General features: G+C 64.6%; 52 protein-coding genes and 1 tRNA gene (2 of these 53 running past the window's edge). 29 read left to right on the top strand and 24 right to left on the bottom strand.

Going from position 1 to position 56482, the window contains the following annotated elements; genetic code table 11:
• Positions 1-477 carry the 3' portion of a PfkB family carbohydrate kinase gene (locus tag E3T50_RS08195; protein ID WP_134551372.1) on the top strand. 420 nt of this gene lie to the left of the window's left edge, so only the last 477 of its 897 coding nucleotides appear in the window; the start codon falls outside the window, past its left edge; it ends in the stop codon at positions 475-477.
• 32 nt (positions 478-509) lie between these two features.
• On the opposite strand, the gene E3T50_RS08190 is transcribed toward E3T50_RS08195, so the two are convergent.
• A complete protein-coding gene (locus E3T50_RS08190; protein WP_134551371.1) occupies positions 510-1091 on the bottom strand; it encodes a HEAT repeat domain-containing protein in 582 nt (193 codons plus the stop codon).
• A 127-nt stretch (positions 1092-1218) separates the two neighbouring features.
• Positions 1219-1665, bottom strand: a complete 447-nt coding sequence (locus E3T50_RS08185; protein WP_134551370.1) for a GNAT family N-acetyltransferase — start codon at positions 1663-1665, stop codon at positions 1219-1221.
• Between the two features lie 72 nt (positions 1666-1737).
• Here E3T50_RS08185 and E3T50_RS08180 point away from each other — a divergent pair, with 72 nt between their 5' ends.
• The 3 genes from E3T50_RS08180 to E3T50_RS08170 are packed head-to-tail and all read left to right on the top strand — an operon-like array spanning position 1738 to position 3796.
• Entirely contained in the window at positions 1738-2184 is a 447-nt protein-coding gene (locus tag E3T50_RS08180) for an FAS1-like dehydratase domain-containing protein (protein ID WP_134551369.1), read from the top strand.
• Entirely contained in the window at positions 2181-2603 is a 423-nt protein-coding gene (locus tag E3T50_RS08175) for a MaoC family dehydratase (RefSeq protein WP_134551368.1), read from the top strand. Before E3T50_RS08180 ends, E3T50_RS08175 begins: the two co-directional genes overlap by 4 nt.
• Before the next feature lie 5 nt (positions 2604-2608).
• On the top strand, positions 2609-3796 hold the full coding sequence (locus E3T50_RS08170) for a UDP-N-acetylmuramate dehydrogenase (protein WP_134551367.1): 1188 nt from the start codon (positions 2609-2611) through the stop codon (positions 3794-3796).
• Positions 3797-3854: 58 nt separating this feature from the next.
• Here E3T50_RS08170 and E3T50_RS08165 read toward each other — a convergent pair whose 3' ends face one another.
• Both E3T50_RS08165 and E3T50_RS08160 read right to left on the bottom strand, forming a co-directional pair.
• Complete coding sequence (locus tag E3T50_RS08165) at positions 3855-4274, bottom strand: hypothetical protein (RefSeq protein WP_134551366.1); 420 nt, start codon at positions 4272-4274, stop codon at positions 3855-3857.
• A 7-nt stretch (positions 4275-4281) separates the two neighbouring features.
• The gene (locus tag E3T50_RS08160) at positions 4282-5853 is read right to left on the bottom strand and encodes a PspC domain-containing protein (protein ID WP_166784237.1); all 1572 of its coding nucleotides are present in this window, start codon (positions 5851-5853) and stop codon (positions 4282-4284) included.
• A gap of 128 nt (positions 5854-5981) precedes the next feature.
• On the opposite strand from E3T50_RS08160, the gene E3T50_RS08155 reads away from it, so the two are divergent.
• Both E3T50_RS08155 and E3T50_RS08150 read left to right on the top strand, forming a co-directional pair.
• On the top strand, positions 5982-7394 hold the full coding sequence (locus E3T50_RS08155) for an ATP-binding protein (protein WP_134551364.1): 1413 nt from the start codon (positions 5982-5984) through the stop codon (positions 7392-7394).
• On the top strand, positions 7391-8122 hold the full coding sequence (locus tag E3T50_RS08150) for a LuxR C-terminal-related transcriptional regulator (RefSeq protein WP_134551363.1): 732 nt from the start codon (positions 7391-7393) through the stop codon (positions 8120-8122). Before E3T50_RS08155 ends, E3T50_RS08150 begins: the two co-directional genes overlap by 4 nt.
• A gap of 21 nt (positions 8123-8143) precedes the next feature.
• On the opposite strand, the gene E3T50_RS08145 is transcribed toward E3T50_RS08150, so the two are convergent.
• The 3 genes from E3T50_RS08145 to E3T50_RS08135 form a co-directional block, all read right to left on the bottom strand.
• A complete protein-coding gene (locus E3T50_RS08145) occupies positions 8144-8998 on the bottom strand; it encodes an ABC transporter permease (protein WP_134551362.1) in 855 nt (284 codons plus the stop codon).
• Positions 8995-9939, bottom strand: coding sequence for an ABC transporter ATP-binding protein (locus tag E3T50_RS08140; protein WP_134551361.1), 945 nt, complete (start codon positions 9937-9939; stop codon positions 8995-8997). The genes E3T50_RS08145 and E3T50_RS08140 overlap by 4 nt, the downstream gene beginning before the upstream one ends.
• A gap of 81 nt (positions 9940-10020) precedes the next feature.
• Positions 10021-11223 carry a pyridoxal phosphate-dependent aminotransferase gene (locus E3T50_RS08135; protein ID WP_134461955.1) on the bottom strand — a complete coding sequence of 401 codons (1203 nt, stop codon included), beginning with the start codon at positions 11221-11223 and terminating at the stop codon, positions 10021-10023.
• Positions 11224-11378: 155 nt separating this feature from the next.
• Here E3T50_RS08135 and E3T50_RS08130 point away from each other — a divergent pair, with 155 nt between their 5' ends.
• The 7 genes from E3T50_RS08130 (at position 11379) to rplA (ending at position 16898) form a co-directional block, all read left to right on the top strand.
• A complete protein-coding gene (locus E3T50_RS08130) occupies positions 11379-12221 on the top strand; it encodes a UbiA family prenyltransferase (protein WP_134551360.1) in 843 nt (280 codons plus the stop codon).
• Positions 12218-13672 carry a phytoene desaturase family protein gene (locus tag E3T50_RS08125; protein ID WP_134551359.1) on the top strand — a complete coding sequence of 485 codons (1455 nt, stop codon included), beginning with the start codon at positions 12218-12220 and terminating at the stop codon, positions 13670-13672. Before E3T50_RS08130 ends, E3T50_RS08125 begins: the two co-directional genes overlap by 4 nt.
• 351 nt (positions 13673-14023) lie before the next feature.
• A tRNA-Trp gene (locus E3T50_RS08120) sits at positions 14024-14096 on the top strand.
• Positions 14097-14136: 40 nt separating this feature from the next.
• Positions 14137-14409, top strand: coding sequence for a preprotein translocase subunit SecE (gene secE, locus E3T50_RS08115; protein WP_134461947.1), 273 nt, complete (start codon positions 14137-14139; stop codon positions 14407-14409).
• 103 nt (positions 14410-14512) lie between these two features.
• Positions 14513-15487: a transcription termination/antitermination protein NusG gene (gene nusG, locus E3T50_RS08110; RefSeq protein WP_134551358.1), complete on the top strand. Its 975-nt coding sequence runs from the start codon at positions 14513-14515 to the stop codon at positions 15485-15487.
• 183 nt (positions 15488-15670) lie between these two features.
• Complete coding sequence (gene rplK, locus E3T50_RS08105; RefSeq protein ID WP_092106326.1) at positions 15671-16102, top strand: 50S ribosomal protein L11; 432 nt, start codon at positions 15671-15673, stop codon at positions 16100-16102.
• Positions 16103-16208: 106 nt separating this feature from the next.
• Entirely contained in the window at positions 16209-16898 is a 690-nt protein-coding gene (rplA, locus tag E3T50_RS08100; RefSeq protein ID WP_134461941.1) for a 50S ribosomal protein L1, read from the top strand.
• Positions 16899-16979: 81 nt separating this feature from the next.
• Here rplA and E3T50_RS08095 read toward each other — a convergent pair whose 3' ends face one another.
• The 4 genes from E3T50_RS08095 to E3T50_RS08080 all read right to left on the bottom strand — a co-directional run bounded on the left by E3T50_RS08095 (position 16980) and on the right by E3T50_RS08080 (position 22153).
• Positions 16980-18413, bottom strand: a complete 1434-nt coding sequence (locus E3T50_RS08095) for an aminobutyraldehyde dehydrogenase (protein WP_134551357.1) — start codon at positions 18411-18413, stop codon at positions 16980-16982.
• A gap of 249 nt (positions 18414-18662) precedes the next feature.
• On the bottom strand, positions 18663-19622 hold the full coding sequence (locus E3T50_RS08090; RefSeq protein ID WP_134551356.1) for an ATP-binding cassette domain-containing protein: 960 nt from the start codon (positions 19620-19622) through the stop codon (positions 18663-18665).
• A 202-nt stretch (positions 19623-19824) separates the two neighbouring features.
• Complete coding sequence (locus E3T50_RS08085) at positions 19825-20538, bottom strand: GAF and ANTAR domain-containing protein (protein ID WP_134461933.1); 714 nt, start codon at positions 20536-20538, stop codon at positions 19825-19827.
• Positions 20539-20671: 133 nt separating this feature from the next.
• A complete protein-coding gene (locus tag E3T50_RS08080) occupies positions 20672-22153 on the bottom strand; it encodes a helix-turn-helix transcriptional regulator (protein ID WP_134551355.1) in 1482 nt (493 codons plus the stop codon).
• Positions 22154-22418: 265 nt separating this feature from the next.
• On the opposite strand from E3T50_RS08080, the gene aceB reads away from it, so the two are divergent.
• The gene (gene aceB, locus E3T50_RS08075; RefSeq protein WP_134551354.1) at positions 22419-24092 is read left to right on the top strand and encodes a malate synthase A; all 1674 of its coding nucleotides are present in this window, start codon (positions 22419-22421) and stop codon (positions 24090-24092) included.
• A gap of 91 nt (positions 24093-24183) precedes the next feature.
• On the opposite strand, the gene E3T50_RS08070 is transcribed toward aceB, so the two are convergent.
• The 3 genes from E3T50_RS08070 to E3T50_RS08055 form a co-directional block, all read right to left on the bottom strand.
• A complete protein-coding gene (locus tag E3T50_RS08070) occupies positions 24184-25611 on the bottom strand; it encodes a cryptochrome/photolyase family protein (RefSeq protein WP_134551353.1) in 1428 nt (475 codons plus the stop codon).
• Positions 25612-26084: 473 nt separating this feature from the next.
• Positions 26085-27062, bottom strand: coding sequence for an NADP-dependent oxidoreductase (locus E3T50_RS08060; protein WP_241990819.1), 978 nt, complete (start codon positions 27060-27062; stop codon positions 26085-26087).
• Positions 27063-27115: 53 nt separating this feature from the next.
• Positions 27116-27739: a YqaJ viral recombinase family protein gene (locus E3T50_RS08055; protein WP_134462245.1), complete on the bottom strand. Its 624-nt coding sequence runs from the start codon at positions 27737-27739 to the stop codon at positions 27116-27118.
• Between the two features lie 201 nt (positions 27740-27940).
• Between E3T50_RS08055 and E3T50_RS08050 the strand changes: the two genes are divergently transcribed.
• Both E3T50_RS08050 and E3T50_RS08045 read left to right on the top strand, forming a co-directional pair.
• Complete coding sequence (locus E3T50_RS08050; protein ID WP_134551352.1) at positions 27941-28690, top strand: response regulator transcription factor; 750 nt, start codon at positions 27941-27943, stop codon at positions 28688-28690.
• Entirely contained in the window at positions 28687-30237 is a 1551-nt protein-coding gene (locus E3T50_RS08045) for a sensor histidine kinase (protein ID WP_134551351.1), read from the top strand. The genes E3T50_RS08050 and E3T50_RS08045 overlap by 4 nt, the downstream gene beginning before the upstream one ends.
• On the opposite strand, the gene E3T50_RS08040 is transcribed toward E3T50_RS08045, so the two are convergent.
• Together E3T50_RS08040 and E3T50_RS08035 are read right to left on the bottom strand one after the other, a co-directional pair.
• Positions 30221-30691 carry a MarR family winged helix-turn-helix transcriptional regulator gene (locus tag E3T50_RS08040; RefSeq protein ID WP_134551350.1) on the bottom strand — a complete coding sequence of 157 codons (471 nt, stop codon included), beginning with the start codon at positions 30689-30691 and terminating at the stop codon, positions 30221-30223. The genes E3T50_RS08045 and E3T50_RS08040 overlap by 17 nt on opposite strands.
• Positions 30692-30700: 9 nt before the next feature.
• Positions 30701-32314: an MFS transporter gene (locus E3T50_RS08035; protein WP_134551423.1), complete on the bottom strand. Its 1614-nt coding sequence runs from the start codon at positions 32312-32314 to the stop codon at positions 30701-30703.
• Between the two features lie 435 nt (positions 32315-32749).
• Here E3T50_RS08035 and rplJ point away from each other — a divergent pair, with 435 nt between their 5' ends.
• Positions 32750-33265 carry a 50S ribosomal protein L10 gene (gene rplJ, locus E3T50_RS08030; protein WP_092340410.1) on the top strand — a complete coding sequence of 172 codons (516 nt, stop codon included), beginning with the start codon at positions 32750-32752 and terminating at the stop codon, positions 33263-33265.
• 54 nt (positions 33266-33319) lie between these two features.
• On the top strand, positions 33320-33703 hold the full coding sequence (rplL, locus tag E3T50_RS08025; protein WP_104083139.1) for a 50S ribosomal protein L7/L12: 384 nt from the start codon (positions 33320-33322) through the stop codon (positions 33701-33703).
• A 169-nt stretch (positions 33704-33872) separates the two neighbouring features.
• Here the strand turns inward: rplL and E3T50_RS08020 are convergent, their stop codons facing one another.
• Positions 33873-34901 (bottom strand): LacI family DNA-binding transcriptional regulator, encoded by a 1029-nt coding sequence (locus tag E3T50_RS08020; RefSeq protein ID WP_134551349.1) that lies wholly within the window; start codon positions 34899-34901, stop codon positions 33873-33875.
• 316 nt (positions 34902-35217) lie between these two features.
• Here E3T50_RS08020 and E3T50_RS08015 point away from each other — a divergent pair, with 316 nt between their 5' ends.
• The 3 genes from E3T50_RS08015 to E3T50_RS08005 all read left to right on the top strand — a co-directional run bounded on the left by E3T50_RS08015 (position 35218) and on the right by E3T50_RS08005 (position 38794).
• Positions 35218-36537 carry an ABC transporter substrate-binding protein gene (locus E3T50_RS08015; protein ID WP_134461911.1) on the top strand — a complete coding sequence of 440 codons (1320 nt, stop codon included), beginning with the start codon at positions 35218-35220 and terminating at the stop codon, positions 36535-36537.
• A gap of 152 nt (positions 36538-36689) precedes the next feature.
• Positions 36690-37823, top strand: coding sequence for a carbohydrate ABC transporter permease (locus tag E3T50_RS08010; RefSeq protein ID WP_134551348.1), 1134 nt, complete (start codon positions 36690-36692; stop codon positions 37821-37823).
• On the top strand, positions 37820-38794 hold the full coding sequence (locus E3T50_RS08005) for a carbohydrate ABC transporter permease (RefSeq protein ID WP_134551347.1): 975 nt from the start codon (positions 37820-37822) through the stop codon (positions 38792-38794). Before E3T50_RS08010 ends, E3T50_RS08005 begins: the two co-directional genes overlap by 4 nt.
• Before the next feature lie 63 nt (positions 38795-38857).
• Here the strand turns inward: E3T50_RS08005 and E3T50_RS08000 are convergent, their stop codons facing one another.
• On the bottom strand, positions 38858-39589 hold the full coding sequence (locus E3T50_RS08000) for a GntR family transcriptional regulator (protein WP_166784236.1): 732 nt from the start codon (positions 39587-39589) through the stop codon (positions 38858-38860).
• Positions 39590-39881: 292 nt separating this feature from the next.
• Between E3T50_RS08000 and E3T50_RS07995 the strand changes: the two genes are divergently transcribed.
• The 6 genes from E3T50_RS07995 (at position 39882) to E3T50_RS07970 (ending at position 47869) form a co-directional block, all read left to right on the top strand.
• Positions 39882-41021: an extracellular solute-binding protein gene (locus E3T50_RS07995; protein WP_134551345.1), complete on the top strand. Its 1140-nt coding sequence runs from the start codon at positions 39882-39884 to the stop codon at positions 41019-41021.
• Positions 41022-41134: 113 nt separating this feature from the next.
• Complete coding sequence (locus E3T50_RS07990; protein ID WP_134551344.1) at positions 41135-41962, top strand: ABC transporter permease; 828 nt, start codon at positions 41135-41137, stop codon at positions 41960-41962.
• Positions 41950-42825 (top strand): ABC transporter permease, encoded by an 876-nt coding sequence (locus tag E3T50_RS07985; protein WP_134551343.1) that lies wholly within the window; start codon positions 41950-41952, stop codon positions 42823-42825. Before E3T50_RS07990 ends, E3T50_RS07985 begins: the two co-directional genes overlap by 13 nt.
• Entirely contained in the window at positions 42822-43889 is a 1068-nt protein-coding gene (locus E3T50_RS07980; RefSeq protein WP_166784235.1) for an ABC transporter ATP-binding protein, read from the top strand. Before E3T50_RS07985 ends, E3T50_RS07980 begins: the two co-directional genes overlap by 4 nt.
• On the top strand, positions 43889-45868 hold the full coding sequence (locus E3T50_RS07975) for an HAD family hydrolase (protein ID WP_134551341.1): 1980 nt from the start codon (positions 43889-43891) through the stop codon (positions 45866-45868). Before E3T50_RS07980 ends, E3T50_RS07975 begins: the two co-directional genes overlap by 1 nt.
• A gap of 72 nt (positions 45869-45940) precedes the next feature.
• Positions 45941-47869, top strand: a complete 1929-nt coding sequence (locus tag E3T50_RS07970; RefSeq protein WP_134551340.1) for an ABC transporter ATP-binding protein — start codon at positions 45941-45943, stop codon at positions 47867-47869.
• 32 nt (positions 47870-47901) lie between these two features.
• Here the strand turns inward: E3T50_RS07970 and E3T50_RS07965 are convergent, their stop codons facing one another.
• Together E3T50_RS07965 and E3T50_RS07960 are read right to left on the bottom strand one after the other, a co-directional pair.
• The gene (locus tag E3T50_RS07965; protein ID WP_134551339.1) at positions 47902-48606 is read right to left on the bottom strand and encodes a DUF305 domain-containing protein; all 705 of its coding nucleotides are present in this window, start codon (positions 48604-48606) and stop codon (positions 47902-47904) included.
• Between the two features lie 14 nt (positions 48607-48620).
• Entirely contained in the window at positions 48621-49301 is a 681-nt protein-coding gene (locus tag E3T50_RS07960; protein WP_134551338.1) for a DUF3105 domain-containing protein, read from the bottom strand.
• 258 nt (positions 49302-49559) lie between these two features.
• Here E3T50_RS07960 and E3T50_RS07955 point away from each other — a divergent pair, with 258 nt between their 5' ends.
• Complete coding sequence (locus E3T50_RS07955; protein WP_134551337.1) at positions 49560-50924, top strand: cystathionine beta-synthase; 1365 nt, start codon at positions 49560-49562, stop codon at positions 50922-50924.
• 43 nt (positions 50925-50967) lie between these two features.
• Positions 50968-52119: a cystathionine gamma-synthase gene (locus tag E3T50_RS07950; RefSeq protein WP_134551336.1), complete on the top strand. Its 1152-nt coding sequence runs from the start codon at positions 50968-50970 to the stop codon at positions 52117-52119.
• 64 nt (positions 52120-52183) lie between these two features.
• Here E3T50_RS07950 and arfA read toward each other — a convergent pair whose 3' ends face one another.
• The 4 genes from arfA to E3T50_RS07930 all read right to left on the bottom strand — a co-directional run.
• Positions 52184-53719: an arabinosylfuranosidase ArfA gene (arfA, locus tag E3T50_RS07945; RefSeq protein WP_134551335.1), complete on the bottom strand. Its 1536-nt coding sequence runs from the start codon at positions 53717-53719 to the stop codon at positions 52184-52186.
• A gap of 48 nt (positions 53720-53767) precedes the next feature.
• Entirely contained in the window at positions 53768-54667 is a 900-nt protein-coding gene (locus E3T50_RS07940; protein WP_134551334.1) for a carbohydrate ABC transporter permease, read from the bottom strand.
• A complete protein-coding gene (locus E3T50_RS07935) occupies positions 54664-55608 on the bottom strand; it encodes a carbohydrate ABC transporter permease (protein ID WP_134551333.1) in 945 nt (314 codons plus the stop codon). The genes E3T50_RS07940 and E3T50_RS07935 overlap by 4 nt, the downstream gene beginning before the upstream one ends.
• A gap of 76 nt (positions 55609-55684) precedes the next feature.
• On the bottom strand, positions 55685-56482 hold the 3' portion of the coding sequence (locus E3T50_RS07930; protein ID WP_134551332.1) for an extracellular solute-binding protein. The gene runs 549 nt beyond the window's last position; the window shows 798 of its 1347 coding nt (coding positions 550-1347); its start codon lies beyond the right edge, outside the window; it ends in the stop codon at positions 55685-55687.

The following is a 56482-nucleotide window of genomic DNA, read 5'->3' as shown; positions in this document are numbered from 1 at the left end:
CTCGCAGCCTGCGTCACCGACCCCGAGCGCCGGCTCGTGATCGATCCCAACCCCCGGGCCGGCATGCTGCATGATGGGCCGCGGTTCGTGCGCAACTTTGAAGCGCTCGCCGCGCGCAGTCTGCTCGTGAAGGTCGGCGACGACGACGCCGACCTTCTGTATGACAGTACGCTCGATGAGCTGAGGGAACGCCTCGTCGACGCGGGCGCACACACGGTGTTGGCGACAGCCGGGAGCCTCGGAGCCTCGGTCTCATTCGCGAACAATGAGCTGGTCAGCGCGGCGATCGCTGAGCTCGACGGCGCTGTCATCGACACGATGGGTGCCGGGGACGCGACGCTCGCGGCATCCGTTTTCACGATCGTGACCGATGGGGTGCCACCGGATTCCGCCGCCTGGCAGGTCCTGCTGAGCGACGCCATGCTGACCGCCGCAGCCACCTGCCGACACGAGGGAGCGCTGCTCCGGCAGCCGTAGCGAGTTCCCAGCGGATGTCAGGGCCGCGTCTGCTACTCCTCGGGCTCGGTCGTCGACTCGGTGGCTTCCGTCAGCTTGAGACGCGAACGGATCGCGTCGCGGGCCTGCTGGGCGGCGCGGCGCACCTCCTTGTCGGAGTCGCGCAGGCGCACCTCGATCGTGGCGATGTTGTCGGCGGTGCCCTGGTCGGCAAGGGCGTGCAGCGCGGCGGAACGCACGCGCGGGTGCTCGTCGGTGGTGAGGCGCACGAGCTTGGGAACCACCTGCAGGCCGCGCAGCAGTACGACCTTGGCGCACATCTCCCGTACGCGCCACGATTGGTTGTTCAGCCCGACGACGATGTACGGCGCGGCTGATTCGCCCCAGACGTGCAGCAGCGCACGGGCGCCCCACAGCTCGGGCCAGTACAGCGCCGGGGCACCCTCGAGAATGCCGAGCGCGTGGCGGCCGCCGGCGTAGAGCAGAAAGTCCTTGCCGGCGTTCTTGGCACGAAGCAGGGCCACGGAATTGTCGATGACGACGTTCTCGCCGTAGTGCGCGACAGCGGCGCGAATGCGCTCGTCCGTCGGCAGGTCGATCGGAAGGTCGGGGTGCGGAATCAATTTGTTTTGCATAGCCCTCTAACGCTACCTCCCCGCCGCTCCCTGAGCTATCGAAACCGCTCCCTGACAGCGATCTCGTTCAATTAGACCAGCGACGCCGTCAAACCCTGTTCTGCCGCGACTGTGCCAGGTGGTGGTGTCAGGTGAGGGCGATCTCGAAACCGGAGGCGTGCTCGTAGATGCCGTAGTTGCCGATGTCGGTGAAGCCGAGACTGCGGTACAGGGCCAGGGCCTCGGGCTGGGCGTAGCCGGTTTCGAGGCGCATCCGCTCGTAGCCCAGGTTGCGGGCGAGGGCCTCCAGCTCGCGCAGAATCGTGCGAGCGTGGCCCTGGCGGCGGTAGTCGGGGTTGGTCCACATGCGCTTGACCTCGGCGGTGGTGGCGTCGAACTGGCGGAGGCCGCCGCCGGCGACCGTCGTCGAGCCGTCGACGAGCACGAGAAAGCCGCCGCCGGGTGGGTCGAACTCGGCCCCGTCGACGTCGTGTACGGAATCGCCGTCGCCGTATCGGGTTTCGTATTCACGGTGCAGGTCCAGCAGAAGGGGGGCTACTTCGGGGTCACCGAGGCGCACGGATACACATTTCACGCTTTACAGTGTGCGCCTTGTCGTGGCGTGCTCCCGACCGATGAGCGGGAGGTCACTGGGTAGACTCGACGAGTGTCAGTGAACCCAGAGTTGCAGGGGCGGGTCTTTCCGCCGGTCGCACCGTATCTTGTCGGACGTGAAAAGGTGCGCGAATTCTCCCGCGCCGTGTTCGCGGCGAACCCGATCAACCTCGATCCCGAAGCGGCCCGTGCGGCCGGTCACGCGGACGTCGTCGCCCCGCCCACCTTCGCCGTCGTCGTGCAGGAGGCCACCCTGGCCCAGCTCTTGAGCGAACCGGATGGTGGCATCGACTTCACCCGCGTCGTGCATGGCGACCAGCGCTTCAGCTATTCTCGCCCGATCGTTGCCGGCGACGAACTCACGGCCACCCTCGCGGTGACGAGCATCAAGACCCTTGGTGGCCACTCGATGGTCACCGCTGAGTCCACCATCGTCGACGCGGCGGGCGCCCACGTCGTGACCGCCATCTCCACCCTCGTCGTCAGGGGAGACGAATGACCCCCATTCTGGCAGACCTCACGGTCGGCAGCGTCGTCGCCGAGGCGACTTTCTCATTGACGCGCGATTCCCTCGTGCGTTACGCCGGGGCATCCGGTGATTTCAACCCCATTCACTACCGCGATGACATCGCGCAGTCCGTGGGTTTGTCGGGCGTACTCGCCCATGGCATGCTCACCATGGGCCTGGCCGTGCAGCCCGTCGTCGACTGGGCCGGTGACCCGGCCCGGGTAGTCGACTATCAGGTGCGGTTCACCCGCCCCGTCTTCGTCGACGCGACGGATGGCGCCATCGTGACCGTGGTCGCCAAGGTGGGTGCGCTCGACCCCGACGCTGATGTGGCCCGCATCGATCTCACCGTCACGTTCAACGACGCGACCGTGCTCGGCAAGGCGCAGGCGCGCGTCAACCTGGCCTGAGACCCATGATGGAACCCGTTGAACTGAGCATGCTCACCACCTTTCGCGTCGGTGGGCTCTCCGCCGCGCGGGTGGCGCCGGCTACCGAACAGGACCTCATCAATGAGACCCTCGTCGTCTGGGGCCTGGATGAGAACTGGCTGCTGCTGGGCGGCGGCTCGAACACCCTCGTCGCCGACGCGGGCTTCGACGGCATCGTGATCCAGGTGGTGACCCGCGGCATCGAGGTGCTCGGCGGCGAAACCGGTGGCGCGGCCAGTGCCGAGACCGGCAGCCAAGCGGATGCCGCCAGCGCCGGCACCCATGTACGCCTGCGCGTGCAGGCCGGTGAACCCTGGGATGACCTCGTCGCCTACGCCGTGCAGCGAGGCTGGGCCGGCATCGAGGCGCTGTCGGGCATTCCCGGATCGTGCGGCGCGGCTCCGGTCCAAAATATCGGTGCCTACGGCCAGGAACTCTCGGACAGCCTCGTGGCGATCGATTTTCTCTCCTACGAAACCGGCGAGGTCGAACGGCTCGAGCGGGTCGACCTCGACCTGGGCTACCGCACGTCGGCGCTGAAGCAGGGCCTCCGCGGTGTCGTGCTGGCGATCGAATTAGAGCTGCACGATACCGCGGCCGAGGCATCTGTTTTGGGGAGCACCCTCGGCCAGCCGTTGAAGTATGCCCAACTCGCCGGGGCGCTCGGCGTGCAGCTCGGCGACCGGGTGCCGCTGCAGATCGTGCGTGCGACCGTGCTTGGGCTGCGGGCGGGTAAGGGCATGGTGCTCGACCCCAGCGACCCCGACACCTTCAGCGCCGGATCGTTCTTCACCAACCCGATCGTGACCGAGGCATTTGCGCGCTCGCTCCCGACGGATGCGCCGCGTTGGCCGCTCCAGGCGGAACCGGCCGATCGAGTCATTCCCCTCGAGGAGTATCTGGGTGTCGGGCCGATGCCCGGCGAAGAACCGGTGCGCCTCGTCAAGCTCAGCGCCGCGTGGCTGATTGAGCATGCCGGGGTCAGCCGCGGTTTTCGCCTGTCGGGATCGAAGGCAGCCGTGTCGAGCAAACACACCCTCGCGTTGACGAATACGGGTGGGGCGACCGCGGCAGAGGTGGCCGAACTCGCCCGCTATGTGCTCGGCCGGGTGCAGGCGGAGTTCGGCGTGAACCTGCACCCGGAGCCGGTGCTGGTCGGCCTGACACTGTAGTCGATCGATCGATCGGACGGACGGATGGTCGGTCGGTCGGACGGTAGTGCGGCGTCGGTCAGTCGGCTTGGCGGGCGGCGGCAGCGATTCCGGCCACGACAAGGCCCAGTCCGACCGCGATCACGCCGCCGAGTAGCCAGAGCGTGGGGTCCGGCGGCACCGGCAGCAGCGTGAAGACCGCCATGTAGGTGGCGAAGGCGAGCAGCAGGACGCCCCACAGGATGGTGGCGAAGCGAGGTCGCAGGCGGGCGGCGGGCGCCGCGGCTGCCGGGGTCGCTGGCGGTGCGTCGGTGGGCGGTGTGAAGAAGTTCGGCTCCGAGTCGTTTTTTCGGGGAGGAAGAACCGAAGCCGGGTACGGCTCGGTCGGGGTTCTCGGCCCGGTCTCGGTGGGGGGCGCATCACCATTGCTCACGTTCGCGGAGAAATCTTCGGTGGGGGCGTCGCCGTCGGGGCTCGTGGAGGAAAACGGAGTGGTCATTGGGGTCCTAGTTGTTGGAAGAGTCGAGCGTGACGACGCCGGCGAGGGTCCAGATGCGCAGGAGCGGCCCGCCGCTGCGGCTCGTTGCGTTGAAGGTGCGCTGGTCGGAGTCGAACACTCCCGTGCGCTCGCCGTTCTCGGCGTCGACTTCCCGGCCGTAATAGTCGACGCCGCCCACCAGAGCGCGCGATTCGATGCGCACCGGGGAATCCGTTGGCAGCCGGATAGTGGTCACCCCGGCACCGAGAAAGACATCGATAATGCTGTTCTCGTTGAGTCCGGGATTGTCGAAGTCGCGTAGGTCGAGCGTTGATTTGCCCGCAATCATGGCATAACTCGACGTCGGGTTCGCCGAGGTAGTAGTCGCGGTGAGGTGCCAGATGTTGTCGCCGACCGCCGAGAACTGGGTGCCCTGCGGGAACACTCCGAGCGCGACAAGCGTGGCAGCGGCCAGAACCGCGAACGCGCCCATGGAGCCATCGGTGCGCCCGCGGATTCCGGCGATGACAATGCCGAGCGCCAATGCGCCGAGCGTGAAGGCAACCCCGAGAATGACCGCGTCCTGCGACCAAACGCCGTTTGAGAAGACCCCCGCCGCTACAGCGCCGCTGGCCAGTGCCAGGCCGAGCACGATGGCACTGAAGCCGGCACCGGGGCGGCGGGCCCGCACCCGGGCACGTTCGGCGGCCTGGCGGGCTCGGTTTTGTTCCTGCCAGAGGCGATTCTGCTCCGAGCGGATGTTGCGGGCCGAGTCCTGCGCGTAGGGCGCGTAGGGATAGGTGGGCGGGTAGGTTGAGCCGGCCGCCGGTGCGACGTTCGTGGCCGTGCCGGTGGCCGTGAATGCCAGGGTCGGGGCGGTCGACGGGGCGGTCGACTGGTCGGTGGCGCTGTCGATAGCGCTCGCGGTGGCTGTCGACTGGTCCTGTGCCGGCCCGCTCGATGAGGATACCTCCGGCGACGTGGCCGGGGCATCCGGTCGCGGATGCACGCCAGCGTCGGGGCGGGGAAACGGTCGGGGATCGTACACACTGCCAGGGCCGAAGGGGCCGGTCGGGCCGGAGCCGGTGCCGGGTGCCGGGCGCGGTTTTCGAGAGCGGCGCACCAGGGCCACAACCAGCCAGACGATGCCAGCCGTCAGGGCCAGGCCCCAGCCGAGCGAGAAGATGCCCGCGAGCCAGTCGGGGAGGGCCCAGAACCCGGCCGGGCCATTCCACCAGAGGCCGCGCAACAGCGGCACGACGGTGATCAGGAGCAGCGCGCCGATGGCGACCATGGCCGGTTGGAACCGGCCACGAATTGCTTCTTCGACGTAGATACGGCCGGCGCCGCGAGGCATGAGCGCCCAGCCGACGGCATAGACGAAAACGACGGGGCCGCCAAGGATAGCGATCACCACGACGATGCCACGTACGATCAGCGGGTCGAGTCCGGTGCGGGCGGCGATGCCGCCGCAGACGCCGGCGATCCAACGGTCGCCGTCACGGTTCAGGCCGCTGCCGCGAATCCAGTCGAAGAAACGGGTGATCTGGTCGGGTCGCTGCGGAGGGTGAGGGGCGTCTGCCCTCGGTGTGTCGGTCATGATTCGAGTGTGGCAGCGCGCCGAGATCGCTGCCATGGGGGATGACCCTGATTGGACCCTGATTGATTTCCGCAGGGTTCCGCCGCGTCAGTGCGGCGTGCTTGGATGAAGACGTGAGAACCGAACGGATGACACGGCCCCGGCTCCGGCTGGTCGGCGGTGTCTGCGCGGGGTTCGCCGAGCACACCGGCGTTCCCCTGGGCACGGTGCGTCTGGTCACCGTGCTGCTCAGCCTCTGCGGCGGCTTCGGCGCGTTGCTCTATGCCTGGCTGTGGGTGACGGTTCCGAGCGTCGATAGCCGGGCGGCGGCAGACCCGCTGCCGAAGTCGAGCCTGGCGCGATCGAGAGTCGCGCCGTCCGCGGCGGCCCGCGAGGCACGTGGGCCAACCTCCCTCACCCGCACCGTCGATGGTCTCGGTGCTGCACGGGTCGATGCGGGCAACACCAGCCGCCCATCGAGCGCGGCTAGACCGTTCCCGCGAGCGGATGCCACTTCCACCCGGGCCACGCCCGTCACCGAAATCTTGCTCGGTCTGGCCCTGCTCGCTGCCGGTGGCGCCCTCGTGGCGAGCCGCCTCGGCGCCGACATTCCGCTCGCCGTCGTGGTGCCCGCTATCGTCGTGCTCGCCGGCACGGCACTCGCCTGGCGTCAGTTCGCTGACATTCGCAGTGGTGCGTCGCAGCAATCCTCGGCGTTGCTCGTGCGCATTCTCGGAGCACTCGTGCTCGTTGCCGTCGGTATCCTGCTGTTTTTTATCACCGGTACCAACCCGAATGCGTGGACGGTCATCTTGGCGGCGGCATCCGTTCTGCTCGGTGTCGCCGTGGTCACCGCGCCGTGGTTGCTGCGCCTGTGGAGCGACCTCGCCGACGAGCGGGCCGCGCGGGCCCGTGAAGCGGAACGGGCCGACATCGCCGCGCACCTGCACGATTCGGTACTGCAGACCCTCGCGCTCATTCAACAGAAGGCCGGGCCGCACAGCGATGCCGCCCGGCTGGCCCGCGCGCAGGAACGAGAACTGCGCGAGTGGCTGTTCACCGGGACCCGTGGTGGCGGAGAACCGGCGACCGACCTGGCCACCGCGCTGCGTCGCATCGCCAGCGAGATCGAAGAAGACTTCGCGGTGCGCTTCGAGGTCGTGACGGTCGGCTCGGGGGTGGGCGTGCGATCGGCACCTGGCGCCGAGTCGACCCCGAGCAGTGTCGATGCCCAAGAATCCCTGGTCGCCGCTGCCCGAGAGGCCATGCTCAACGCTGCCCGGCATGCCGGGGGAGCGGTGTCGGTCTATCTTGAGACCGGCACGCGCGGCATCGAATTGAGCGTGACCGACCGCGGCCCGGGCTTTCGGCTCGACCAGATTTCCGAAGACCGGCTCGGCGTGCGCGAATCCATCCTGGGACGGATGCGCCGGGCCGGCGGGACCGCCGCTGTGCGTCCCGGTCCGAATGGGGGCGGCACCGAGATTCTGCTGACCCTCCCGGCTCCGCCGCAAACCAAACCGGCCACCGATGAGCGCCACACCGAGACGAGCGTGCAATGACCATTCCCGAACCGAGCGAACAGGGCGGGCGTGCCCGGCAAGACGGCGGCACGCCGAACGCACCAGCTGCGGCATCCGCCGGCTTGCGCGTACTCATCGTCGACGACCACTCCATCTTTCGCTCCGGGCTGCGCGCCGAACTCGACGCCGGCATCTCGGTGCTCGGCGAGGCTGCGACGGTCGACGCGGCGATCGCGAAGGTCATTGCACTGCAGCCGCGCGTTGTGCTGCTCGACGTGCACCTACCCGGTGGGCGCGGCGGGGGCGGCGCCGAGGTTATCCGTGAGGCGGCGCAGCGTGCACCGCACACACTGTTTCTGGCGCTCAGCGTCTCTGACGCCGCCGACGACGTGGTGAGCGTCATTCGCGCTGGCGCCCGAGGCTATATCACCAAGAGCGCCTCCGGGGCCGAAGTATCCGACGCTGCCCGCCGCGTCGCCGGCGGCGACGCCGTGTTCTCGCCGCGCCTGGCCGGGTTCGTGCTCGACGCCTTCGGCGCTGTCGCCGGCGAGACGGCCGAGACCACCGAGGAACTCGACCGGCTCTCTGTCCGCGAAACCGAGGTGATGCGCCTCATCGCACGCGGCTACAGCTATAAGGAGGTCGCGAGTACCCTGTTCATCGCAGCCAAGACCGTCGAAACCCACGTATCTGCCGTGCTGCGCAAACTGCAGCTCTCGAGTCGGCACGAGCTGACGGCCTGGGCGCTCGCGCGCAAACTGCTGTAGCGCCCGGGCTTCAGGCCAGGCTCACGCGTCGCGTCGAATCCAACGAAACGTCACCCGGCTCAGCACAAGCCCCAGCACCAGCCAGACGCCGAGGGCGCCGGCCACCCAGAGCAGATCCCATGTGCCGCTCTGCTCGGCCGCCGCGAAGCTTTCCGGAAGAAAGACCGAACGCATGCCCTGCGCCATCCATTTGAGCGGAAAGATGCTCGCCAGGTTCTGCATCCACTCGGGCAGCGTCGTGAACTGCAGGTAGACGCCCGAGATGAACTGCAGCACGAGCACCACGGGAGCTACCACGGCCGTGGCGCTGCGCCCCGACCGAGGCACCGCCGACAGCGCTATACCGAGAAACGCGCTCGTGATCACGCCGAACACAAACACCCAGGCGAAAGTCGCCCATTTCCCGGGCTCAGTCGGCAGCGCGATATCGAGCACAAGTCGCGCCACGAGAAGCAGTAGGCCGGCCTGAAGAATCGCGGTGACGAACACCTGTCCGATCTTGCCGAGGAAATAGCTCAGCGGGGAGAGCGGGGTGCCGCCCAGACGTTTGAGGGTGCCGTCGCTTTTCTCGCCGGCGATATCGACGGCGAGGTTCTGCACACCGGAGAGAAGCATGCCGGCGGCGAGCATGCCGGGCAGGTAGTAGGTACCCACGCTGACGCCGCCGGTGCCGTCGGGATTCGCACCGATATTTCCGGAGGAGCTGAACGCGGCGGTGAAAATGCCGAGCATGATGAAGGGAAAAAAGAACGTAAACAGCAGGGTGTCGGGGGAGCGAAAGTACAGGCGTGTTTCATAGCCGATGCGGGACAGGCCGAGCGCGAGCGTGCGCGGAGCCTTGTTCTGCGGGCGGGTGCCCAAAGTCGTGGTGCTCATGCCCGCACGTCCCTGTCGGTGTGCCGGCTTGGATCGGGCCGAGCGTCATTGGCGGATGCGGCAGCTTCGTTCCCGGCGACCATCGCTTCGTGACCGCGCACGAGGGACAGGTACACGTCTTCCAAGCTTGGTCGGATCACCTCGAGACCTTCGGGTTCGGCGCCCTTGCCGATTGCGACCAGGTCCGCCACGACCTCCGCAGGGCGGCTCGTGCGCTCCTCGCGCACCGATCCGTTGCCGTCACGCCAGCGCACGACCGGAACGCGGGCATCCGCTTCGCCGATTTCGTCGAGCGGGCCGATGTCGATGAGCCGGCCACCGACGATGATTCCGGCACGGTCGCTGAGCTGCGCGGCCTCGTCGAGGTAGTGGGTAGTCAGCAGAATGGTGGTGCCTTCCGCCTTGAGCCCGCGAATCAGGTTCCAAAACTGATGCCGAGCCTCGGGGTCGAAGCCTGTGGTCGGTTCGTCGAGGAACAGCAACTCGGGGCGTCCGATAATGCCGAGGGCGACATCCACTCGGCGACGCTGCCCGCCGGAAAGCTTGCTGACGCGGGTTTTCGCCTTCTCGCGCAGGCCCGCCGCATCGATGACCTCGTCGACGTCGCGGGGATGGGGATAGAACCCGGCGAAGTGGCGCAGTTGCTCGGTCACGGTCGCATTACCGCTCTCGTTGCTGGTCTGCAACACAATGCCGAGGCGGGCCTTCCAGTCCAGGCCTCCGCGGTGCGGATCAATGCCGAGCACGCTCACCTCACCGCCGGAACGGTCACGGTAGCCCTCGAGGATCTCGATCGTCGTGCTCTTGCCGGCGCCATTCGGGCCGAGCAGGGCGAAGGTCTCACCGGCCGCGATCGAGAAACTCACGCCGCGCACCGCCTCGACGCCGCCATACGATTTCTGCAGGTCGCGCACGTGCACAGCCGGGGGAGTGGATGTCATGAGACCAGAGTCCCACTCCCGCGCTCCCCGCACCACCGCTGTTGGTCGTCTTTTCCCCTCCGCCAGTCGACGGATGCGGTATTAGGTGAACAGGCGTTGCAGGCGTTGCACGCCCTCGAGCAGGGCGTCATCGCCGAGGGCGTATGACATGCGCAGGAATCCACTCGGCCCGAAAGCTTCGCCGGGAACTGCGGCCACCTCGGCCCGATCGAGAATGAGGTCGGCCAGTTCGAGCGACGTCGTCGGGGTCACGCCGCCCCACTGGCGGCCGAGCAGGCCGGTCACATCGGGGTAGACGTAGAAGGCACCCTGCGGGGTGGGTGTCACGACGCCGGGGATCCTGTTCAGCTCGGCGACGATCAGCTTGCGGCGGCGGTCGAAGGCCACCCGCATGGCCTCGGCGGCGTCTTGCGGTCCGTTCAGCGCGGCGATTCCCGCGCGCTGAGAGATGTTCGACACGTTCGAAGAGAGGTGGGACTGCAGGTTTGCTGCCGCCCTCATGGCGTCGGCGGGGCCGACCATCCAGCCCAGCCGCCAGCCGGTCATGGCATACGTTTTGGCGACGCCGTTGACCAGGATCGTGCGGTCGGCGAGCGCCGGAACGGCTTCGACGATGGAGACGGCGCGCACGCCGTCATACGTGAGGTTCTGGTAGATCTCATCGGAGATGACCCAGAGGCCGTTGTCTTCGGCCCACTGGCCGATGGCACGGGTCTGCTCCGGCGAGTAGACGGCGCCGGTGGGGTTGGAGGGTGAGACGAACAGCAGCACCTTGGTTCGCGGGGTGCGTGCGGCTTCGAGCTGCTCGACGGTCACGAGGTAGCCCTGGTCACTGCCGGCGAAGACGTCGACCTGCACGCCGCCGGCGAGGCGGATCGCTTCGGGGTAGGTGGTCCAATACGGGGTCGGCACGATGACCTCGTCGCCGGGATCGAGCAGGGTCGCGAAGGCCTGGTAGACGGCCTGCTTGCCACCGTTGGTGACGACGACCTGGCTCGGCGAGACCGCGAGGCTGCTGTCACGCAGCGTCTTGGCCGCGATGGCCTCGCGCAACTCTGGCAGACCGGCCGCAGGGGTGTATCGGTAGTTCTTCGGGTCGCGAACGGCGGTCAACGCCGCCTCCACGATGTGCTCAGGCGTCTGAAAATCGGGTTCCCCCGCCGCGAAGCTGATCACCGGCCTTCCTGCCGCCTGCAGCGCCTTGGCCTTGCCGTCGACCTTGAGGGTCGCTGACTCGGCAATAGAACCGATCCGAGTTGAAATTCGCTTGAGTTCGTGATCCACGTGTTGAGTTTAGCTACCCGACCCGCGCGCAAGCTAGCGGAGCCCCCGGCCGAGCCAGCGCTCGTGTCAGCTCCGATGACGCAGATCTGCCGCGCACCGGCTGAGCGACACGACGCCCGTAAAAATTGGGTCCCCCGCAGGAATAGAGTGATGAAATGATCACCCGCCTGGTTCAGATCTCTCGACCGGTGCTGTGGGTCAACACCGTCGGAACGACCGTCATCGGCATGTGGTTGATCGGGGATTTGTGGCGCTGGGACATCGTTCCGCTGCTGCTCTGGGCGACCCTGCCGTTCAACCTGCTGATCTACGGCGTGAACGATATCTTCGACCAGGAAACGGATGCGCAGAACACCCGCAAGGGCGGCCTCGAGGGGGCTCTCATCCTCAGCTCGGAAACTCGCAGCATCGTACTCGCGGTCGTGCTGGCCAACGTGCCGTTCGTGGCGTATTTTCTCGTCACATTGCCGCCGGCGGCGCTCGCCTGGATTGTCGCGTACACGGTGATCTTCATCTTCTACTCGGCACCCCCGCTGCGTTTCAAAGCCCGGCGCTACCTCGATTCGCTCAGCAACGCCGCCTACGCCTTCCCGCTGATCTTCGTACCCCTGGCCTTCGGCAAGTCGCCGGTCTGGGCGGCGGCTATCGGGCTGATGGCGTGGAGCGTGGCCAAGCACACCTACGACGCGGTGCAGGACATCGACGAGGACCGCGCTGCCGGAATTCACACCACTGCCGTCCACCTCGGTGCGCGCGGCGCCACGGTGTGGAGCGGCGTGTGGTGGGCTCTGTCCACCGTGGGATTCGCGCTGATCAGTTGGCCGGTCGCCGCGGTGAATGCACTCATCGCCGGCTGGCTGGTGGTATCGCTGGGGCGCAGCCCCACACCGGCGACGGCCCGCCGCCTGTATCGATACTCGATCGTGTTTCCCTACGTTGCCGGTTCCGTCGCCGGGACCCAAATCGTGGCAGCCATCTTGCTGGGAGCCTATCCATGACCCGATCACGCACGAACACGTCCCCGCAGCGCATAGTCGTGCTCGGCGCCGGCATCGGTGGGCTCACGGCCGCCGCCCTATTGGCCCGCGCCGGCCATTCGGTGACCGTACTGGAGGGAACCGACTGGATCGGTGGCAAGAGCAGGCGCCTCGAGATTGACGGGCAGCGCGTGGACACCGGACCGGCGCTGGTGACTTTCCCCCCGGTCTGGGAGGAACTGCTCGCTCGCTACGACGCACTCGGTGCCCGCTGGTCTGCTCCCTCGGAAGCTGCCGCGGTGGCCGGGGTCACGCTGCACAGACTGCCCGAAGTGGGCCGGTACTTCTACCGGGGAGAAGCAGTCACCCTGCCGGTGCCGGCCGGGCATCCCTGGTACGCGGCCTGGATCCGTTTCGAACGCGAGCACGGCGGCCTCGGGCCCCAGCTCACGAGCATGCTCACCGCCAACCCGTTGGATCCGGCGTCTCTGCCGGCCGTACGCAACGTGTTCCGCCTGTATGGCACCCGGCTGACCACCCGCAGCTTTCTTGACGGCCTGAGCTGGATGCCCGACGGCCTGCGAGAGGTCATCGCCATCCACACCCTCAATGCGGGCGTCTCTCCCCGGCAGACTCTCGCCCTGTACGCGAGTATGCCGGCCATTATGGCCAGGGACGGCGTCTGGGTTCCCGAGGGCGGAGTGAACGAGCTCCCACTCGCATTGCACCGGCTGGCCCTGCACGCCGGTGCCAATGTGCATACCGGCGAGCCCGTCACATCCGTGTCGAAAGGTCTCGTGACCACGGCGTCGGCGACGTACCCGTCCGACGTGATCGTGAGCGGGCTCGACAGCGTGGTGCTCGACGGTCTGCTCGGCGCGCGACCTGCCCGGGCGCGGGCACGCTCGTGCTCGGGGGTGGCCATCTATGCGGCGCTCGAGACGCCGCTGCCGGTGGGCACGGCCACGCACTCCGTCGTGCTACCCGACGACCCGGCCGCCCTGCACCGCAGCCTCGATGCCGGAGTCGTGCCGGAGCAGACGATGGCTTTCCTGAACTATTATCGGCCGCACGAGGTCTATCCCAATGACCGGGCCACCGTAGCGGTACTCCTCACCGCGCCCGCCGATGGCCGCCACTACGACCTCGACAGCCCGTGGGTGGCACGTGAGGTTGTTCGGGTCAGCACCGCCGTGGGCCTGGACCGGCCGATCAGTGAGCTGTTTCGCGACCATGTCGTGCTCGACCCGCACTACTTCGGCGGCTGGGGTTCCACCGGCGGAGCACTGTACGGCGCCACCCACCCGCTCTGGCAGAGCGGGCCGTTCCACCGCCCCGGCTACACGAGCCGTGCACGCCCATGGCTATGGCGGGTGGGCGCGTCGGTGCACCCCGGCGGCGGTATCCCGGCCGTGCTCGGCGGCGCCATGACCGCGATGCACAAGCTGATCGGCCGCCTCGATGGTGCTTGATCTGCGTTTCTGGCCGAGCGTTTACATGGGAAAATTCCTGATCCCAGCTGCTGGCCGCGTGTTGACATGAGAAACTTGGAGCAGACGGGACGGGTGACACTAGATCAGTCGATGAGGACGCACTCCTCCGGGAGGTACGCGCTGGAGGGTTCGTATGCCAAGCTGACAGGGAAGCGATAGCTCGCTCCTCGGGCTAGTGGTACTGCCCAGCTAGTTCGCCTCAGCTTTACAGTGGCCGGTCCGTGACCTAGACTGGTTTACGGTCGTTGAATTCCACCATGCTTCTCTGCGCCTTTTTCCAGATGTTCTCATTTGGTTGAAGTCCAGGCGGCGGTGCGGGTTTGCTTCCATAGGGTGGTGGCTCAATTGGTAGAGCAGCGGTCTCCAAAACCGCAGGTTGCAGGTTCGAGTCCTGTCCGCCCTGCACATCGGTAAGTTTCTGCCGATCATGAGAGGTGTAACAGGTGGCCCGAAAAGTTGTCGACGAACCTAGTGAGGAAGTCGTCGCGAACGCACGAATTGCCCGCGAGTCCAATCGCGGTCCTTTCGCTCGGCTGTCCCTGTTTATCAAGCAGGTTTTCGCCGAACTGCGCAAGGTCGTCACCCCCACTCGCAAAGAGCTGCTGAGTTACACCGGTGTCGTGCTCGTGTTCGTGATCATCATGATGGCCATCGTGTCGGCATTCGACTGGGTTTTCGGCTTCGCTGTCCTTTATGTCTTCGGAACGCCGGGGTAAGTCGCACCAAGGGCATCCGCTCTGGCGGAACGCCTGCATGACCGGCATGTGAATCGTGCCCAGACAACTTGCACACGTAGAAAAAATTAGGGATTGAGATTTAGTGACTGAGACGAAGCACGACGATGTCGACTGGGCCACTGCCGCCGAGCAGTCCTCCGAGGAAGACGAGGCACAGGAAGGCAACACCCTTGCCGCCGACGAAGACTCTGTAGAGGCTGCCGAGCAGGCGGCCCTGCACGTCGTCGACGAGAGCGACGACGTAGAGGTCAACCTCGACGCTGCGCTCGATGCACTCGCCGATTCCTCGGATCCCGAAGCTGACGCCATCGTCGACGACGCCCTCGACATTGACTCTGCTGAAGAAGCCAACGCCTCCGTCGAAGCCGTCGAAGACGAAGACGAACTCGTCACGGCCGACGCTGTCGCCGAGATCGTTTCCGAAACGGATGCCGACGTCGAGATCGACCCGTACGAAGCCTTCCGCAAGGAACTTCGTTTCCTGCCGGGCAAGTGGTACGTCATTCACTCCTACGCTGGCTTCGAGCGTCGTGTGAAGTCGAACATTGAAAACCGTAAGCAGTCCATGGCGATGGAAGACTTCATCTACCAGTGCGAAGTTCCCATGGAAGATGTCGTCGAGATCAAGAACGGCCAGCGCAAGATGGTCACCCGCGTGCGCATTCCGGGCTACGTGCTCGTGCGCATGGACCTCGACGAAGACAGCTGGTCGGTTGTTCGCCACACCCCCGGTGTGACCGGCTTCGTCGGCAATGCCCACAACCCCACGCCGCTGCGCTTTGAAGAGGCCTTCGGCATGCTCAAGGGACTCGTGGAGATTGTCGAAGCCCCGACCAAGGCTGGCGGCGCCCCCGGAAAGTCGGCGCAGCGCGTCATCGCCGCCGAGGTCGACTACGAAATCGGCGAGACCATCACGATCAAGGAAGGTTCGTTCGCGGGCCTGCCCGGTTCGATCAGCGAGATCAAGCCGGAGAGCGGCAAGCTCATCGTGCTCGTCTCCCTGTTCGAGCGTGAGACCCCGGTCGAGCTCAGCTTCGACCAGGTCACCAAGCTCTAACCAGGCGCTCTTCTCGCCAGCACGGCTTGAATCGACACGGCATAAACCAGCACGGCAATAACCAGCACAATAGATGCCCCGCCAGGGTCATCCATGCTGGTTCTCCCAAACCACCGGGGCCCAGCCGGGCCACCGGGAGAGCGGCCCCCGGGCTGCTCGCACATCAATACGAAGGACAATACAATGGCACCGAAGAAGAAGGTTACAGGTCTGATCAAACTTCAGATCAAGGCCGGCGCAGCCAACCCCGCACCGCCCATCGGGCCGGCACTGGGCCAGCACGGCGTTAACATCATGGAGTTCTGCAAGGCATACAACGCGGCGACCGAAGCCCAGCGCGGCAACGTCATCCCCGTTGAGATCACCGTCTACGACGACCGCTCGTTCACGTTCATCCTGAAGACCCCGCCCGCAGCGGAGCTCATCAAGAAGGCCGCCGGCGTCGCCAAGGGCAGCGGGACCCCGCACACCGTCAAGGTTGCCAACCTCACGCAGGCCCAGGTCCGCGAGATCGCTGAAGCCAAGATGGTTGACCTCAACGCCAACGACATCGACGCCGCCGCGAAGATCATCGCCGGAACCGCCCGCTCCATGGGCATCACGGTCAGCGCCTAAGCACACCCCCGCATCAGCGCCCCACGGCGCCTCTGCACCCTTAGCAATTAGTGGAAGAGCCTGCCAGGCTCGCACCACACTCTGAAGTACATACAGGAGATTTCACATGGCAACCAAGTCAAAGGCGTACCGCGCCTCCGCCGCGAAAATCGGCGAAGACAACGTCTTCACCCCGTCCGAGGCTGTAGCCCTCGCCAAGGAGACCGGCTCCGCGAAGTTCAACTCCACGGTTGAGGTCGCCCTCCGCCTCGGAGTCGACCCCCGCAAGGCCGACCAGATGGTTCGTGGAACCGTCATCCTCCCGCACGGCACCGGCCGCACCGCACGCGTCATCGTCTTCGCAACCGGCCCCGCCGCCGAAGCCGCCATCGCAGCCGGCGCCGACGAGGTCGGTGGCGACGAGCTCATCGAGAAGGTAGCCGCTGGCTACACCTCGTTCGACTCGGCCGTCTCGACCCCCGAGCTCATGGGTAAGGTCGGTCGTCTCGGAAAGGTGCTCGGCCCGCGCGGCCTCATGCCCAACCCGAAGACCGGAACCGTGACGCCCGACGTCGCCAAGGCCGTGTCCGACATCAAGGGCGGAAAGATCGAATTCCGCGTCGACAAGCACTCCAACGTGCACTTCGTCGTCGGCAAGGCTTCCTTCTCGGTCGAGCAGCTGGGCGAGAACATCTCCGCAGCGCTCGAAGAGATTGTTCGTCTGAAGCCGAGCTCTTCCAAGGGCCGTTACATCACGAAGGGCGTCGTCTCGACCACCTTCGGTCCCGGCATCCAGCTCGATGTCAATAGCATCTAAGGCTGAAAGCATCTAAGCATCCGCTTAAAGTAAAGCAGGGCCCGTCTTCGGATGGGCCCTGCTTGCTTTTAACGGATGCTGCTAGCCGATGTAGCTCATGACGTGCTTGATGCGGGTATAGTCCTCGAGGCCGTACATGGAGAGGTCCTTGCCATAGCCGGAGTGCTTGAAGCCACCGTGCGGCATCTCCGCCACGAGGGGGATGTGCGTGTTGATCCAGACACAGCCGAAGTCGAGGTTCTTGGCCATGCGCATCGCGACACCATGGTTCGAGGTCCAGACCGACGAGGCGAGGCCGTATTGCACGTCATTGGCCCAGGCCAGAGCCTGGGCCTCATCACTGAATTTCTGTGCGGTGATGACCGGGCCGAAGATCTCGTTCTGCACGGCCTCGTCGCTTTGCAGCAGGTCGGCGACGATCGTGGCTTCGTGAAAGTAGCCCGTGCTGCCCTGGCGGTGGCCGCCGAGTGCGAGGGACGCGTGGTCGGGCAGACGTGAGATGACACCCTGGACCCTGGCCAGCTGGTCGGCGCTCGAGAGCGCGCCGAACAGGATGCCGTCATCGAGCGGGGCGCCCGTGCGGGCGTTGACCTTGGCGTAGGCGGCGAGTGCAGCCACGAACTCGTCGTGGATGCCCTCCTGAACGAGCAGGCGGGTAGCCGCGGTGCAATCCTGGCCGCCGTTGTAGAACGCGGCGGCTGCGATGCCCTCGACGGCGTGCTGGATGTCAGCGTCGTTGAACACGATGACGGGCGCTTTGCCACCGAGCTCAAGGTGTACTCGCTTGAGATCGAGGGCGGCAGCGCCGGCGACCTCCATGCCGGCGCGCACCGAACCCGTGATCGAGACGAGCTGCGGGGTGCGGTTGGTGACCAGGGCGCGACCGGTGTCGCGGTTTCCGGTCACGACGTTGAACGCGCCAGCCGGCAGGAAGTCGGAGGCGATCTCGGCCAGCATCAGGGTGGAGACCGGGGTCGAGTCGCTCGGTTTGAGCACGACGGTGTTGCCGGCGGCCAGGGCCGGAGCGATCTTCCAGATCGCCATCATCATCGGGTAGTTCCAGGGGGTGACCTGGCCGACGACGCCGATCGGCTCGCGCCGTACGAACGAGGTGTGGTCTTTCATATACTCGCCGGCGGCTTTGCCTTCCAGTAGGCGGGCGGCTCCGGCGAAGAAGCGCACCTGGTCGATCATGACCTCCACCTCGTCGCCCACGATGCCGGCGCGCGGCTTGCCGGTGTTCTCACACTCGGCGTCGGCGAGTTCTTCGGCCCGCGACTCGAGGGCGTCGGCGAATCCCAGCAGGGCGAGCTGGCGCTCGCTCGGGGTGGTCTGGCCCCAGGTCGTGAACGCGGTGGCTGCGGCATCGTAAGCCCCGGCCACATCGGCTTCGGTCGAGATGGGGGTGCGCGCAAACACCTCTTCGGTGGCCGGATTGGTGATGTCCAGCTGCTCACTGGCCGTTGAAGAGGTGTACTCCCCGTTGACGAAGTTGCGCAGTTCGCGGATAGACATAGGTTCCTTTCGAAAAGTCGGGTAGGGACTCACTGTGGGAACGCGGATTGCGCTGCGCACCCACGGGGCATCTACCGCGACGATACCGTAAATCATTTGGAATCTAATCGTTCGTTTTGTGGCGAGTCCACGGGGCTGGCGATATACCCCGGCTGCTGCTGCCGAGCAGCTGGTCGCCGCCCCGCGGACCCAGCCACAGCTGGCGTCGATGAGGGCCGGAAGGGCCAACCCTGCGACGTGAGCGTCGATCTACAACGCCGGGCTGCCCGGCCACTCATTGTCCGCGGCGTACAACAGCATGCGGGTATATGCATGCTTGGGGGAGCCGAAGAGGTCGGCGACCGACGCATATTCAACGACCGCACCGGTGCGCAACACGGCAACCCGATGGCAGATCAGCGCCGCGACGCGCGCTGAGCGGGTCACAATGATCATCGTCAAGTTGCGTTCGACCTGCAACCGGCGCAGCAGATCAAGAATGTCGGAGCTGTCCGACGCATTCAGGGTGCCGGTCGGATCATCAGCCACGAGCAGGTTCGGGTTGCCGGCGAGGGCACCGGCAATTTGCACGCGCTGCGCCAGCGTCGCTGACACGTCGCGCGGATATGAGGTGAACGTGTGCTCGGGGCGCTCGACGCCGGCTTGGTGCAGCAGGCCAATGGAGCGCTCGTAGGCGGCCGGTTTTGACAGGCCGAAGGAGGAGCGCAAGGATGCGGCCAGCTGCGCTCCGACGGTCGCGGCGGGGTCGAGGCGGCCGAGTGGATCACGCGGCAGATAGACGATTTTGGTGCCAGGCAACCGGTCGCGGGATCGTGGGGGCAGTCCGACCAATTCGACACCGTTGAACAGGATCGACCCGGAACGAATGGTGGCCGGTCTCGGGAGTACGCCGGCAATGGACTGGGCGACCTCGAGGGCGCCGGAGAAGGCATCACCGACCAGCCCGACGACCTCGCCGCAGGTGATGGAGAGCGAGATGCCGTTGACCAGTTGCGGTGCGTCCGCGTGCACCGCTGCACTGACCCGAAGTCCGCGCACGTCGAGCAGCGCCGCCGAGCGAAACCAGTGCGACGGCATGGGCACGGCCGTCTCGGCAGAGGAGGGATCCTCAACCGGCTCGTGCACCGCAGCCATCAATGCTGCCACCGTGGGGATGCCCGCACGCACGACGTGCTGGAGGCGACGTAGGACAGCGCGCGCTTCACACATGGTCGGCTCGCATTTCAGTCGGTCGAAAAGAGCGGCGCTACAGGGACGAGCCCAACCGTTGGTCTCTGGTGCGTGTTACAGCAAAAGTGCAATTCAATCAAAACAATTTCGCGTCACCACAACATTACCGAAAACTATTGACCACAACGTACCGGTTTGTTTTTGCCGAATCGGTCGAAGGATCAGGTCGATACGCCCAGCACTAGATCTTGATCAGGTTCCTGATCACATTTTGGGCGCTTGCATGCATCGACTCATTGTGTGACCGGGCGTACAGCCGCAGTCGGTTGAAGGCCTCATCCATATCTATGTTGCTGCGTTCCGCGATAACGCCCTTGGCCTGTTCAATGAACACCCGGCTGTTGAGCGCTCGTTGTAGTTGATCGTTGACCGTCGCGTTTTCGCGGGCCGTTCGTTCGTGTAGGAGGCTGATGGTCGCCACGTCGGCAAGTGCCTGGCCAATTGCTGCGTCTTCCTCGGTCAACGTGCCGGTTTTAACGCGGAATAGGTTCAGCGCCCCGATGGTGCTCGGGCGAAAACGCATCGGAATGGCATGGACCGACTGAAAGCCGTGGGACAGCGCCGCCGCCTGAAAGTCAGGGTATCGATGCCCTTCAGCGGCAATGTCACCGAGAGCCACCACTGTTCCGGATCGGTATGCGTCCACGCAGGGGCCCGCGCCGGCCCGACTTTGCAGCATCTCGACGAGTTGGCTTTGCTCGCTCGTGGAAGCGAGAACCTGCAAGTTGCCGTCCTGGTCAGCCAGAAGCAGGCCGGCCGCCGTGGCATCCAACAACGCGACGCACTGGTCGACAAGAGTGTGCAAGAGATCCAGCACGTCATACTCGCCGACCAGCGCGTCAGCGAGTTTGACGAATGCATCACTCACCATCGATGCGCGGGTAGAAGCAGCCATGCTTGTATGTTCTACCCGAAGTCGCGGTAGGTAAATGCTTCAGAAGGTAAGTATGTGGGGACGCTCAGGTTGCACGTGCGCGATCACACACTGGAGCGCGGCCGACCCGCCGTCGGCCGCGGAATGAGTCGTTTCAATGTGGCGAGTGGGCTTCGAGAAACTCGTACACTTCGGTCTGATCGACGCCGGGAAAAGTGCCGGTGGGCAGCGCGGCGAGCAGGCTCGTCGGGGTGCGCGCCGCCGGCCAGGACTGCCCGGCCCAGCGCCCGGCGAGATCGTCGGGCGCGCGGCGGCAGCAGGATTCATCCGGGCACAGTGAGACGGCGCGGTTGGGGGTCTCTCGGCCGCGAAACCACTTCACGTGCGCGAACGGCACGCCCACGCTCACCGAGTACTCGCCTTCCTTGGCCTTTTCGATGCGGGAGGTGCACCAGAAGCTCCCGGCGGGCATATCCGTGTACTGATACCACGCGCTGAACCGATCCTCGACGTCGAACACGGTGCGGGCCGTCCAGCTGCGACAGACCGTGGTGCCCTCGACTGCGCCGAGCGCGTCGCTTGGAAAACGCACATTGTCGTTTTCGTAGGCCTTGATGATCGTGCCGGACTCGTGCACCTTCATGAAGTGCACCGGAATGTCCAGCCGGGCGGTGGCAAGGTTGGTGAAGCGGTGCGCGGCCGTCTCGTAGGAGACCGCGAAGGCGTCCCGCAGGTCTTCCATGGAGATGCGCCGCAGGGTCTTCGCCTCGGTCAACATGCGCACCGCGTCGCGCTCCGGCAACAGAATCGCCGCGGTGAGGTAGTTGGTTTCTACCCGTTGGCGCAGAAAATCGGCATAATTTTTCGGCTCTTCGTGCGCGCACAGGTGGCTGGCGAAGGCCTGCACGATGGGGGAGCGGGAATCCCGCGACGCCGAACGTTCGGTCGGCAGGTAGATGCGCCCGTTGCGTTTGTCGGTGACCGATCGGGTGGAGTGTGGCAAATCATTCACATAGTGCAGCGAAAAGCCGAGATGGGTGGCCATGTCGGCGACGAGTTGTTGGGACACCGGACCGCCGGAGTGCCCGACCGCGGTGAGCAGTTCGAGGGCCTGCGCCTCCAGCTCGGGAAAGTAGTTGTCTTGTTGGCGCATGATCTGGCGCAGGGCGGAGTTGGCTCGGCGCGCTTCTTCCGGGGTCGCGGCGCGCTCGCGGTTGAGTCGATCGATTTCATTGTGCAGGCTCAGGATGGTCTGCAGGGTTTCGTCGCTTTGGCCTTTGCTCACCCGGATGCGGGGAAGGCCGAGAGCCTGGAACACTGGCCCGCGCTGGGCGCGTTCGACTGAGATCTCCAGGGCGGCTCGCTCGGAGGGGGCATCCGTTCTCATGAGTTCTTCGACGGTGGTGCCCAGAGCAAGCGCGATAGTTCGCAGCATCGAGAGGCGCGGTTCGCGTTTACCATTCTCCATCATCGATACCTGCGAGGGCGCGCGGTCGATCGCGGCGGCGAGGGCGTCGAGGGTCATGTGCCGACTCGTGCGCAGTTCCCGGATGCGACGGCCCAGCGTGAGCGCATCGAGTTCGGGTTCATCGGCGGCGAGGGTGGAGAGGGCGGCAAGGGCTTCGGCGGGGACCATGCACTCAGTGTCACATGATTAAAAAGTTTCCACAATCGGAAGAATGCAGTTTCTTCTGCCTAACCATTGTGGTTTTGCCCGGCACGGACCGGGCAGAGTAGGAACACAGGCAAGCACCGACCTTCGAATGCGACCACATCCACCGTCGCGTTCGTCGGTTCGACCGAAGCAGAACAGCTCTACCCTCCCTCCGCCTGAGATCGGGCGAACCGCTCCTGCGGCTCGTCCCCTGTCGGTACCACCAACTTTCGCAAGGAGCCAGACCATGAACACCCCGAACCCGACCCTCGATCAGGCGGTCAACTCCGAAACCGTGAAGACGATTACCGGCAGCTTTGCCACTATCCGGCCGCACCTCGAGGTCACCGGGCCGCTCGGTGATCGCTACGACGAGATTCTCACCCCCGACGCCCTCGATTTCCTCGCCGAACTGCACGAGCGCTTCGCGGGCACCCGCCACGGCCTGCTCGCCGCCCGGCTGCAGACTCGAGTGGATACTGCCAATGGTCGCGACCCCAAATTTCTCAGTGCTACCGAGAGTATCCGTCTCGATCCCAGTTGGAGTGTTGCGGGAGCCGGACCGGGCCTGGAAGATCGCCGTGTCGAGATCACGGGTCCGACCGACCGAAAGATGGCCATCAACGCGCTGAACTCGGGCGCCAAGGTGTGGCTCGCCGATCAGGAAGACGCCACGAGCCCGACCTGGACCAACGTGATCGAGGGCCAGCTGACCCTGTTCGACCAGGTGCGCGGCCAGCTCAGCTTCACGAGCCCCGAGGGCAAGAAATACGAGGTCACGAACGAGTCCACGCCGACCATCGTGATGCGTCCCCGGGGCTGGCACCTCGTCGAAAAGCACATCACGTTCATCGACCGCGCTAACCGCCGGATGAAGTCCTCGGGCAGCCTCGTCGACTTCGGCCTGTATTTCTTCCACAATGCGAAAAAGCTGATCGAGAACGGCACCGGCCCGTATTTCTACCTGGCAAAGCTGGAGAGCCACGGGGAAGCACGTCTCTGGAACGATATCTTCACCTACGCCGAAGAGCGCCTCGGCATCACATACGGCACGATTCGTGCCACGGTGTTGATCGAGACGATTCAGGCCGGCTTCGAGATGGAAGAGATCCTCTACGAACTTCGCGACCACTGCGCAGGCCTCAACGCCGGTCGATGGGACTACATCTTCAGCATCATCAAGACGTTTCGGTCCCGCGGCAGCCGGTTCGTTTTTCCCGACCGCAAGCAGATCACCATGACGGTGCCGTTCATGCGGGCTTACACCGAACTACTCGTCGCCACCTGCCACCGTCGTGGAGCCTTCGCCATCGGCGGGATGAGCGCCTTCATTCCCAACCGGCGCGACCCGGCGGTCACCGAGCGGGCGCTTGCCCAGGTTGCGGCCGACAAGCAGCGTGAAGCGACCGACGGCTTCGACGGTTCCTGGGTCGCGCACCCCGACCTGATCCCGACCGCGCAGGCCGAGTTCGACAAGGTGCTCGGTGACCGGCCGAACCAGCTCGAACGTACCCGCCCCGAGGTGAGCGTGACGGCCGCAGAGCTGCTGGATGTCGCTTCGGTCGGCGGCCAAATCACCGAAGCCGGCGTGCGTGGCAACGTGCTCATAGCGCTGCGCTACATCGAGTCCTGGTTGCGCGGCGTTGGCGCGGCGGCGATTGACAACCTGATGGAAGACGCCGCTACCGCGGAGATCTCCCGGTCGCAGCTCTGGCAGTGGATCCACGAGAACTCGGTCACCGCCGAGGGTCGCCGGATCGACTCCGACTGGGTCGAAGATGTGCTGGACGAAATCGTCGATGGCCTCGAGCGCACGCCCACAGACCGCTTCGACGACGCCCTCACGGTGCTGCGCACCTCGGCTCTCGAGCAGGAGTTCCCGACCTTCCTCACGGTTGGCGCGTACGCTCGCTTCTTCTAAGCAGTTTTCGAGATCCGCGAGAGCGGGCAAATGGTTGTTTCGGCCCCGGCAACATCACAGGGGTGAGTACACCATTTGCCCGTTTTTCGTGTCACGAGGCCGGGTTCTTGACTCGCTCGTAGGCTGCGAGGGCGGCGCGGCGAGTCTCGCCGAGGTCCACGAGCGGCGCGGGGTAGGCGTTCGTGCCGTACTCGGTCACGTTGTCGCGAATGTACTGCTGGCGTGGGTCGAACTTGGCCGCCTGGAGGTCGGGATTGAAGATGCGAAAATACGGCGCGGCATCCGCCCCTGAGCCGGCCACCCATTGCCAACCGAACGGGTTGCTCGCCGCATCGGCGTCGACCAGGGTGTCCCAGAACCAGCGCTCACCCTCCCGCCAATCGACCAACATGTTCTTGATCAGGAATGAGGCGGTCACCATGCGCACCCGGTTGTGCATGCTCCCCGTGCGCCACAGTTCGCGCATGCCGGCGTCGATGAGGCCGAAGCCGGTGCGGCCCTGTTGCCAGGCAGCCAGGGCCTCGTGGTCGAGCGGCGGCCACGGAAAGGCATCGAAGGCCGGCCGCAGGTTCTTGGTCGCGAGATCGGGCGCATGAAAGAGCACGTGGTACGCGAACTCGCGCCAGCCGATCTCCGTGAGAAACCGGGTCGCGCTGGTGAGGGCTGGTCCCGTTAGATCGCGCTGAGCTGTCTGGGTGGCAGCCCACACCTGGTGTGGGCTGATCTCGCCCCAGCGCAGGTGCGGAGACAGATGCGAGGTCGCGTTTTGCGCCGGTTCGTCGCGATCGCGAGCGTAGTGGGGCAGCGACTCGGCCAGAAAAGTGGCGAGCACCGCTTGAGCGGATGCCTCGCCCGGCTCCCAGGTGGCGCGCAACCCGGCTGCCCAGTCCGGCGCGCTCGGCTCGAGGCCCCAGCCATCGACCTCGTCGGAGGCGATCTCGCCCGTCCAGCCGGGAATGGCAGAGGGCGCGGGGAACGGTGCACGGGGTGGTGGGCCCGCGGTGCAGGCACGCCAAAACGGCGTGAAGACCGAGTACGAGCCGCCCTGACCGGTTTGAATCGTCCAGGGTTCGAACAGGAGTGAACCGGCGTAGCTGTGGGCGTCGACGCCGCCGGCGCGCAGGTCGTGCTTGATCGCGGTGTCGAGCGTGCGCTCGGCTAGGCCGTAGCGGCGGTTCCAGAACACGGCTGCGGCATCCGTTTCTCGAACGAGGTCCGCGATGATCGGGCCGGCGGCACCGCGGCGCAAAATCAGTCGGCCGCCGAGCGCTTCGAGCGATGCGGTGAGCGATCGCAGACTCTGGTGCAGCCACCAGCGAGCCGCGCCGCCGAGCGGGCGCACCCCCGGCGACTCCTCGTCCAGTATGTAGATGGCCACGATCGGGCGCTCATGCTCGAGGGCCGCGTGCAGGGCCGGGTGGTCGGCAACCCGCAGGTCGTCGCGAAACCAGACGATGGCGGGGCCGATGTGGCCAGGTGAACGATCTCCGTCAGTCTGCGCGGAACTGGGTGACGTCATTCTGCCTCCTCGTGAGTCTTTAGTGTGGACCATGCCACGGGTCACACCAATTCGGGGATAGAGCCGTCTGCCCGATTTTTCTCGAATGGTGTCGAAGGGGTAAATCGATCTCTCGGTAGTTGGATTTGGCCTCATCGGCCGACAGCTCCGTTGATTTCTCAGTGGTTCTCATCTCATTCGTTGGCACAGCGACGTTTTCACGAAACCCCATTCTGGGGCCTCGCCTGGGACAGACAAATCTGTCTGTCCCACATAGTGTGTGTACGGCTCGTCACTGAGCCGATCTCCCAAAAAAAGTTTCAGCTGAACCAACTTTTCATCGCGCCAACGCCGTGACACTGCTGCAGACGGCCAAGTTCTTTCTTCCCTCAGGGGCGCAGCCTGGGGTGCCCGTCACCCGACGATGGGCACCCCGGGCTGCGCCCCTGATCCCCGTTTCTCTCGTTCCAGCAGAAGCCGGATGCCGATTCCTCCTACGAGACGCGCAACACGATCTTGCCGCGGGTGTGACCCTCCTCGAGCAGCCGATGGGCCGCGGCGCCGTCGGCGAGCTCGAACACCGAGTCGACGTGCACCCGCACGGTACCGGCGTCGAGCAGCGCGGAGATTTCATCGAGGGCGCGCGCGTCGGGGGACACCTTGAAACCGGTTGCGCGTCGGCCCGCTGCTGCGGCATCCGCTGCCATGGTCGGCCAGCTGCCGGTCGGGGCGTTCACGAGCAGGCCGCCGGGGCGGAGCGCGGCGAGGGAACGGGTGCCGGTGTTGTCGTGCACGTTGCCGATGAGGTCGATGACCGAGTCGAGGTCGTTGACCACGTCTTCGAAGCGCGTGGTGGTGTAGTCGATGACCTCGTCGGCGCCGAGCTCGCGCAGAAAGTCGAGGTTGCGGGTTGACCCGGTCGCGGTCACGTGCGCGCCCAGGACGCGGGCAAACTGCACCGCGAAGTGACCGACGCCGCCGCTGCCAGCGTGCACGAGCAGGCGCTGCCCGGGGCCGGCCTGGGCCAGCTTGACCATTCCCCACGCGGTCAGCGCCGCGAGGGGAACAGCGGCCGCCTCGGCGTGGCTGAGCCGGGCGGGCTTGCGGGTGACGCTCATGCTCGACACCGAGACATACTCGGCGAAACTGCCGCTGACGCGCGGCACCCGGCCCATGCCATAGACCGCATCGCCCGGCTGCAGTGGCGCAGCCTCGAAGGCTGCGCGCACCACCACGCCGCTGAAGTCATAGCCGAGAACGGCCGGGTACCTCTCGATCGCGGCCGCGACGCCCTTGCCCGACCGGGTCTTGGCGTCGATCGGATTAAGACCAGCCGCAATGACCTTGACGAGCACCTCGTCGACAATCTGGCGTGGCAGCATGCGATCGGCCAGGTGCAACACCTCGGGGGCGCCGGTCTCGTCGATGACCAGGGCGCGCATGGTCTGCGGCAGTTCGAATTCAGTAGCCATGCCCCCCATTCTGCTGCAAGCGTGGCCCGGCCGAGAGCGCAAGAAAGCGGAGACTAGCGGCGGGCCTGCTCGTCGAGGTTGTCGATCAGGGCGTTGGCGAGACCGACCAGAATAGCGATCTGGTCTTCATCGCGTTCGATCCAGCGAAATTGCGGCTCGGCAGCCACCGGCACGAAGTCGAGGTGTTCTTCCCAGACCAGAAGGGTGCGGTCAGCGCCGAGCACGTACTGCTGCCACCACACCTGGCGCAGGTAGCTGCGGGGAATGCTGCGCCACGGCTTGCTGGTGGTTTTGATCTCGGCCAGGTGCAGGTCGCCGTTCGCCACCACGCCGACGCCGTCGGGCGTGGCCAGGTGCCGCGGGTGCGACAGCGAGCGAAACAGGTTTGTGCTCGGCTCGATGCCGTAGTTCTCCAGCACCCACGCGGCGATGATCGGTTCCCGGGCCCGACCGTGGTCGGTGTAGCTGTTGCCGGAAAAGCTCGTGCCGTGCATTTTGTCGTGCGCGGCGTTCACGATGGATTTGGGGGTCGACAGTTTCGCGACATCCGTTGCCGTGATGCCCTGGTTGCGCGCCCGGAGCCAGGCCACCCGGTCGGTCGAGTCGGCGACGATGCGCAGCGTGTGCGGTGCCGGCCGAAGAACAAAAGGTGTCGAGTTCTCGGTACGCTCATCCAGATCAAAGAGGGAGAGCGTGGATTCTGGCACTCATCTATTCTGGGCCCGCGAGCGTGCTCCGCTCGCCACCGCCACGCAGTCACGCTCTGGAAAGCGTCCCTAGGAGGTCCTTGGCCCCGGGCTGCGCCATGAGCGGGGAGCACAGCTGCCGGAGAGGTTTTTCATAGCCGGTTCATAGACAACTGCCGGATACTGAGCAGAATGAGCACACCTGCGAGTATCCAGGCCGGCCACGGTCCGCGACTGACCAAGGCCGATGGCAGCGCCATCCGGGTTTTGGTCGTGGACGACGAACCCACCCTCACCGATCTGCTGGCGATGGCCTTGCGCTACGAAGGCTGGCAGGTGCGCACCGCCGCCGAGGGCCGTCAGGCACTCACCATTGCCCGTGAATTTCGGCCCGACGCGATAGTGCTCGACATTATGCTGCCGGACATTGACGGTCTGCAGGTACTGCAGCGGGTGCGCGCCGACGGCCATCAAACTCCCGTGCTTTTTCTGACCGCCAAGGACTCGCTCGACGACCGGATCGCGGGGCTCACCGCCGGCGGCGACGACTACGTCACCAAACCGTTCAGTCTTGAGGAGGTCGTCGCTCGGCTGCGCGGTCTCATTCGCCGCTCCACCCTCGCCGTAGCCGACTCGGCCGACCCGCGGATCACCGTCGGCGATCTCACCCTCGACGAGGACAGCTATGAGGTTTTCCGTGCCGAAGAGGCCATCGAACTGACCGCGACCGAGTTCGAACTGCTGCGCTTTCTCATGCGCAATCCACGCCGGGTGCTCAGCAAAGCGCAGATTCTCGACCGGGTCTGGAGCTACGACTTCGGCGGTAAATCCTCTGTCGTCGAGATCTACATTTCGTACCTGCGTAAAAAGATCGATGCCGGCCGGGAGCCGATGATCCACACGGTGCGGGGCGCCGGCTACATGCTCAAGACCGCTGCATGACCGAGAGAAGGCGCCGCGGCGGCACCCGCTCGCCCTGGACACTGCAGCGGCGTCTCGTGCTCACCGTCGTCGGCCTGCTCGCCCTCGTGAGCATCACGATCGGGGTCGTGAGTGTGGTCATATTGCGCGCGTCCCTGCTCGACCGCCTCGACGTGCAACTCGCTTCGGCCGCCGATCGCTCCGGTTCGGTGTTGGGCAGCAGCGGGGACAACGATGGGGACCGTCTGGGTGATAAACCCGGCAGCCCCTCCTTCGGTACCCCCACGGCCAACAGGATCCTCAGCGGTCCCGCCCAGCCTCCCGGGCTGCTCGCGCTGGTCTATGACGGGTCGAGCATCACGACGGGCTACACAGATGACCAGAGTGGCGCGATCGAAGAGCTGTCGGAGCAGCAGGTGCGGCAGCTTGCCGACCACGTCAACCAGTCGGCCGCCGTCACCGTGAACCTCGGCGGTGAACTCGGCGAGTACCGGGTGCAGGCTGAAACGGCCCAAACCGGCACGCTCTACCTGGTCGGCCTGCCGCTGTCGGGCGTCGCCTCCACTGCGGCCCAACTGGCCCTGATCATCACCTTCGTCTCACTCGCCGGGCTTATCGTCGTCGCCATCATCGCGGCCTGGGTGGTGCGGCTGGCCCTTCGCCCGCTGCAGCGTGTCACCGCTACTGCCACCCGGGTCGCACAACTGCCCCTCGACCGCGGCGAGGTCTCGCTCGACGACCGGGTTCCGGCCGGCGACACCGACCCGCGCACCGAGGTGGGTCGGGTGGGAGCCGCGCTCAACCGTATGCTCGACCACGTCGACCGCGCCCTGGAGGCACGGCAGGCCAGCGAACGCAAGGTGCGCCAGTTTGTCGCCGACGCGAGCCACGAGCTGCGCACACCGCTCGCTTCCATTCGCGGCTACTCCGAACTCACCCGCCGCAGCGGCCAGCAGTTGCCTCCTGACACGATCCACGCCCTCAGCCGGATCGAATCGGAGTCGGTGCGCATGACCGGCCTGGTCGAAGACCTGCTGCTGCTCGCCCGCCTCGACGAGGGCCGTGAACTCGAAATGGAACCGGTCGACCTCACCATGCTGCTCGTCGACGCCGTCAGCGACGCGCACGCGGCCGGCCGTGATCATGTCTGGAACCTCGAGCTGCCTCGAGAACCTCTCGAGGCGATCGGCGATGAACCGCGCCTGCGTCAGGTCATCACGAATCTGCTCGCCAACGCACGGGTGCACACCCCGGCTGGCACAACCGTGGTGGTCGCGCTCGTGGAAGACGACGAATGCGCGGTGATCTCGGTGACCGACGACGGCCCGGGCATTCCCGACGAGCTCACGGCCACACTGTTTGAACGTTTCGCCCGCGGCGACAGCTCCCGTTTTCGTGCCGCCAATGCTTCGGGGACCGCGAGCACCGGCAGTACGGGTCTGGGCCTGGCCATCGTCGACGCCGTCGTCACCGCGCACCGCGGCACGGTCAAAGTCAACAGCCGGCCCGGCCGGACGGAATTCCGTGTCGCCCTTCCTCGGGCCGAGGCGGTCAGTCGGGGGTATTGAGCCGGGCGAGAAACTCGGCGAAGTGGGTCAGATCATCTGCTGGCCAGCCGCGTAGTCGGCTCAGGATGCGCGCCGAATTGTTGGCACGCACGTCGGCCAGTTTCGCCTCGGCCAAGGGAGTGAGTGCGAAATACTTGATTCGCCCGTCGTCGTCATCGGCCTGGGTTGTGATCAAATCGAGGTCGGACAACGCGCGAGCTTGACGGCTGATGATGCTCTTGTCGACCACCAGATTTTCGGCGAGAGCGCCGGCGGGGGTGGGGCCGCACCGCTCGAGCATGCGCAGAAACTTGAATCCGAACGGTTGCAGGGTGGGGTGAATGCACAGGGCTGTGTCCCGCAGGCTGGCACGAATATTCTTGGCGAGGAGGGCCATTTGCTCTTCGACCGCTGCCAGCGCGGCATCCGTTGTCGTTGTCGTTGCCGGCACGCTCCCGGGCATAGTGTCTGTCACGATCGAATTCTACCGACGCTGATCGGGGGCTACTGGGGGCAGGGCAACGGATGCCGTACTCACGCCGACCAAAATCTGTCCGGTCGTCGGATCCGTATCGGTGCCCGAGCGTTCCCGTTCGATGCCGGTCATGGTGCCGAGGGGAATGTTTGGCAGCAGCGCGATCATAACCAGGGTAATGATCGCGAGGGGCACCATGATCAAGAACACGTTGCCCACGCCGGTGCCGTAGGCCGACTCGACGACGATGCGCAGTGCCGCCGGCAGCAGGGACACCTGCGGGATGGTGCCATCGCCGAGGGTCTGCATGGCTGCAAGCTGGTTAGCCGGGCTGAGGGTGGCGGTGCCGTCCCGGATGTACTGGGCGACCAGGGTGCCGAGCACCGAGCCCATAACCGAGACGCCGACTGTGCCGCCGAGGCTGCGAAAGAACGTGATGGTGCTCGTGGCCACGCCGAGATGGGTAATCTCTACGGTGTTCTGCACGACGAGCACGAGGTTTTGCATGATCATGCCCACACCGGCTCCCAGGATGAACATGAACACGCCCACGAAAACCAGGCTCGTGTCGAAGCGCAGGGAGCCGAGCAGCAGGGAACCGGCCAGCACGAGCACGCTGCCGGAGACCATGATGGCTTTCCACTTTCCCGTGCGGCTGATCAGGTTGCCGAAAACGGTCGAGGCGATGAGTAGTCCACCCATCATGGGGATGGTGAGCAGGCCAGACTGGGTTGGCGTGGCGCCGCGAGCGAGTTGCATGTACTGGCTGAGAAAAACCGAGGTACCGAACATGGCCACGCCCACCGCGAGGCTTGCGATGACGGCGAGCGTGACGGTGCGGTTCTTGAACAGGTCAAGTGGAATGATCGGTTCCTTCACCCTGAACTCCACGATCACGGCGGCAATGAGCAGAATGGCTGCGCCGAGCACCATGGCGAAGGAGGGGAGCGAGGCCCACGCAAACGACTTGCCGGCCAGGGTGACCCAGAGCAGCAGGAGTGACACCCCGCCGCCGATCAGCACGATGCCCAGGTAGTCGATGCTCACAACGCGCTTCACGCGCGCGGGCAGGTGCAGGGTGACCTGCAGCAGGATGATGGCGACCACCGCTACCGGAAGAGCGATGAAAAAGTTCCAGCGCCAGCCGAAGGCGTCCGTCACCACGCCGCCGAGGAGCGGCCCGCCGATGGTGCCAAGCGCCATGACAGCGCCGAACAGGCCGGCGTACTTGCCGCGTTCGCGGGGGCTGATGATGTCGGCCATGATGATCTGGCTGAGGGCGGCCAGGCCGCCGGCGCCGAGGCCCTGCAAAATGCGGAACGCGATGAGGGTGCCGGTGTCCTCCGAGAATCCGGCCAGCGCCGATCCCAGTACGAAAACCACGAGGGCGACCTGAATCAGCAGCTTGCGATTGAACAGGTCGGCGAATTTGCCCCAGACCGGTGTGCTTACCGTGGTCGCCAGCAGCGTGCCGGTGACCACCCAGGTGTAGGCCGACTGGTCGCCCTGAAGATCGGAGACGATCAGCGGCAGGGAGGTGGCGACGACGGTTCCGGCGAGAATCGAGACGAACATGCCCAGCAGCAGGCCGGAGAGGGACTCCAGAACCTGGCGATGACTCATCGACCCGTCGGCGTTGGGACGGCGGGTGACGGATGCCCTGCTACGGCGTGCTGCGCGACTCATGAAACTCCTGCAATTAGTTGACAACGGTCAACAATACGCAGATAGTAGACCGATGTCAACAACTTTTCTGTCCGAATGGAAACTCGACGCCATCGCCGTCGGAAGCCGCTGAGTCGGGCCCGGCGTCGCGGCGCATTTGGTATCTGGCCGTGCATGCCGTAACGTACTGAAAAGCCACAGACCGCCGGTCGCTGCGCCGCGTAGAAATACGGGGAGCAGACGAAGGTTCATTCACGTGAACGGCCCGCGCAGGTGTTCGAAGTTTTGTTTCAGTCTTCTGGATTGTTTCCACAGCTCCGGCGCCCTGCGCTGGAGCTTTTTTCATGTCTGCGCCCCGGGCTACCCGGCACATGATTATTAATGAGGAGCACCATGGCGAACAAGGAAGCAACGGTCGCCGAGCTTACGGAGAAATTCGAAAGCTCGACCGCCGTTCTGCTCACCGAGTACCGCGGTCTCACTGTTGCGCAGCTCAAGAGCCTGCGCAAGTCCATCAGTGAGGACGCCACGTACGCCGTGGTAAAGAACACGCTCACTAAGATTGCGGCCAACAAGGCCGGCATCACCTCGTTCGACGAGGAACTTGTCGGTCCGTCCGCTATCGCCTTCGTGCACGGAGACCCCGTCGCCGTCGCGAAGACCCTGCGTGCCTTTACCAAGGCAAACCCTCTCCTGGTGGTTAAGGGCGGTTACTTTGACGGTAACCCGCTCACCGCAGCGGAGGTTGGCAAGCTTGCCGACCTCGAGTCCCGTGAGGTGCTGCTGGCCAAGCTGGCCGGCGCCTTCAAGGCATCGCTGTTCGGAGCCGCTTATCTCTTCCAGGCACCGCTGTCGAAGGCTGTTCGCACCATCGACGCGCTGCGTGAGAAGCAGGAGTCCGCGAACTAGGCACCTGCCTACACCGCGGTTCACGAATTTTTAAGAAACTAAAAGGAGTACATCATGGCAAAGCTTTCCACTGAAGACCTGCTTGAGCAGTTCAAGGGCCTGACCCTCATCGAGCTCTCCGAGTTCGTCAAGGCGTTCGAGGAGACCTTCGAGGTCACCGCAGCAGCCCCCGTCGCCGCTGCCGGAGCCGCTGGCCCCGCCGCTGCCGTTGAAGAGGTTGAAGAGCAGACCGCATTCGACGTCATCCTTGACGCCGTTGGCGACAAGAAGATCCAGGTCATCAAGGTTGTACGCGAGCTCACCAGCCTGGGCCTCGGCGAGGCCAAGGCCGTTGTCGATGGCGCGCCGAAGGCCGTCCTCGAGGGCGTTGCCAAGGATGCTGCCGACAAGGCCAAGGCTTCCCTCGAAGAGGCCGGCGCCACCGTTACCCTCAAGTAATCTATGCCCCGCGAGGGGTTCTGATTGAGGCGTAACCGACCGGCTTCGAGCCGATCAGTGAGCAGGGGGGCGTCGTTTCCGGAACGGAGACGGCGCCCCCCTTTGTCGTACCCGTCGTCATTCATTCGCGTCGGTAGGTTGCGCGGATGCCGGCGGATGTGAATGGGCGTTATTGGGCACCCAGGCCGCGTAGCATTCGTGGCGCACTGGTGCTTGACCGGATGATGAGGCTGGTGGGCAACACGGCCGACGCGCCGACGCTGCTCCCGCTGGCAAGTCCGGCCAGCAGGGTGCGTACCGCGAGTTCGCCCTGCATGCGCGGATGCTGCGCGAGGGTAGTGAGACGGAACATCTCGGCGTGCGGATGCCCATCGATTCCTATCACGCTCAGTTCCGTGGGCACTCGAATCCCCAATTCCCGGGCCGCCAAAATGAGCCCGAAGGCGATCTCATCACTCGCCGCGAAGATTGCCGTGGGGCGTCTCCGGGGGTCGCCGAGTACAGCCAGGCCCCGGGCGTACCCACCGGGCGTGGTGAACTCCGAGGAGTAGAAGCATCCGCTGACCGGAAGACCGGCCGCCGTCATCGCAGCCTCAAAGCCGCGCAGGCGGTTACTGTGCACCTGAAAGTCCATCTCGTCAACCTGGCTGCCGCCTACGTGCACGATGTCGCGGTGCCCGAGGCTGAGCAGATGTTCGGTGGCCAGGCGGGCGGCCGCAACGTCGTCGATCTCGATCGTGGCCACGCCGCGGATGGGGCCACCGATGCCGACGAGGGGGCGGCGGAGCTGATGCAGGTGTTCGACCTCCTGCTCGCTCAGCTCGACGCAGACCGAGATAATGCCGTCGAAACGCTTGCGGGCCAGGAAAAACTCGAAGACACGATCGCGCTCCGGGGAAGCGGGCGGCAGGTTGTACAGGGTCATGTCGTAGCCCTGCTCCAGCAGGGCCAGTTCCAGGCTTTCGAGGACCTCCCCGAAAAACCAGCGACTGATGTACGGAATGATCACGCCGACACTCTGCGTGCGCCCGGTCACCAGACTCGCGGCGTTCGGCGATGCAACGTACCCAATTTGCCGGGCAGCGGCGATGACCTTTGCTCGGGTCTCGATAGAAACGTAGCCGCGGCCGCTCAATGCACGGCTGGCCGTGGCTTTGGCCACACCGGCGAGGCGCGCGACATCGGCGATCGCGCTCATCTATGCCTCCGTCTATGGTGACTGCTTCTCACACCCTAGCGTGCGTTCGGCAGGCATGGAACCGGTTCCATGAAATCTCTTGATTCTGTCGTGATGCAGCCGCTAAACTCGGACACCGCCCAACACTGTGGCTGGGATCTTTGCCATTCCGTTACATTCTTGGACTTGCCATCCCTCAAGAGGTGACATACTTTATGATCTGGAACCGGTTCCCGAGATTCATGCACGAGACCCTGTTCCCACGGGCACCGCCAGCTCTATCCACCATTCGCATTCGCTCTACACGATCCGACACCACTCAATGAGGAGAACCAAGATGCGGCCTTCCCTGCACCGTCGATTTACAGCACCGATCGCCATGGCGGCGATAGCTGGTCTGGCACTGGCTGGTTGTTCCGGCGGACCCGGCGCCACCACCGCCGACTCGGGCGCGAAGGGCGATGGCGTCGTCACCGTCTACGGCACGATCGCCGACACCGAAGCCCAGCTCCTCGAGAAGTCCTGGGCCGGGTGGGAGAAAGACAACAAGATCGACATTCAATACGAATCGTCGAAGGAATTCGAGTCCCAGATCTCAATCCGCGCGCAGGGCGGCAACGCTCCCGATATCGCCATCTTCCCGCAGCCCGGGCTGATGAAGGACCTCGCTTCCCGCAATTTCCTCAAGGCAGCACCCGACGCCGTCGCGGCTAATGTCGACAAGAACTGGTCGGCCGACTGGAAGGCCTACGGCACGGTGGACGGCACCCTGTACGGCGCGCCGCTGATGGCCAGCGTCAAGGGTTTCGTCTGGTACTCACCGGCGAAATTCAAGGAGTGGGGCGTTGAAGTTCCCACCACCTGGGACGAACTGCTCGCCGTCACCAAGACCATCCAGGAAAAGACCGGTGCGGCTCCCTGGTGCGCCGGCTTCGGCTCCGGTGACGCCACCGGCTGGCCCGGCACCGACTGGGTCGAAGACCTCGTGCTGCGCCAGGCCGGCGCCGAGACCTACGACAAGTGGGTCGCCAACGAGATCCCCTTCACCGACCCGGCCATCAAGGGTGCCTTTGACTCCCTCGGTGAGATTCTGCTCAACCCCAGCTACGTCAATGCCACCTTTGGCGACGTCAAGTCGATCAACAGCACCCCGTTCGGAGATGTGGCCACCCCCATCTCCAACGGCACCTGCGCGCTGACCCACCAGGCCTCCTTCTTCGATGGATTCATCACGGATGCTGGCGGACAGGTCGGACCGGACGCCGACGTCTGGGCCTTCATCACTCCCTCGGTCAAGGCGGGTGGCCAGACGGTCACCGGCGGCGGCGAGATTGTCGGCGCCTTCTCCGATGACGCCGACACCCAGAAGGTGCTGGAATACCTCTCGAGCGCTGACTGGGCTAACAGCCGGGTCGGTCTCGGCGGCGTGATCAGCGCGAACAAGGGCCTGGACGCTTCCAAGGCAACGAGCCCTATTCTGCAACAAGCGATCACCATCCTGCAGGACCCGAAAACCACCTTCCGCTTTGACGGTTCCGACCTGATGCCGGGCGCTGTGGGATCGGGAACCTTCTGGAAGGGCATGGTCAGTTGGATCAATGGCACACCGACCGACGAGGTGCTCACGAGCATCGAAGCGGGCTGGCCGTCCAGCTAGCTGGAACAGCCATCACTCAGGCATGAAAACGGTGTGCCGCCCGCTTCGAATACCGGGCGGCACACCGTGCGTGGCAGGTGTGCGTTATCGATACGTTTTCACCGGTTGTCGGGCGAATACCAGGGTTTACTGTCGTACTCGGAAGGTTTCAGATGTCCGCTTTCTTCTCCTGGCTGGCGCAATTACCAGCGCTGGCACAAGTCCCCATCATCATCCTGGCGTTCGGTGTCGTTGTTGGTGCCATCTTGTTTTTCGTCGAGATCGCCCCACGCTCTGGCCGGGGCTACACGATCATTCGTCTTGCCGTCTGCGTTCTGGCACCACTGCTGATTTTGCTGGTTGCCAACTCCTACACCTGGGCCATTATCGGCGCCGGCGTATTGGGACTCGGCTTCTTCTACATCGACTACCGCTCCCGCACGGGTGCCGGCTACCTGTTCCAGCTGGTCGGTTTTCTCGCCCCGGCCGCTATCCTGCTCGGCATCGGCTTGGTCATTCCCACCATTCAGACCACGGTGCAGGCCTTCATGAGCGCTCGCGGTGACCGGTTCGTTGGCTTGGACAACTTCGCCTGGATCTTCACCCAGCCCGAGAACGTGCGCATCGTGCTCAACACCATTGTCTGGGTGTTGATCGTTCCGACCATCTCGACCATCGCCGGCCTCGCTTACGCGGTGTTCATCGACAAGAGCCGCGGTGAGAAGTATTTCAAGATTCTGGTCTTCATGCCGATGGCCATCTCCCTGGTGGGAGCATCCATTATCTGGCGTTTCGTCTACACGGCCCGCCCGGCCGACCAGGAGCAGATCGGCCTGCTGAACCAGCTTGTGGTCATGTTCGGCGGGCAGCCGGTGGACTTTCTGTCGGTGTCCCCGTTCAATACCCTGTTTCTTATCGTGATTCTCATCTGGGTACAGACCGGGTTCGCCATGGTGGTGCTGTCTGCCGCCATCAAGGGCGTGCCGACCGAGCAGATGGAGGCGGCCGAACTCGATGGCACCAACGCCTGGGAGCAGTTCGTGAACGTGACCGTCCCCGGCATCCGCAGCGCCCTCGTCGTCGTTCTGACGACTATCTCCATCGTGTCGCTCAAGGTCTTCGACATTGTGCGCACCACCACGGCCGGGTCCAACGAGACCAGCGTCGTCGCCAACGAAATGTACACCCAGTTCAAGAACTTCGAGCAGGGCCGCTCAGCCGCCTTCGCCCTGGTGCTGTTCCTGCTGGTACTGCCGATCGTCGTCTACAACGCCCGCCAGATCAAGAAGCAGAGGGAAATCCGATGAGCTCCGTCATGCCCGTAAGACTTCCCGTTGACGCCCAGACCACGCGGCGACTCCGACGCGGCGTTCGCCGGATGGAGTCGCCCATCGCCCGCAACACCAAGAAACGGCTGACCAGCCGCGGAGCGACCATTGGGGCGCTCATCATCGCGGTGCTGTGGTCGATCCCCACCCTGGGCCTGCTGGTGTCGTCCTTCCGGCCGGCGCAGCAGGTGCGCACCACCGGTTGGTGGACCATTTTCACCAACACCGGGGTCACCTTCGACAACTACACGACGGCTCTGGCCGCGGGCAACAGCCAGCTCAATCTGGCTGGGTCATTCATCAACTCGATCGCGATCACCCTGCCGGCCACACTCATCCCGTTGATGATTGCCAGCCTTGCCGCCTACGCCTTCGCCTGGATTGACTTCCGAGGCAAGAACGTCATGTTCATCGGCGTCTTTGCCTTGCAGATCGTGCCGATTCAGATGGCCCTCGTGCCGCTGCTGCAATTCTTCTCCGGCGGCACTATTTTTGGCTTCCCGGTCGTCGCGGCGCTCAACCCCGGCAGCGGCTATTCGCAGGTGTGGATTGCGCACACCATGTTCGCTCTTCCCCTGGCCATCTACCTGCTGCACAACTTCGTCTCGGAGATTCCGAGCGAGGTCATTGAAGCGGCCAGGGTCGACGGCGCCGGCCACGGGCAGATCTTCTTTCGCATCGTGTTGCCGCTGACCATGCCGGCCATCGCGTCGATCGCCATCTTCCAGTTTCTCTGGGTCTGGAACGACCTGCTGGTGGCGCTGATCTTCGCGGACGGTGCGGTCGCCCCGATGACCAAACTACTCGCCGAACTCTCCGGTGCCCGTGGGCAGGACTGGCATCTGCTCACAGCCGGTGCCTTCCTGTCGATTCTGGTTCCGCTGATCGTGTTCTTCTCGCTGCAGCGCTTCTTCGTGCGCGGCCTGCTCGCCGGGTCGACCAAGGGCTAGCCGAGCTGGTGGCGCTCCGGTGAATGGATGCCGGGGGCCAACTCCGGCACGATGCCCCCGCAGTCATTTCCAGCGCAAGGCGTTGGCGTTCAGGGAGTTGTCGACCACGAGGCTGATCGTGTCGGCGACGTAGCGGTCGACCGACCTCTCCAGCGGCACGCCGTCGCGGCTGAAACTCATCCGTTTGTGCATGAGCATCGGGGATCCGCGGCGCACATCGAGCAGCCGGGCATCTTCCGCCCCTGCCGGGCAGGCGGAAAACTGATGCTCCGCGCGGGAGAAGGTGATTTTGGCCGTCGCTGCAAGCCAGGCAGTCACCGACGGGCAGTCGGACGGAATCCGCTCCACCTCGGCGCCGACCGTATCCCGGTAGCGGGTGCGCTCCACCATGATGGCATCGCCGTCAAGCAGGCGTACCCGCACGACACAGAAGACGCGAGCAGCTGTCGGTAACCGAAGTGCCTCGCGGTCGAGCGGCGAAGCGTCCTGCCACACCGCCGAGATGACCTGGCCAGCCGGTACGCGCCCGCGCGACGACGCCCATTGGGCAAAACTCCGAAACTCTTCAAACGTCCCTGCCGACCGGGGCTCACCGATGACGGTGCGCCGGCTTCCGCGGCGGGAGGCCAAAACCCCCTCGGTTTCGAGCTCGCCCAGTGCCTGCCGGATAGTACCGGGAGCAACGGCGAATTCTTCGGAGAGCACACGTTCGCTGGGCAGCTGACTTCCGCGTGCGTAGAGCCCCCGGGTGATCGCCCCTCGAATGGCTTCTGCGATGTCGTGATACCTCGCCACGCCCAACCTCACTGTGTGCGGCCCAGCTCCGACAGCCCGGCCTGGTTCACCTTCCAAAGTATTGTGTCACCGCACCGTGGGGTGACCGGACCGGCCTCACGTACGGGGGGTTCATCCAGCGTTTACCTTTTCGTCACCCAATCTACCCATCCCGGCCAAACTTCTCTAGTGAACTTCAATCGTCAAGGACCAAAGTTCACTAGATAAGTCGTAGTGAACGATGACCTTTCGCCTTGGGAGTCTCCGTCGGTGACCCACTCGTACACGATCATTCTGGCTGAAGAGGATTTCAATGAACATGTCGCGCCGCCATTACCTGCCCGCAGTCCTGCTTGTCAGCGCACTCGGCCTGTCTGGTTGTACAAGTACCTCCACCGACGCTGCCGGGGACGTCGACTGGGCGGACGCGACCTCCGTCGAGAGCGGCGGTGGGTTGGACAGTCTCGTGAGCGCTGCGCAGGCTGAAGGAACTCTGAACGTCATGGGCCTATATCCGGACTGGGCGAATTACGGCGTCTTGATTGAGGAATTCACGGCAACCTACGGTATCGAGGTGGACAATGACACCTCGGCCGGTTCCAGTCAGGATCAGGTCAACGCCATCAAGAACCGCATCGGCCAGAGCCGGTCCCTTGACTACCTCGACACTGGAGTTTCCTTCGCCAACAGCGCGAGTGCTGAGGGACTCCTGGCCGAATATCGTCCCGCGACGGTCGCTGACATTGACCCGACACTCACGGATGCCGAGGGCATGTGGACGAACCAGTACGGCGGCTATGTCACCATCGGGTGTGATGCGGCCGCAGTCGCGGTGTGTCCCACCTCATTCGCCGAACTCGATGACCCGCAGTACGTCGGGAAGGTCGCCCTCACCGGAAATCCCGCCCAGGGCGAGTCTGGCTTCAACGCAGTCTGGGCCGCAGCGATGGCGATGGGCGGCAGTCTCGACGACATCCAGCCCGGTATCGAGTTCATGGCGGAGTTGTCGGCCAGCGGCATTCTCATTCCCGTCGCGGCCAACGCCGGCACCCTGGAAACCGGTGAAACCCCCATCATCATCAACTGGGACTACCTCAATTTGGCCGTGGCCGATGACACAGCCGCGGCTGGGGTCGATTTCCAGGTTGTCATCCCGACCGACGGCACCATGGCGTCCTACTACGCCGCGTCAATCAACGCGGACGCCCCGCACCCCGCTGCTGCACGCCTATGGATCGAGTTCATGTACTCCGACGAGGGCCAGAACATCCTGCTCAATGGCTACACCCGACCCGTGCGATTCGAGGCCCTGGTCCAGTCCGGTGCTGTCGACACGGCCGCGGCTGACAAGCTCCCGACCGTCATGAACGGATTCGAGTTTCCGTCTGAAGCCCAGCGCAGCGCTGCCAACCTGCTCCTCGCTGAGAAGTGGGACGCAGCGGTCGCCTCGTGACCCCCACGGTGGCCAGGAGGAACGCCCCCTCGGTCCCTGGTTCGATCGCTCGGGCAACGTATCGCATTCGTTCGTTGCAGGCCCGGGCCGAACACCGGGTCGGCGCTTCGTGCATGGGGCTCATCCCCTTCCTTGTCTTCATAGCGCTTTTTTTGGGCGTGCCGGTGTGCGGTATTGTGCTGTCGGCGTTCCGGGTGGCCGACGTGAACAAGCCGGGGAACTACGTACCCAGCCTGGCCAACTTTGCGGCCAGTTTTCGGGGCGCGTCCTGGGACGCAATGCAGAACAGCCTGCAGATAAGCGTGATCGCGGCGTTGGTCGGCGGCATCATGGGTCTGGCCCTCGCGCAGGCCATTGTCACTACGCGCTCCAGGAAACTCACCGCGGTGGTCACCGTACTCACGAGCGTGCTGGCCAATTCCGGAGGCGTTCCTCTCGCTTTCTCCTTCATTGCGGCGGTCGGTAACGCGGGCATCATCACAGAACTTTTGTCGCTAACAGACCTCGGCTTCACCCTCTACAGCAGCGGCGGACTCATCCTGATGTATCAGTATTTTCTGATACCGACCATGGTCATGGTTGTTCTGCCCACCCTGGCCGGCCTGCGCGTGGAGTGGAAGGAGGCGGCAGCCTCCGTGGGGGCAACCAGCTGGCAGTTCTGGAAGAAAATTGGCTTGCCAATCGCCACTCCAGCGATTCTGAGCGGCTTCGTCCTACTTTTCGGGGCGTCATTTGCGACCCACGCGTCGGCCGCGGCCCTGATCGGAGGCGGTGGAGTACCCCTCATTAGCCTGCGCATCGACAGTGGACTGGCCGGTGGCAATCTGGCTGGCCAGGAGAATGTGGCCATGGCACTGGGTGTCAACATGATCGTCGTGGCCCTGGTCGTCTTACTCATCTACATGCCCCTGCAGAAACGGAGTCTGAAATGGTTCAAGTGAGTCGGGAGACGCGCGCGGCTCGGGGTCTCCGTGTCGTGGCGCCGAGGCTCGGCTGGGCCCTGATCATCCTGATGGCGCTCTACATCACGGTGCCAATGCTGTGCGCTCTCGTCTTCAGTATCTACGTGCCCACAGCAGGATTCACTTTTGAGCCGTATCTAGAATCGGTACGCGACCCGGGGTTTCCCGGTGCGCTTTCGCTGACGCTGCTCATCACTGTTCTGACCGTTGTGGCGCTGTTGGCTCTTATGGTCCCGACCATGGTCTATCTCCACCTTCGGGCGCCACGGTGGCGCCCCATCATCGAGATCGTCTGCACGATTCCTCTCGTCGTACCTTCAATCGCTCTAGCGGCCGGGTTGGTCACGGTGTTGCGCAGCATGGCCGGTTTCGGTCGCGGTTCCGTGCCAGCTCAGATAAGCCAGCTGCTTCAAAACCCCGACCTGCCCGTCGTTCTGGTCGGCAGCTACATTGTCTTGACCCTGCCGTTCGTATTTCGATCGCTCGACGCTGGTCTGCGCACCATTGACCTGCGCACCCTGGTCGAGAGCGCACATTCGCTCGGTGCGAGTGGCGCCACAGTGCTCCGGCGGGTCATCCTGCCCAACATCAAGGGGCCGGTGATCTTCTGTGCCTTTTTCTGCATAGCACTGTGTCTGGGTGAATATACGGTGGCGGTGACGCTTGGCTATCGAACTCTGCCGGTCTGGCTCACCCAAATCGCCGGATCCAACTTTCGCGCTTCCATTTCCATGTCCCTCCTCATCAACGCCCTCACCTGGGCATTGTTGATCGCCATGACGGTACTCGCCGGACGCGCAGCCCCTGCGCGCACCCTGGCCTTGAAAGGACACGAATCGTGACGTCTACAGCAGCAACCGCTCACCTCCGAGGTACAACGGCGGCGCGTATCGAGTACACCGCGGTGAGCAAGAAGTTTGGTGACACCACCGTGCTCACTGGCCTCGACCTCACTGTCGAACCCGGGGAATTCGTGGCGCTGCTCGGCCCTTCTGGCTGCGGAAAATCAACAGCACTGCGTATTCTCGCCGGGTTCGAGACCGCGTCGAGCGGTACTCTCACGGTGGACGGGCGCGATGTGTTGCGGGTCCCGGCCCACCGTCGCGGCATCGGCATGGTGTCTCAGTCCTACAGTCTGTTTCCAAACCTCAGTGTGGCCGACAACGTGTCGTTCGGGCTCGTCGTGCGACGCGAAAGCAAGTCCAGGCGGGTAGCGAAACTCACCTCTCTGCTCGATCTGGTCGGGCTGCCCGGTTACGCAGACCGGTTTCCGGCCCAGCTCTCCGGCGGGCAGCAACAGCGCGTTGCGCTGGCACGAGCCCTCGCGGTTGAGCCGCGGGTACTGCTCTTGGATGAACCGCTGTCGGCGCTCGATGCCAGGGTGCGTTCTTCGCTTCGGGAGGAGATTCGCAACCTGCAGCTCCGGCTCGGAATCACGATGCTCTTCGTCACTCATGACCAGGATGAAGCGCTCGCGATGGCCGATCGGGTCGCGGTCATGCGGGGCGGTGGAATCGAACAGATTGACCAGCCGGGAGTTCTCTACGACCAACCGAGTACTGATTTCGTTGCTCGTTTCGTCGGTACGACGAACCAGCTTGCCGTCGCCCGCGGCGCGGCCATCCCTGATCTCTGGGTGCCCCTCCGTGAGGGCGACCGTGATTTGCTCTATGTGCGGCCCGAACTGCTCATGCTTGAGGAGTCCGACCGCGGATGTGCCCACATCGTTTCCCACGTTTACCGAGGTGCAACGACTCGCATCACGGCCAAGATCGAGGGCAGCATTAGTCGCGGAAGTTCCGAGATCAAGGTCGACGTTCCGTCGGCCAGCGTCACCGAGTTGCCGATCGGCCTACGAGTTCGCGTTCGCCTCACGGGGCGTCCGGCACTTCGAGTGGAGGCATAATGCAAGCCCAATTTCTCAACACCTGTATCGACGTGAGCGTGAGCTTGCTGCCGGACGCAGCATCCGCGATTATCTTTGATTGCGACGGACTGCTCGCGGACACCGAAGACCTGTGGCTTCGCGCCGTGGATGCCTGCGCGAACGCGCACGGCACAACCCTGACCGATTTGGCCGGGTTTCGTGGTGGCGCAATAGATGACGTGGCCGCGCGGCTCGTGACGATTTTCGAGGCTGCCGGGCTCCCGGCTCCCATGGTGGGTGAATTGGCAGAATCGCTGTCCGAAGAATTTCAAGCACTAATCGCCCAGGAGGCGATCGCCATGCCGGGAGCCGTGGCCCTGGTGAGCGAACTCGCGGCGAGGTTCCCCGTCGCGGTCGCATCGAACAGCCCGCGTGCGCTGCTCGATCAGATTCTGGAGCGTATTGGTGTGCACACCTTGATCACCTGTTCTGTCGCCCGGGATGAGGTATCGGCGGCTAAACCAGCTCCCGATCTGTACGTGGCTGCCCTGCGCAAACTACGAGAACTCGCTCCCTCGGTAAACGCAGAGACGGCCGTCGCCTTCGAAGACTCGGCGGTGGGGGCGTTGGCTGCCACGAGCGCCGGTCTGCTCGTCGTCGGCGTCAACGCCGACCCGGCAGTGGTCCTCGGCTGCCACGTGCGGCACAACACACTGCTCGAAGAAGAACTCGTCGATTGGGCCCTGAACGTGGAACGGGACAAGCCCAAGCATTTCGAGCCGTCCGCCCTCGCCGTCGGCTCCTTTGACGCTGCGACTTCGACTCTGACCGTGCAGTGCACGTTTTCGGCCGAACAAGCGGCGCGTGTGCAGGTTTACGCGCAGAAAGACTGTCGGTGGAACGAACTGCCGGAAAGCCCACCCGTGGCAGCGGCTTCGGCGCTGACCGACAGGGAATCTTTATCATTGGATCTGGCCCACCTTCCGGACGGGGCCTATCGCTTTCTGCTGGTGACGGACGGGCTAGTACCGGAATGGAATGGGCGGACCGGTGAATTCGCGGTTGGGACCAATGTGTGTGTGGCGCAGGCGGCAGCGTCGGAGATGGCCGCGCCCGCTGTGCCCTCTCCAAAAATGCTGGAGCAGGGTGTGGCCGCCATGACCTGGAATCTCTGGTTCGGCGGATGTCACTCCAACGACGGGCATGCCAAGCAGGTCGCCTACCTTCAAGAATTTCCCCACTCGATCGTGGCCCTGCAGGAGTGTTTCGGGGCTCATGGTCGTCAGTTGGCGGCAGCGATGGGTTGGAATATCGCTCAACAGGGTCATGACACAGCGGTGATAAGCCCGTATCCCCTGTCACTTCATCACACCGAGACCGATTCGTTCGCTACCTGTGCCACCGTTTTCACACCGAAAGGCGCTGTCACGGTGTGGTCAGTGCACCTGTGGCATGCGGACTACGGCCCGTACACTGCCGACGATGCACGTATTCCTGCGCGCTACACCCTCGCAAGCCGAGGCGAACGCCGGCGCACAGCCCAGCTCTCGGAAATCTTGTCGGAGCAGGGTCGGCTCGAGAGCGAGGGCATCGTGTCTGCACAGGATCCAATTCTCATCATGGGCGATTTCAACGTGCCCTCGCATCTGGACTGGAAGCCGGGGCACCGCGCTAATAGCGTCGAGTGGCCCGCCTCACGCATGCTCGAGATCGCAGGGTACGCCGATGCATTTCGAGTCGTTCATCCCGATGTTGATGCCGTGCCCGGACACACGTGGTCCCCTATCATCCCGGCTGGTGAGGAGCCTCGAGACCGGATTGACTTCATCTTTAGCCGCGGCGCGCGCGCTTTAGAGGCGTTCACCGTCGCCGCTGAGATAGTGGGCGCGGCACCCCCGATACTCAGCGCCAAGGGAAAGCAGCGTGTCGGCCCGGGCGCAGATATTCTGGGCCACCACCTCGAGAATGCCTGGCCGACCGACCACGCAGCTGTCGCGGCTCGGTTAGCGTGGAAGTGACGGAGGGTCCCGGGCCGAACGGGGACGTCCGCCTCACCGTGTAGTCTCTGCCGCTGCACCTAAAATAAGAAGATGAGTTCAGCGCACGGGTCGGGAAGTTTCGGGTCGCGGCCGGCCGTCGGTATCAAACGCGGCCGGGTGAGCGGGGCGGATGCCGCGGCGCAGCGAGCCGAGAACGCCGAGGCACCGCGCATCCCGCACCTGTTGCAGCGTATTTTTGCGCTGTTTTCCCCGCATCGCAGCACCCTCATCGTTACCGTCGTCCTGGTTCTGGTCAGCGCCGCCCTCTCGGTGGTGCCGCCGCTCCTCACCCAACGCGCCTTCGACGACGGCCTCTTTCCGGCCGGCGGCACTCCCAACCTTTCGGTGCTCGGGGTGCTGGTGGCGTTCATGCTCGGCGTCTTCCTGGTCAATGCGCTGCTCGGCGTCTGGCAGACCTGGCTGACGGCGACGGTGGGTAACAAGGTCATGGGCGCCCTGCGCGTGCGGCTGTTCACCCACCTGCAGGCGATGGAACTGAGCTTCTTCACCAAGACCAAGACCGGTGTCATTCAGTCGAGGCTGCAAAATGATGTCGGTGGCGTCGCGACGGTGCTGACCAACACCATTTCGAGCATCCTCGGCAACACCGTCACGGTGATCGCCGCCTTCGTGGCGATGCTGCTGCTGAACTGGCAGCTGACGATCGTGGCGGTGGTACTCATGCCCATTCTGGTGTTCGCCCAGCGCCGCGTCGGCCAGGTGCGGGCGCGCATTGCCGGCAAGACGCAGGAATCGCTGTCGGACATGACCGCCATCACGCAGGAAACCTTGAGCGTGTCTGGCATCCTCCTGTCGAAGAGCTTCACCCGACAGCAGAACGAGATCGAACGCTACGCTGAAGAGAACCGCAATCAGGTGCGCCTGCAGGTGAGTCAGCAGATGAGCGGCCAGTGGTTCTTCGCCACGGTGAGCGTGTTCCTATCGGCCATTCCTGCGATCGTCTACCTCGTCGCGGGGGCGCTCATGTTCAATGGCACGACCGATGTCACGCCCGGCACGATCGTGGCCTTCACCACGGTGCAGGCTCGGCTGATCTTTCCGTTGCTCGGTCTGATGCGGGTCGCCCTCGACCTGCAGACCTCGTCTGCGTTGTTCGCGCGCATCTTCGAATACCTCGACCTGAAGCCGGCGATCAGCGACAAGCCCGATGCTGCTCTGGTGCCGTCGGCCGGCGCGGCTCGAGGCAGGGTAGAGTTCGACCGGGTGCGGTTTGCCTACCCGGACGCTCGCGGTGACGCGCGCCCGACCCTCGACGATGTGTCACTGACGATCGAGCCGGGCCAGTTCGCCGCTTTTGTGGGGCCGTCGGGGGCCGGCAAGACCACCGTCTCGTACCTGATTCCGCGCTTCTACGAAGCCGCGGCCGGCCGTGTGCTGTTCTCGGGGGTGGATGTGCGCGACCTGCAACAGGAGTCGCTCGTCTCCCACATCGGTATCGTGAGCCAGGAGACCTACCTGTTCCACGCAACCATCGCCGAGAACCTGCGCTACGCCAAACCCGAGGCAACGGATTCTGAGCTCATCGCGGCCGCCCGCGCCGCCAACATCCACGACACGATCGACTCCTTCCCGGAGAAGTACGACACCATGGTCGGGGAGCGCGGCTACCGGCTGTCCGGCGGTGAGAAGCAGCGCATCGCCATCGCGCGCGTCTTGCTGAAAGACCCGCCGGTGCTCATCCTCGACGAGGCGACGAGCGCGCTCGACTCCATTTCGGAGAGCGTGGTGCAGGCAGCCCTCGACACCGCGAGCCATGGTCGCACCACGATTGCGATCGCGCACCGTCTCTCGACGATCGTCGAGGCCGACGTGATCTTCGTCGTCGATGCCGGCCGCATCGTGGAGCGCGGCACCCACGCCGAACTGCTCGCCCGCGGCGCCGTCTACGCGAGCCTCTACGCCCGCCAGATCACCGCGAGCCCCGTGACGGATTCCCCCGAGCGCCTCCCGGCCCCCTAGCGATACGTTCCGGGTGACAGAGGGGTGTCAGGCTACGAACGTTCAGCGAGCATCCCGGTCATCAGGTCGATCTCGGACTTCTGGCTCAGCACGATGGACGTCGCGAAAGCGTGCACGGTCGCGTTCGTGCTGCGATCGAGAACGGCCTCGGCCATTGCGATCGCGCCCGAGTGGTGAGCGATCATGATGACGAGAAACTGCCGCTCCGCTTCCACACCGGATGCCGTGGTGAGCGCGGTGATCTGCGCCGGGGTCGCGAGTCCGGGCATCGGTTCTCCGGCGACGTGGCCGGCGTCGGTGCCCGCCGAGTGAGACGAATCGTGCGTGTTGCCGGACAGGCCCGACCGGGTCATCCAGGTCATCGACGGTTCAGGGGCGAATTGCGGTAGACCCCAGACAGCGAGCCAGCCCGACATCTGCCCGCTTTGCTTGGCCTGCGTCGTGGCAATGTCGTAGGCGAGTAGCCGCACGGGCGCGTCGTCGGTACGGTCGCGAATAATCAGGGCAAGTTCGACGCCTTGGTTGTGGTGTTCCTGCATGTCCCTGGCGAAGCCAGCCTCGGCACTTGTGGTGTCGGGCGTGGCGTCGGTGAGTGTGCTCAAGCGCCCCGACGAAAAGGCCGCAGCGCCGACGACGAGCGCCGTGATCGCAGCAGTGACGGTGATGGCACGCAAAACCGAGCGGCGTCGGCGCGGTGGGGGAGCATCCGCTGTGGACTGTGGGGGGTCAGAAGTCACGGGTTAGGCGCGGCTCAAGAAACTTTGCCGGGTGCGTCGATCCCGCCGGAGCAGGGGGCGCCGTTTTCTGGCACGTTGGTGCTCTTCCAGAACTCGGTGAAGTACTCGGCGACGCGCGGGTCGTCAGCGCTGTCGACCTGCAGCTGTGAATTCCAGCCGCTCAGCACGATCGGTGCGGGAATTCCGTCAAAGGGCGACAGCACAACGTAGCTGGAGGGCAGTTCCGTCTTCAGCAGATCGAGCTCAGCGTCGGAGATCGATGGATCGTAGGTGACCCAGATGGCACCGTGTTCAAGTGCGTGCACGGCGTTCTCGTTCGGAACCGCCTGATCGTACACACCGCAATTGAGCCAAGCCGAAGCGTGCTGGCCGCCGGCGGGCGGCGTCTGCTCGTAGGTGACGGCGGTCTTGACGTGGCCGGCTCCGTTCGTGAAGGTCTCGACACCGTCGATGGTCGACGCATCGCCTGCACCACCGCCGGCGTAGTTGGCGGCCTTCGGCGTGAGCACGAACGCGGTCACGATCAGGGCGATGATCGCAACGATCGCCACAGCGCCGCCGACAATGCCAATCAGACGATTACGCTTGCCGCGCTTTTGCTGGCGGTGATATTGCTCCAGCTTTTTCGCACGCTTCGCGGTGCGTTCTTCCTTGATCGACGCTTTGTTCACGGGGGAACCGGGCTGGGGGGTCACGAGGGCCTCTCTATTGGAACTGCTTCACTGTGAACGTATCAGTCGTCCCTGTAGCTTCCCCCGATGCCGCTCTCACGGCTATTTCTCAGGCTGGTGACCGGATCTCGCCGCCCGTTAGAGTGGATGAGCGACCGCTCATCGTCGAGTTGCTGCTGTCGCTAGTCGATTTCGCACGAACGCGCCGGCCAGCGCCGAATCGGTGAGCACATCCGAGGCCGCGCCTGCCACCTGGCGCGCAGCCCGACAAAAGGAATTTCCATGAAGATCGCAGACACCGTTCTTGACCTTATCGGTGACACCCCGTTGGTCAAACTCCACAAGGTCACCGAAGGCTTGACCGCAACGGTGCTCGTGAAGCTCGAATACCTCAACCCGGGCGGGTCGGCGAAGGACCGCATTGCGGTGCGCATCATCGATGCCGCCGAGCGCGACGGCCTGTTGAAGCCTGGTGGCACAATCGTCGAACCCACGTCGGGTAACACCGGTGTGGGCCTGGCCCTCGTAGCCCAGCAGCGCGGCTACAAGTGCGTGTTCGTGCTGCCCGACAAGGTCGGCGAAGATAAGCGCAATGTGCTCACGGCCTACGGCGCCGAGATCGTCGTGACGCCGACATCCGTCGCACCGGACGACCCCGAGTCGTACTACAGCGTGTCCGACCGGCTGGCCCGCGACATTCCGGGTGCCTTCAAACCCAACCAGTACTTCAACCCGAACGGCCCGCTCAGCCACTACGAGACCACCGGCCCCGAGATCTGGCGTGACACCGACGGCACCGTCACCCACTTCGTCGCCGGCGTCGGCACCGGCGGCACCATCACCGGCACCGGCCGCTACCTGCGCGAGGTCTCAAGCGACGCCGTGCGCATCATCGGCGCCGACCCGGAAGGGTCGGTCTACTCCGGCGGTACCGGCCGCCCCTACCTGGTTGAGGGTGTCGGGGAGGATTTCTGGCCCGGCGCCTACGATCCAACGGTCGTGCACGAGGTCATCGCCGTGTCCGACGCCGACTCCTTCGCCATGACCCGCCGGCTCGCCCTCGAGGAGGGAATCCTCGTCGGCGGCTCCAGTGGGATGGCCGTCGTGGCGGCCCTCCGCGCGGCCGAAAAGCTCGGACCCGCCGACACGATCGTCGTGCTGCTGCCCGACGGCGGCCGTGGCTACCTCGGCAAAATCTTCAACGACGGGTGGATGCGCAGCTACGGTTTCAGCAACGCCCCGACCGGTCACACGGTGGGGAACCTGCTCGAGTCGAAGAGCGGGGGACTTCCCGCGTTCGTCTACGTGCACCCGAGCGACACCGTGCACGACGCCATCGAAACGATGACGAGGGGCGGTGTATCGCAGTTGCTTGTGCTGAGCGCCAAGCCGCCCGTCGTCATGGGCGAGGTGCTCGGCGCAGTTGATGAACGTGCCCTGATGGGCCTCGTTTTCTCCGGCGATGCCAAGCTCACCGATCGGGTCGGTTCGATCGTTGGCGAAGCCTTGCCGCTGATCGGGGTGAACGAGCCGGTCGCCGCAGCGCGAGCCGCGTTCGCCGAGCACGACGCGCTGCTCGTGACCGGCGGTGGCAAGCCGCTCGGCGTCATCACCCGGCACGACCTGCTCAGCTATCTGAGCGTCTGACTTTTTCGGTTCTATTCATACGCAGATTACTAGGGAGCCCGCAATGGCCAACACCCAGAAGTTCGACACGATCGCCATCCACGCTGGTCAGGAATTCGACCCGACCACCGGTGCCGTCATCCCGCCGATCTACCAGACCTCCACCTATGTTCAGGACGGCATCGGCAACCTGCGCGGCGGCTACGAGTACAGCCGCGGCGGCAACCCCACGCGTACCGCGCTGGAGAGTCTGCTCGCCGCGCTCGAGGGTGGTAAACACGGCCTGTCGTTCGCGAGCGGACTTGCCGCGGAGGACACCATTTTGCGCGCAATCCTCCAGCCCGGCGACCACGTCGTGCTTGGCAACGACGTCTACGGCGGAACCCACCGCCTCATCAACAAGGTGCACGCCGCGTGGGGTGTGCAGAACACCACGGTGGAGATGAGCGACCTGGTTGCGGTCGAAGCGGCCATCCGCCCGGAGACAAAAATTCTCTGGGTCGAGACGCCGAGTAATCCGCTCATGAAGATCAGCGACATTGCGGCCCTCGCCGAGATCGCGCATCGCCACGGTGTGGTCGCGATCGTCGACAACACCTTTGCGTCACCGGCGCTGCAGCATCCGCTGGAATTTGGCGCTGACGTGGTCGTGCACTCGACCACGAAATATCTCGGCGGCCACTCCGACGTGCTCGGCGGCGCCCTCATCATCAACGACGACGCGCTGCACGAGAAGGCCCAATTCTTGCAGTTCGCGGCCGGTCCGGTCTCGGCTCCGCTCGACGCCTGGCTCACCGTGCGCGGCATTAAGACGCTCTCGGTGCGGATGGAGCGCCATTGCAAAAACGCGCAGGCCATTGCCGAGTATCTCGATGGACATCCGGCGATCGAGCAGGTTTTCTACCCGGGGCTGCCCGGCCACCCCGGCCACGAGCTGGCCGCAAAGCAGATGTCCGGCTTCGGCGGCATGATCTCCATTGCGTTCGCCGGTGGCGCCGCGGCGGCGCGCGGCTTCGCTGAAGCCACACACCTGTTCCAACTGGCCGAGTCGCTCGGAGGAGTCGAGTCGCTTGTGAACTACCCCTCCGAGATGACGCACGCCTCGGTGCGCGGCACCGAACTTGAGGTGCCCGACAACATCGTGCGCCTGTCGGTCGGCATCGAAGACGTCGATGACCTCATCGCCGATCTCGCGAGCGCCCTGCCCCGCGGATAGCGGGGCCGCGTGGCCGGGCGCGGCCGCGGGATGGCGAGCTCAGCCATCCCGCGGTTTGCGCCGACTACGCCCGGGTGACCTCGACCTCGATGACAGCCCAGCACAGCGCGGGGAGCGTGAACCGGAGACGGCTGCCGGTCACGGTCACCCCGGCCAGCGGGGACAGCCCCACCTGTTCGCCGCTCTCGAGGGTGTTGGTGGCAAACCTGTCCTTGCCGTTTGGCACACCCAGTACCTCAGCTCGACTCACGCGTCCGCCCACGAAGCCAGACAGGGACACGTCCACGTCGGCAGACTCGTCGAGGCCGCGATTGGCGACGAACAGAGCTACCCGGCCGTTGTCTTCGTCCCAGGTTGCGCTCACGTCGACGACGTCTACGTCGCCAAACTTCGCGGATTCGTACTTGTCTGAGTCGACGCTGGCCCGAAGGATCTGCCCACGGGCCAGCTCCGCCATTCTGGCGAAGGGCCAGAAGATGGACTGGCGCCAGGCCGGCCCGTTTTCCTCACTGCGAATCGGCGCGATCACGTTCACGAGTTGGGCCTGATTGGCGATTTTCACGCGGTCGCCATGGCGCAGGAGTGAGTTCAGCAGCGTCCCGACGACGATGGCGTCTGTCACGTTGTAGGCATCTTCGATGAGACGCGGATGCTCGCGCCAGCCCTTCGAGACATTATGCGGCTGGTCGTCGGTGTCGAGGCCGCGCTGGTACCAGACGTTCCACTCATCGAAGGAGAGATTGACGTGCTTGCTGTGCTTGCCGGCCGCACGAACGGCATCCACCGTTGACACGACGGATTCGATGAAATAGTCCATGTCGACTGCCGTGGCGAGAAAACTCTTCACGTCGCCGTCGTCTTCCTGGTAGTAGGCGTGCAGCGACACGTAGTCCACCTCGTCGTAGGCGTGCGTGAGCACGGTGTGCTCCCATTCGCCGAAGGTGGGCATGCTGGAGTGCGAACTTCCAACGGCAACCAGTTCGATGTCTGGATCGACGAAGCGCATGGCTTTGCCGGCTTCCTGAGCCAGCCGACCGTATTCGTGCGCGGTCTTGTGCCCGATCTGCCAGGGGCCGTCGAGCTCATTGCCGAGGCACCAGAGCTTGATGTCGAACGGCTCGGCCGAGCCGTTTTGCTTGCGCAGGTCGGAGAGGTACGTGCCGCCGGGGTGGTTGGAGTATTCCACAAGCTCACGGGCAGCATCCACCCCCCGGGTGCCAAGATTGACCGCCTCCATGATCTCGGTCCCGGCGAGTCTGGACCAGTCCACGAATTCGTGCAGGCCGAAGGCGTTGGACTCGACGGTGTGCCAGGCCCCATCAAGCCGGCGCGGGCGCTTGTCGACGGGACCGACGCCGTCCTCCCAGTTATATCCCGAGACGAAATTGCCACCCGGGTAGCGCACGACGGTGGGGCCTAATTCCTTGACGAGTTTGAGAACGTCCTGGCGGAAGCCCTTCTCGTCGGCCTCAGGATGCCCGGGCTCGAAGATTCCGGTGTAAACACAGCGCCCCATGTGCTCGACGAATGACCCAAACAGGCGACGGGGCACCTCCCCGAGGGTGAAGTCGCGAACGAGGGTGATTCGAGCGTTGGTCATGATTCTCCTATCAATGGTGCGGGTGAAGTCTGAACTGGGTGTGCTGACCTACTGGCCGCCGAGCCCGGTGGTGGCGATGCCCTTGATGATCTGGCGCTGGAAGATGAGGAACACGACAATGAGCGGCAGGGCGGCGAGGATCGCCATCGCCATGTTTTCGGCGTACTGCACGCCGTAGGCGCTCTTGACCGTCTGCAGTCCTACGGGAAGGGTCATCAGTAAGGAGTTGTTCGTCACGATGAATGGCCACAGAAAATTGTTCCAGGCCCCGATGAAGACGAAGATCGATACGGCCGCGAGGATGGGGCGGGACAGCGGCACCACTATCAACCAGAAGATGCGCAGCCGGGACGCGCCGTCCATCCGTGCGGCGTCTTCGAGCTCGATCGGAATCTGGTCGAAGAATTTCTTCAGCACGAACACCATGGCCGGTGCGATGACCTGGGGCAGGATGATGCCCCAGTAGGTGTCCACCAGGTTGAGGGCGAGCATCTGGTAGAACAACGGGATGATGAGAACCTGAGGGGGGATGATGATCGAGGCGATAACCAGCACGAAAATCCAGCGGCGGCCGCTGAAATCGATGCGAGAGAACGCGTAGGCGGCCAGCGCCGAGACGACAACGGTGATCACGGTGATTGCCACGGTGGTGAAGAGGCTGTTGGCCGTCCAGGTGAGCAGGTTTCCTTCGCCCAGCACCTTGAGATAGGCAACGATGGTGAATCCGCTCTCCGGAAACCACGACACCGGTGTCGAGCCGGCATCCGTCTCGGTCTTCAGCGACGTGACGACCGCCCAGACAAAGGGCAGCAGCCAGCCGAGAGCCAGCACGGCGAGGATGGCGAAAGCCACGACGGAGGACGCCGATGTTCTTGTGGGCACCGTCCGACGGCGTGATGGGACCGCGCGCTCAACGATGTCGGACGGGACGAGCAGCTGAGCGGTCATGAGCGGGCTCCCTTTCGGAACACGAACTGCGCGATGGACACGATGACGATGATGGCGAAGAAGATGTACGAAATCGCCGACGAGTAGCCGAAGCGGTAGCCGGTAAATCCGACCTCGAATATGTACTCGACCGTTGACCGGGTGGCACCACCGGGACCTCCACCGGTCATCTGATAGACCTGATCGAAGACCTTGAGGGACGCGAGCACCTGCAGGATGACGATCAGCATGGTCGTGGGTGCCAGTTGGGGAATCGTGATGGAGAACAGCTGACGCCACTTGCCCGCGCCGTCGAGTGCGGCTGCCTCGTATTGCTGTTCGGGAATGTTCTGTAAGGCGGCGAGGTAGAGCAGAAAATTGAAACCCACCGTCCACCACACCGTGGTGACCACGATCGCGATCATGGCCCAGTCGGTGTCCTGTAGCCACGCCACCGGGGTCGCCCCGAAGAGTCCGGTCAGGGCGTTCACGAGTCCGAGTTGGGGGTTGTACAGCCACACCCAGAACAGCGAGACCACACTCGAGGCGAGCAGGTAGGGCATGAAGAAAGCGAGCCGCCAGATCCACTGGCCGGGAAGGCCGAGGTTGACGAGCACCGCCATGGCGAGAGCGACGAGCACGAGTGGCACCGTGCTCAGCACGGTAAACCACAGGGTGTTGCCCATGGAACGCCACATGTCGGGGTCGCCGAGCGCCTCGGAGTAGTTGGCGAAGCCGACGAGTCCTCCGCCGGCCCCGGTGAGGGACTGCCCGGTGAAGCTGAGATAGAAACCCCAGGCCAGCGGCGTCACGAGGAAGAGGACGAACACGACGGCGAACGGGGCGAGAAAAGCCCAGCCCACCGTGTTTTCCCGCCGGCGAGAGCGGGGCATGCGCGGGGCTGCGTTCGCGATGGTCTGCACGGATACCTCGGCGCGGGGTGGTGCGACAACCTCAGTCATGATCGGCTCCCTCGTTGCCTGGTTGATGAGTCACGAATAGATGTTTCGGTGGTACCAGGGTTGGTCGCGGTGTTCATCATCGGACCGGGTTCGGCTTGGACAGCAGCACGTTGAGGCGCCGCACGAATCCCTGGAAGCCCGCTCTGGCATCCGTCTTGTTGAGCAGGACGGACTGCACGTTCTCCGCGAAGAAATTCTGAAAATCGGAACCCGAACCGGTGAACCACGCCTGCGGGTCGTAATTCAGATTCTCCGCCGCCATCGCGTAGTGCGCCTGCGGGATCAGCTCGGCGTAGCCGGGGCCGTCGACGACGGGCAGGTAGGCCGGAATATGGCCGGCCTGTGCCCAGCTGATCGAGTTCTTCAGTACGTTCGACACGAACAGGTAAACTTCCTCGCGCCTGGCGGGGTCAGGGTTGTCCTGATGCGGCAGAACAAAAGTATGCGAGTCTGCGTAGACGGCCGGAGTGCCGAAGAGTGTGGGGATCGGCGTCGCGTCCATCGGTACGTTGGCTGCCGTCATGGTGGGCAACTCCCAGACGCCACTGAAGAAGAGCCCACTCTCGCCGTTGACGAATTCGGCCAGGGCCGTGGCATAGTCGCCACTCGCCGTGGCGACTGTGTCGTCGAGCAGGGTCTGCATGAATTCGAGGGACGTGACCGCGGCGTCTTCGTCGACCTCGACGTTTTCGCCCGGTGTGAGGGTCATGTCGGCCCCCTGCTGCTTGTAGAAAGTGTAAAAGAGACGCCACATCTGTGCGCCGTCGCCGAGATAGCCGTAGGACAACCCATGCTTGCCGGTGACGACCTGCATCTTCCGGGCGACGTCCACGAACTGCTCGGGGGAGTCGATGTCGATCAGCTGGCCGTCGGG

It is taken from the genome of Cryobacterium gelidum (assembly GCF_004403985.1).
Lineage (GTDB): Bacteria > Actinomycetota > Actinomycetes > Actinomycetales > Microbacteriaceae > Cryobacterium > Cryobacterium gelidum.
This window is presented reverse-complemented; position numbering and strand designations above follow the sequence as displayed.

What these genes read in the sequence shown, in the direction of transcription:
- E3T50_RS07950 (WP_134551336.1), top strand. Translation starts at nt 50,968, where the DNA reads ATGGCCAACACCCAGAAGTTCGACACGATCGCCATCCACGCTGGTCAG.
- E3T50_RS08165 (WP_134551366.1), bottom strand. Translation starts at nt 4,274, where the DNA reads ATGACCACTCCGTTTTCCTCCACGAGCCCCGACGGCGACGCCCCCACC.
- E3T50_RS08160 (WP_166784237.1), bottom strand. Translation starts at nt 5,853, where the DNA reads ATGACCGACACACCGAGGGCAGACGCCCCTCACCCTCCGCAGCGACCC.
- E3T50_RS08085 (WP_134461933.1), bottom strand. Translation starts at nt 20,538, where the DNA reads ATGGCTGCTTCTACCCGCGCATCGATGGTGAGTGATGCATTCGTCAAA.
- E3T50_RS08015 (WP_134461911.1), top strand. Translation starts at nt 35,218, where the DNA reads ATGCGGCCTTCCCTGCACCGTCGATTTACAGCACCGATCGCCATGGCG.
- E3T50_RS07940 (WP_134551334.1), bottom strand. Translation starts at nt 54,667, where the DNA reads ATGACCGCTCAGCTGCTCGTCCCGTCCGACATCGTTGAGCGCGCGGTC.
- E3T50_RS08140 (WP_134551361.1), bottom strand. Translation starts at nt 9,939, where the DNA reads ATGACATCCACTCCCCCGGCTGTGCACGTGCGCGACCTGCAGAAATCG.
- E3T50_RS07975 (WP_134551341.1), top strand. Translation starts at nt 43,889, where the DNA reads ATGCAAGCCCAATTTCTCAACACCTGTATCGACGTGAGCGTGAGCTTG.
- E3T50_RS07955 (WP_134551337.1), top strand. Translation starts at nt 49,560, where the DNA reads ATGAAGATCGCAGACACCGTTCTTGACCTTATCGGTGACACCCCGTTG.
- E3T50_RS08150 (WP_134551363.1), top strand. Translation starts at nt 7,391, where the DNA reads ATGACCATTCCCGAACCGAGCGAACAGGGCGGGCGTGCCCGGCAAGAC.
- E3T50_RS08175 (WP_134551368.1), top strand. Translation starts at nt 2,181, where the DNA reads ATGACCCCCATTCTGGCAGACCTCACGGTCGGCAGCGTCGTCGCCGAG.
- E3T50_RS08080 (WP_134551355.1), bottom strand. Translation starts at nt 22,153, where the DNA reads ATGGTCCCCGCCGAAGCCCTTGCCGCCCTCTCCACCCTCGCCGCCGAT.
- arfA (WP_134551335.1), bottom strand. Translation starts at nt 53,719, where the DNA reads ATGACCAACGCTCGAATCACCCTCGTTCGCGACTTCACCCTCGGGGAG.
- E3T50_RS08095 (WP_134551357.1), bottom strand. Translation starts at nt 18,413, where the DNA reads ATGTCTATCCGCGAACTGCGCAACTTCGTCAACGGGGAGTACACCTCT.
- E3T50_RS08125 (WP_134551359.1), top strand. Translation starts at nt 12,218, where the DNA reads ATGACCCGATCACGCACGAACACGTCCCCGCAGCGCATAGTCGTGCTC.
- E3T50_RS08050 (WP_134551352.1), top strand. Translation starts at nt 27,941, where the DNA reads ATGAGCACACCTGCGAGTATCCAGGCCGGCCACGGTCCGCGACTGACC.
- E3T50_RS08155 (WP_134551364.1), top strand. Translation starts at nt 5,982, where the DNA reads ATGACACGGCCCCGGCTCCGGCTGGTCGGCGGTGTCTGCGCGGGGTTC.
- E3T50_RS08020 (WP_134551349.1), bottom strand. Translation starts at nt 34,901, where the DNA reads ATGAGCGCGATCGCCGATGTCGCGCGCCTCGCCGGTGTGGCCAAAGCC.
- E3T50_RS07990 (WP_134551344.1), top strand. Translation starts at nt 41,135, where the DNA reads ATGGGGCTCATCCCCTTCCTTGTCTTCATAGCGCTTTTTTTGGGCGTG.
- E3T50_RS07985 (WP_134551343.1), top strand. Translation starts at nt 41,950, where the DNA reads ATGGTTCAAGTGAGTCGGGAGACGCGCGCGGCTCGGGGTCTCCGTGTC.
- E3T50_RS08090 (WP_134551356.1), bottom strand. Translation starts at nt 19,622, where the DNA reads ATGTGTGAAGCGCGCGCTGTCCTACGTCGCCTCCAGCACGTCGTGCGT.
- rplL (WP_104083139.1), top strand. Translation starts at nt 33,320, where the DNA reads ATGGCAAAGCTTTCCACTGAAGACCTGCTTGAGCAGTTCAAGGGCCTG.
- rplJ (WP_092340410.1), top strand. Translation starts at nt 32,750, where the DNA reads ATGGCGAACAAGGAAGCAACGGTCGCCGAGCTTACGGAGAAATTCGAA.
- E3T50_RS08005 (WP_134551347.1), top strand. Translation starts at nt 37,820, where the DNA reads ATGAGCTCCGTCATGCCCGTAAGACTTCCCGTTGACGCCCAGACCACG.
- E3T50_RS08145 (WP_134551362.1), bottom strand. Translation starts at nt 8,998, where the DNA reads ATGAGCACCACGACTTTGGGCACCCGCCCGCAGAACAAGGCTCCGCGC.
- E3T50_RS08060 (WP_241990819.1), bottom strand. Translation starts at nt 27,062, where the DNA reads ATGGCTACTGAATTCGAACTGCCGCAGACCATGCGCGCCCTGGTCATC.
- E3T50_RS08170 (WP_134551367.1), top strand. Translation starts at nt 2,609, where the DNA reads ATGATGGAACCCGTTGAACTGAGCATGCTCACCACCTTTCGCGTCGGT.
- E3T50_RS08190 (WP_134551371.1), bottom strand. Translation starts at nt 1,091, where the DNA reads ATGCAAAACAAATTGATTCCGCACCCCGACCTTCCGATCGACCTGCCG.
- rplA (WP_134461941.1), top strand. Translation starts at nt 16,209, where the DNA reads ATGGCAACCAAGTCAAAGGCGTACCGCGCCTCCGCCGCGAAAATCGGC.
- E3T50_RS08070 (WP_134551353.1), bottom strand. Translation starts at nt 25,611, where the DNA reads ATGACGTCACCCAGTTCCGCGCAGACTGACGGAGATCGTTCACCTGGC.
- E3T50_RS07970 (WP_134551340.1), top strand. Translation starts at nt 45,941, where the DNA reads ATGAGTTCAGCGCACGGGTCGGGAAGTTTCGGGTCGCGGCCGGCCGTC.
- E3T50_RS07995 (WP_134551345.1), top strand. Translation starts at nt 39,882, where the DNA reads ATGAACATGTCGCGCCGCCATTACCTGCCCGCAGTCCTGCTTGTCAGC.
- E3T50_RS08010 (WP_134551348.1), top strand. Translation starts at nt 36,690, where the DNA reads ATGTCCGCTTTCTTCTCCTGGCTGGCGCAATTACCAGCGCTGGCACAA.
- aceB (WP_134551354.1), top strand. Translation starts at nt 22,419, where the DNA reads ATGAACACCCCGAACCCGACCCTCGATCAGGCGGTCAACTCCGAAACC.
- E3T50_RS08045 (WP_134551351.1), top strand. Translation starts at nt 28,687, where the DNA reads ATGACCGAGAGAAGGCGCCGCGGCGGCACCCGCTCGCCCTGGACACTG.
- rplK (WP_092106326.1), top strand. Translation starts at nt 15,671, where the DNA reads ATGGCACCGAAGAAGAAGGTTACAGGTCTGATCAAACTTCAGATCAAG.
- E3T50_RS08130 (WP_134551360.1), top strand. Translation starts at nt 11,379, where the DNA reads ATGATCACCCGCCTGGTTCAGATCTCTCGACCGGTGCTGTGGGTCAAC.
- E3T50_RS07935 (WP_134551333.1), bottom strand. Translation starts at nt 55,608, where the DNA reads ATGACTGAGGTTGTCGCACCACCCCGCGCCGAGGTATCCGTGCAGACC.
- E3T50_RS08035 (WP_134551423.1), bottom strand. Translation starts at nt 32,314, where the DNA reads ATGAGTCATCGCCAGGTTCTGGAGTCCCTCTCCGGCCTGCTGCTGGGC.